Source organism: Leifsonia poae, assembly GCF_050632195.1.
Classification (GTDB): Bacteria; Actinomycetota; Actinomycetes; order Actinomycetales; family Microbacteriaceae; genus Leifsonia; species Leifsonia poae_C.
Genome location: NZ_CP192580.1, coordinates 3730964 through 3788634 on the forward strand (window position 1 = coordinate 3730964; position 57671 = coordinate 3788634).

The window sequence follows — 57671 nt, forward strand, 5'->3', positions numbered from 1 at the left end:
CTGGTGGCCGAACGCCTCTGACCGGCCAAGGCGTCGAGGCGACCCGACCTACATCGTGTCCAGGATGCCCACCAACTGCTCGAACGTCGTCATCGGGTTCAGGATGGCGAAGCGAGTGTTGGGCCGGCCGGCGTGCGAGCTCGGCGTCACGAAGGCGCGTTGCTCGGCCAGCAGACGGGCGGACCAGTCGGAGTAGTCGGCTCGCGACCAGCCGTCGCGCTCGAACACGACGACCGAGAGCTGCGGCTGCCGCACCAGACGGAAGCCCTCCCGCGACTCGATCTCGCGCGCGATCCTCTGCGTGAGGAGGAGGGATGCGCTGACCGCGTCCCGGTACGCCGCCGCGCCGTAGGTCGCGAGCGAGAACCAGAGCGGCAGCCCGCGCGCCCGCCGGGTCAGGTGCGCCGCATAGTCGGAGGGGCTCCACTCGGCCGTCTCCGTGAGCGTGTCGAGGTACTCGGCGTGCTGGGTGTGGGCGCGACGACCCGCCTCCGGATCGCGATAGATCAGCGCGCACGCGTCGAACGGGGCGAACAACCACTTGTGCGGGTCGACGATGACGGAGTCAGCGTGCTCGACGCCGGCGAAACGGTCGCGGGCGAGCGGCGACAGCATCCCTGCCAGCCCGTATGCGCCGTCGACGTGCAGCCAGAAGCCGAACTCGTCCTTGAGTGCGGCGATGGATGCGACGTCGTCGACGATCCCGAAGTTGGTCGAACCGGCCGTCGCCACGACGGCGAAGACGGAGTCGCCGTGCTCCTCCAGCGCGGGGCGCACGTTCTCGCCCGTGAGCATCCCGCCCTCCGAGGGGACCACCGGAACGACCTCGATGTCCATGACCCGGGCTGCCGAGGCGATCGACGAGTGGGCCTCTGCGCTGCAGACGACCCGCCAGCGCGCGGGCTGCACGGCGCCGAGCGTCTCGAGCTCGGCACGGGCGTGATCCCGCGCGGCCACGAGCGCGGACAGGTTGCCGAGCGTCCCGCCCTGAACGAAGACCCTCCTGCGGTCGAGGGCAGGCCGAACTCGCCGGCGAGCCAGGAGAGCACCTGGTTCTCGGCAAAGACCGCGCCCGATCCTTCGAGCCACGATCCGCCGTAGACGGCACTCGCCGAGACGACCAGGTCGAACGCGGTCGCGGCCTTCGTCGGCGCGGTCGGGATGAACGAGAGGTACTGAGGGTGGTCGGTGGTGATGCAGGCGGGAGCCAGCACATCCTCGAAAAGTGCGAGCGCACGCTCTGCGCCGATGCCGCCTTCGACGATCGTCTCTCCGGCCAGCCTGGCCAACTCGGCCTCCGCCAGGGGTCCGTCGAGCGGGGTATCGGTGCTCAGGATGCGCCGCCGCGAGTAGTCGAGCACGAGGTCGACGAGGTCGACGGTCTCGTCGGACACCTCGTGCATCCGGGTGGCGGTCGCCCGCTCTTCTCCTGCGTTCATCGTGTTCCCTCTCTACGGCCCGGGACAGACTCTCACAACCACGGCGCGAAACGCACATCCGTGCTACAAATCGCATTTCAGCGCACTGATCGTGCGCGTCAGCGATCTCAGACGCAGATAGTCGTCATGCTAGGCGACTGGCTCCGCCGTCGAACTCGACCTCCGACCACCGCGGCGCGGTGGCGTGCGGGGTCAGGGCGTGCTGCAGCGCCAGAGTAGCCGCACCGCCGGCTGCGGCGTCAAGCCCCGGGTCCGCGAGGTCGACGACGACCGGGTGAATCCCGCGCGTCCGCGCGTGCGGGGTCACGTATTTGCGGATCTCGCGCACATAGATCGCGCCGGCATCGGCGAACCCGGGGCCGGCCAACACGAGCCGGTCGAGATCGAGCACGTTGACGACGGAGAGCACCGCGGCCGCGACGTAACGGGCGGATCGTTGGATGAGCGCGAAACTGCGGGACTCGCCGCGCGCCGCTGCGCGAGCGATCGCATCGAAATCCGGGCGGATCCGGCTCGGATCGCCAGAGAGCGAGAGCAGATCGGCTAGCTTCGGATCTTCGAGCGCCGCCGCGACGACCGCGCGGGGTGCGGCCAGCATCTCGAGGCAGCCCCGCGCGCCGCACCAGCACTGCGGGCCGTCGATGTCGATGATCGAGTGCCCGATCTCGCCGACGTTCGACGAGGAACCGCGTGCGATCCTCCCGCCGATCATGAGTCCGAGTCCGAAGCCGTTCGACATGTACAACGTCGCGAAGTCTTGCGTGGCGGGGATCCGCCCGGCCCAGTATTGTCCGAGCGCGGCACAGGCGGCGTCGTTGTCTCGCAGCACGGGAAGCCCGATCCTGGGCTCGAGCGCTTTTGTCAGCGCGAAGGATTCCCACTCGGTGGCGGTCAGCGACAGCCGTTCCGCACCCGCGCCCAGGTCGAGGCCTGCGCCCGCGACCCCGACTCCGACCACGGATTCCAGGGCGATGTCCAACTGCACGAGCAGCTGGCCGAGCTCACGCGCGATGCGCACCACATCGTCGCCGGGTCCAGCCTCTTCGATTCCGGGAGACACCAGTCGGCCGATGACCGTGCCGGCGAGGTCGGTGACCACATAGGTCAACCGCCCCGCGTCGAGCGAGAGGCCCACCGCGAAGCGTCCCGTGGTGTTGAGTTCGAGGAGCCCGCTGCGCTTGCCGCCCGTCGACCCGAGGAATCCGGCCTCGACGACGAGACCGTCCTCGATCAGGGACTTCACGATCCGGGTGATCGAGGTGGGCGTGAGCCCGGACCTCTCAGCCAGCTCGGTGCGCGTCACCGTGCCGCCGGAGCGCACCATGTCGAGGATCGCGCTCCGGGTGTTCGCCGACGACGGTCCGAGCCGCCCCGCGGACGTCACGTCGTCTCCCGCACGACGACGACCGGTGCAGGTGCGGCGACGGTCGTGAATTCATCGTCGTGAATGGCAGCGATCGCGGCGGCACCGAGCAGCGCCCCGACCTCGCGGCCGCGGCGATCGATCGCGGTGATCGCGCGACTCGAACTCTGACAGACCAGTGAGTCGCTCCAGCAGACCAGCGCGACATCGGCCGGCACACGCACTCCGTGCTCTTCGAGCGCCCCGAGCACCGCGACGGCTTCGTGATCGTCGTCCACGACGATGACGGTCGGGCCCGAGGATCCTTCTGCCACCCGCACGGACTCGCCCACGACGTCTTTCGTCTGCACGATCTCGGTCGCTCGACGATCGTCGTCGAGCGCGGCACCGAACGGTTCCGGGATCTGCAGGCCGGTCACGTACACGCAGCGGTCCGCACGACGCGACTCGAGGAACTCCAAGAGCGCCGTCGATGCTGCCGTGGCGTCGACGAGCACGGCGGGGTAGTCCACCTCGATCGACGTCGGTGCGAGCGCGACGAACGGCAGGTCGATCTGTCGCAGCAGACGGATCCGTGGGTCATCGTCGGCGACGCCGAGCAGGATGACACCGGCGATGCCCCCGACCCGGCCCCAGAGCCGGTAGGTCCGCAGCTCCGACTCCTCGTCGGATACGGATCGGGTCACGAAGCGCATGCCGGCCGCGACCAGGGGACCGGCGATGGCGCGCACGATGCCGTCGGCAACCGGATCCCCATCGCGATCGTGCCGGATCACCAGACCGATCGACTCGCCCTGATCTGTCATCGGTTCACCTTCTCCCCTCACCCCGTGCGCAGTGCTGAATGCAGTCTGCCGGATCGACGCCGTTCGTCACGACTGCGGACATGCGCGTCATTTGATCGCGCCCGCAGCCATCCCGCGCTCGAACTGTCGTTGCAGTGCGATGTAAGCGACGATCGTCGGGATGGCCGTGATCACCGACGCGGCGAGGATCTTGGGGGTGTCGTCGTTGTACTGCCGACGGAAGAACTCCGGCAGCTGCGTCACGACGCCCATCCCGTCATCGATCAGGAACACCTTCGGCAGCAGATACGAGTTCCAAGCGTAGATGAGCACGAGCACCATCAGCGCCACGGCGATCGGCCGCGACAGGGGCACCAGGATGGACCAGAAGACGCGCCACGTGTTGGCGCCGTCGATGCGGGCGGCCTCGAACACAGCATCCGGAATCCCGTCGACGTAGCCGCGTGCGATGAGCACGGTAAAGGGGATCTGGAGCGCGGCGATCGGAAGGATCACCGACCAGTACGTACCGAGCAGTCCGAGCTTCACCGCTGTCGTGTACAGCGGCGCGATCAGGACGACTTCAGGCAGGGTCAGCGCCGCCATCATCAGCCAGAAATAGACCTCTTTGGCCCGCACGCGCAGCTTCGAGAAGCCGAATGCCGCCATCAGGGTCGCGACGTACACGATCGCGATCGAGGCTGCCGCGATGATGATCGTGTTCAGGAAGAATTTCGGAAAGCCCGGCACCTGGACGACGGCCAGATAGTTTCCCCAGCCCGCTCCCTCGAAGCTCGTCTGCAGCATGGCGATGAGCGGGATCACGAAGGGGATGACGGCGACCGTGAGCACCAGCTGCAACAGCAACCGCGCGCGACGGGACCTAGTTTCAAACATCTGCGATCTCCTTGCGACGGCGCTTCGTGCTGGCCACACGCTCGCGACCTCTCAGCTGCATGAATATGGAGACCGCGACCGCGATCACCAGGACGAGGATCGACAGCGCTGACGCGTAACCGAGGTTGCGGTCCGTGCTGGCGGTCTCTCCGTAGATCATCGTTCCGAGGAACTCCGACGAGTGCGCCGGACCGCCCTGTGTGATCAGCCAGGGGCTGTCGAAGAGCTTCAGCGCGGTGATGAAGTTGAGGATTGCGAGCGACACGATGATCGGACGCAACGTCGGGAGGACGATCGAGAACAGCACCCTGAGGTTGCCCGCGCCATCGAGCCGCCCCGCTTCGATCAGCTCCGGATCGATCTGCGCCATGCCGGCGTAGAGAAGGATGAAGCCGTAGCCGATGGCGCCCCAGCACCCGACGAGGGTGACCACGAGAAGCGACGTCGTCGACTGGCCGATCCACGACTGCTCCAGAGAAGACAGACCGAAGAAGCCCAGGATGTGGTTGATGGTGCCATCACTCTGCCAGACCTGGATCTGCGCAGGCGCGAGGGTGGCGGGGGCCACCACCACCGGGATGACGACGAGCACTTTGTAGAGGTTCGCGAAGCGCACCTTGGAGTGCATAGCCGCCGCGAACAACGTGCCGCCCGCCACCTGGATGACGAACACGACGACGAAGTAGATCAACGTGTTGCGGAGTGCGGTCCAGAGCACCGGATCCTGCAGCGCGGTGATGTAGTTGCCGAGCCCGACAGGGGTCATCAGCGCGCGGCCGCCCGGCCAATCGAAGAACGAGAGGTAGCCCGAGTAGACGATGCTGTAGTAGATCAGACCGACCGAGATGGCGAACCCGGGGAGGATCCAGCGGAGCCCTCCCGGGAGGAGGCGGGCGCGCCGTCGGGGGCGCCCGCCTCGCTGCACCGAGGGTGCCTTTCGGTCGGATCCGACGATGGGATCTGTGTCGATCATGATCACTGCGTCGATCCGTTCGTTGTCAACTGCTACTTCACGCCGACCTTGCTGGCCTCGGAGGAGGCTTGCTGGTCATCGGCGATGCTCTGGAGCGACTTGTTCACCGAGGGGTCGAGCACCTGCTGGATGGCCACCACGATCGCGTCGAGCGACTTCTCGGTGGTCTGCCACTGCCTCGACTCGGTGGTGTCGGCGCTGTCCTTGATGAGCGTCTCGATCGCCGGGCGCTGGACCGAATCGTCGACCAGCTTGATGGAGGACCACTCGGGGGTGACTCCCTTGAGGGCGGGAAGCAGGTCGAGCGCGTTGGCGACGTTCTGCTGGCCGTCCTTGTTCATGGTCATCCAGGAGACGAACGTCTTGGCGGCGCCGATGTTCTTCGACTCCGAGTTGATCGCCAGGCCGTAGTCCGCCTCACCGAAGTACGTGGACTTGTTGCCCTTCCCTGCTACATCCGGGAACTGCGCCGGGAGCTGCACGAAACAGGTCGGGTTGGAGACGCCCGCTGCCTCCATCGACGCCTTGCACGACTCCGCCCCGGCGTACTGGGTGTACCAGAAGCCCATCTGGACCATGGCGGCTTCGCCCTTCATGAACTGGTTGTTCGCGAGTGGGTACTGGGGCCCGTCGAGCGCGTTGGAGGCGATGATGCCGTCCTGCTTCATCTTCTTGATGATCTCCAGCACCTTCACGCCGTCAGCGTCGTTCCACTTCGCCTTGCCGGTCGCGGCCTTGATGAAGAAGTCGGGGTTCACCGTGTTGGCGATGGAGTGGTACATCTCGGTCGGGAAGGTGTCCTTGCCGCCGGCGCCCATCGTGAAGCAGGTCTTGCCGATGGCGGTGACCTTCTTGCAGGTGTCCACCCACGACGCGTAGTCCGTCGGAACGGTCGCGCCGGCCTTGTCGAGGATGTCCTTGTTGTACCAGAGGAATCCGGCCGACATCCCGCCGAGCGGGAGCGAGACGAAGCGGCCGTCCGAGCTCGTGAGCTGCTTGACGTAGTCGCCGCCGATCTTGCCCTTCCAGCCCGATCCGAGGGTGTCCTTCGCGAGCGACGAGAGATCGAGCGCATACGGTCCCCAGGTGTCGGGCGAGCCGCCGGCCGGCGACAGGTCGAACACGTCCGGCCCCTTGCCAGAGTCGAGCGCCGGCGTGATCGTGTTGCGGTAGTCGACGTTCTCGAAGTTCTTGTACGTGACCTTGATGTCCGGGTACTGCTTGTTGAACTCTTCGATGTAGTGCGCGGCCACCGGAGTGTCCGGCGTCCACCCCCACCACGTGACTGTTCCGGACTTGGCCGGCTTGACGTCCGAACCCTCGTCTCCGGATGAGCCGGTGCAGCCTGTGATCGCCAGGGCCGCGGCCGCAGCCACCGCCGCTGCGGCAATGAACCGCTTACGCATCATTGTGATTCCTCCACCTCGTTGTGCTGAAAGTCGAACCGACGAGAGTCGCGGGATGCCCGGCGGCGCTCGTTTCGGGGCGAGCCTACACACGCCGACGCGACCGAAGCAAGAGTTTGAACCTTTTTGTTACAAACTGCCGTCTATGCCGCTATGGTGGCCGAAGTGCCCCGTATCAACTGCGAACAAACTTAGTTGCATACATTGAGATAGTTGATTACTGTGACCTCGCCCGGCACTGGGCGCCGCTTCAGCGTAGAAAGGACCCTTCTGTTGGCCATCGAATCCGTTCTCCTCAACGTGCGAGACATCGCACGATCTGTGGAGTTCTACCAGCGTCATTTCGACGCCGTCGTCATCGAAACCGGAGATGACCGGGCCGAGCTCGACCTCGTCACGGCCCGGCTGCATCTCACTCGTATCGACTCCCCTGCCGGATCGACCTGGATCGGGGACGACCTCCAGCGCGGCTTCCGCCACGTCGGTTTCAAGGTGAGCGATCTGGATGTACGGGTCGCCGCGCTGCACGAAGCCGAGGTGCCGTTCCACCTCGAGCCGATCCACGCCGAAGGCGGCGTGCGCATCACGTTCTTCTACGACCCGGACGGCACCCTGCTCGAGCTCGTCGAGGGTCCGCTGCAGTACCACGAGGTGTACGACCGCGAGGCCGTCGAGCAGGACTGGGCGCTCGGCGACCCGCAGCGGCCGCGCTTCGACCACGTCGCTGCGACCGTCGAGGATCTCGAGGCGACCAAGGAGCACTACGCGGAGCTCGGCTACGTGCTGATGTCGGGCATCCACCAGCCGAGCGACGACCGTGGGTTCGAGATCAATTTCCTCCGGTCGGGCGACAGCTCGCTCGAGGTGTTCACTTATGAGCGGGCCGAGAAGGAGAGCCGGGTCGCACAGCTCGACGAGCCCGGTTTCGTCGGGGTGGAGTTCGGCGGCTCGACGGCGAAGGGTTCGGGAACCGTCGTCGGCAGCGCCCTCGGTCGCGACGTCTACGCCGACCCGGACGGTCTGAACTACGTGCTCGCCTCGGCATGATCGAGGCGACAGCACTCCGACCGCTCCGCGGAACGGGGATCGAGGTGAGCGCCATCACCCTGGGTGGCGCTCCCCTCGGCAGCATGCCCGAGAACTTCGGTCACGAGGTGGCCGAGGCCGATGCCATCGCCCTGGTCGGGGAGGTGCTGCGCAGCGGCATCCGTACCATCGACACGTCCAACGGCTATTCCGACGGCCGCAGCGAGGAGCGGATCGGCAAAGCGATCGCCGAGTTCGGCGGCCTCCCCGCCGACGTGACGGTGATCACCAAGGTGGATGCGCGCGACGGCGACTATAGCGGCGAGCGCCTGCGTCGCTCGCTCGGCGAGAGTGCCGAGCGGCTCGGCCTCTCACCCCTGCCCCTCGTGCATCTGCACGACCCGGAGTTCCACGACTTCGCATCGATGACGGCACCCGGTGGCGCGGTCGATGCGCTTGTCGACGCGAAGGAGCGGGGAGAGATCGGACACATCGGCCTCGCCGGCGGCGACGTCCACGAGATGCTCCGCTACCTGGAACTCGGTGTGTTCGAGGTTCTGCTCGTTCACAACCGGTGGACGCCCGTCGATCGAAGCGCCGGACGGCTGCTGGAGCGCGCCGACGAGCTGGGCATCAGCGTCGTCAATGCGGCCGTGCTCGGTGGCGGCATCCTCGCCGACGAGAGCGGACGCGCGACGAACTACGGCTACCGCCCGGCGAGCGCGGAGACACTCGCCGCCATCGCGCAGATGCGCGAGGTCTGCCGCCGATGGGGCACGACCCTCGCAGCGGCAGCGATCCGGTTCTCGACCCGCGACCGGCGGATCGCCAGCACCATCGTCGGGATCAGCAAGTCCGCTCGCATCCAGCCGACGCTGGAGGCCGCGGCGCTCGAGCTGCCCGACGAGTTCTGGGCTGAACTCGAGTCGCTCCTCCCCGCATCCGTCAACTGGCTCGACGCGCAGACGCCGTCCTGAGCTCCCACCCACGAAACATCCTGAAGAAGAGGTTCACATGCCACTCGTCCGAATCGACATGCACTCGCCCCTGGCCGACCTGAGGCCGCAGCTGAGCGAAGCCATCAACTCCTCGTTGGCGGAGGGATGGGGGATGCCCGCCGACGACCTGTTCCAGATCTTCCAGCTGCACGAACCCGGCGACCTGTTCTACAGCCGGACGTTTCCGGATGCGGAGCGCACGGACATCGTCTTCATCGACATCCTGGCGTACAACGGCTACACACCCGAGATCAAGCAGCGCGGCGCGGAGCTGATCGTCGACAGGCTCGCCGCCCTCGGAATCAAGCGCGACAACATCCTCATCTCCATCCACGAGAACGGCGATGGCGACTGGCTCGCCCCGTCGAAGGAGCAGTGACCATGACCGTGTTCACCCTGCCGCGCGACTTCGTGATCGGAACCGCGACCGCTTCGTACCAGATCGAGGGGGCGACCCACGAGGATGGGCGCGGCGACAGCATCTGGGACACGTTCGCGCGCGTTCCCGGCGCCATCATCGACGGCACCACGGGCGACCTCGCCGACGACCACTATCACCGGGCGGCCGACGACGTCGCTCTGATGGCCGACCTCGGCTTCGAGGCGTACCGGTTCTCGATCGCGTGGCCGCGCATCCAGCCCGACGGCACGGGAACGGCGAACAGCGCAGGCATCGACTTCTACCGTCGGCTCGCGGAGCACCAGCTCGAACGCGGCATCACGCCGTGGGCAACTCTGTACCACTGGGATCTGCCGCAGGCGCTCGAGGATCGTGGCGGCTGGCTGCAGCGGGACACCGCGCTACGTTTTGCCGACTACGCGGCTCAGGTCGCCGACCGCCTCGGTGACGTGATCAGCGACTGGATCACACTGAACGAACCGTGGTGCTCTGCTTTTCTCGGGTACGCGAGCGGTCATCATGCACCGGGGAAGAATGTCGGCGCGCAGTCCGCCCAGGCTGCACACCACCTCCTGCTCGGGCACGGCCTCGCTCTGCAGGTGCTGCGCGAGTCCCAGCCCGAGGCCCGAGTCGGCACGACGCTCAACCTGTACTCGGTACGGCCCGCGAGCGACTCGGACGCCGACCGCGACGCAGCGCGCCGCATCGACGGCCTCAGCAACCGCATCTTCCTCGAGCCGGTGCTGACGGGGTCGTACCCCGCAGATGTCCTCGACGACCTGGGACAGACGGAGTGGTTCGCCGAGAACGCGACCGAGTACGACCTCCGTCTCATCTCCGCACCGATCGACTTTCTCGGCGTCAACTACTACAGCCGGCACACGGTGGCCTCCGGCGACAACCCGGACGAGACGCCCAGCGCATACCCGGGCAGCGAGCACGTCCGGTTCGTCAAGACCGGGGCGCCCGTGACGCAGATGGGCTGGGAGATCCACCCGGACGGCATGACGGACGTGCTCCGGATGGCGAACCGGCTGGCCCCGGAGCTGCCGCTCTACATCACCGAGAACGGCGCAGCCTACGAAGACAGGGTCGACGCCGACGGCGAGATCGAGGACACCGAGCGCGTCGATTATTTGAAAGCCCACTTCACGGCGGCACAGGATGCTGTGGCCGAGGGGCTCCCCTCCGCGGCTACTTCATCTGGACGCTGATGGACAACTTCGAATGGGCGTGGGGATACTCGCGCCGATTCGGCCTCGTCTACGTCGACTACGAGACCCAGCAGCGAACGCCGAAGCAGAGCGCTCGCTGGATCTCGAACGTCCTTGCGAACCGAAAGCAGGAGGCAGAGGCTCTGACCGGCCAACGCGTCGGATAGATCTCCGCCCGGTTCGCGATGGCCCCTGCTGGGGCGGCGTGGTTGAGTGGCAGGATGCACACCGCGATCTTTTTGAACGGCACCGTCGGCGTCGGGAAGTCCACCACCGCTGAGGCGATCGGTGCGGCACTCGCCGCCGACGGGGTGCCGCACGCGGTCATCGACCTCGACGAGCTGCGGCGGGGCTGGCCGTCGCCGCCGGGCGACCGGTTCAACACCGCGATCGAGCTCGCCAACCTCCGCTCGGTCGCCGCCAACTACGTCGCCGCCGGCGCACAGGTGCTGGTGCTAGCGGGAGTTCTGGAGGAGGCCGAAATGGTCGGCGAGTATCGGGATGCGGTGGGCGGCGCATCCCTGACCGTCGTCCGCCTGACACTCGACCCGGCCGAGGCGGATCGCCGTCTGCGCAGCCGCCATGGGGACGATCATGACGGGCTGCTCGCCTGGCACCTCGACCGGTTCGCGGAACTGGACGCGGTGATCGACGCATCCGGAATCGCTGGTCCCGTGTTCGACACGACCTCGGTGTCCCCGGCAGAGCTCGCCCGCCTCGTGCTCGACGCATGCTCGACGCGACAGGATGAGGGCATGAGCGGAGACCTCGGCTGATGGCCGTGCGCGAGCTGCGGGCCGTTGCCGACGACGGGGTCGTCCTCGCCGGTTCGCTCTGGACTCCGGATGCGGCGCGCGCTCCCCGCGCGCTGCTCGCGATGCATCCCGGGTCGGGAGCGTCGGACCGCGACAACGATGTGCTCTTCCCGCCCATCCGCGAGGCGATACTGCAGCTCGGCGTCGCCGTGTGCGCGTTCGACAAGCGCGGCGTCGTCGGGTCAGGTGGCAGCTGGCTCACGGCCGACATCGCCGGGCAAGCCGCGGACCTGTCGGTCGGCGTCGAGGCCGCGCTCGATGCGCTGTTCGAGCCGACGGCCGCATCCGGACTCCCTATCGGTCTGTTCGGGCACAGCCAGGGCGGGTGGGTCGCTCTGGCGGCGGCCGAGCGCACGCACGCCGACTTCGTCATCACGAACTCCGGGCCAGGAGTCACGCCCCGCGATCAGGAGTCGTACTCGACCCGCAACCGCCTGGACGGACTCGCCCTCGTCGCCGAGCGGGAGACCGCCGCTGCCGCGACCTTCGACGAGTTCATGTTGATGCTCTCCGACGGCGTGCCGTTCGCCGAAGCGGCGGAGTGGATGCACGACCCGTCGCGCCGACGCGCCTTCCAAGACCTCGCCGATGCCGGGGCATTCGTGCCGAGCAGCGAGGAGCTGTGGAATTTCGCGGGCACGATCATCGACTACGACCCGGCGGACTCGTTGCGCGGGCTCCGCGTTCCGCTGCTCGCGCTGTTCGGTGCTCTGGATGCGGTCGTCCCGGTCGAGGTCAGCGTCGAACGCTTTCGGGAGCTCGTGTCTCCCGCCCTGCTCTCGGCATTCGTGATCTCGGAGGGCGACCACCGCATCCAGCTGCCCGGCATCGAGGCGTTCGCGCCCGGCTACCTCGAGATCCTCACCGCCTTCATCGAAGAGCGCCTCTGACCCGCACCCATTTGCCACTAAACGTCACTCTCAACGCCTGAGAACGACGAGAAGTGGCAAACGACGAGACAAGCGTGCCCTCCCCGGGGTCGGGGAGGGCACGTTCGCGCCACGCACATGGCGTCGGGTGGGATGCGCGGGCCGCCGCGCATCCCGGTTCAGGGGTGCATCGTCTGCACCGGGGCGGTGGCGACGATCTCGAACCCAGTCGAGAGCAGCGTCGCCTCACGTGAGGAGGGACCGACGAGTAGTTCGAAGTCTCCCGGCTCAACGCGACGGGTTCCTGCGGCGTCAACGATCGAGCAGTCGCGGGCCGGAAGCACGAAGCGCACGCGAGCCGTCTCACCCGGCTCCAGGTCGACCTGACGGTACGCCTTCAGCTCCTTGTCCGTCCAGCTGACGCTCGTGACTGTGTCGCGCACGTACACCTGGACCGTCTCACGCACCGGGCGGGCGCCGGTGTTGCTCACGCTGACCTCGGCCACGATGTCTTCGTGGGCACCGAGATCGGTCCGCGCGAGACTCAGGTCGGCGTACTCCACGCTCGTATACGACAGTCCCTCGCCGAACCCCCACGCGGGCTCCTGGGTGAGGTCGGCGTACCGGTCGCCGTGCTGCCCGCGAATCTGGTTGTAGTACGTCGGCTGCTGACCTACGTGCCTGGCGAAGGAGATCGGCAGGCGCCCGGAGGGATCGATGCGACCGGCGAGGATCTCGGCGATCGCCTGACCGCCCAGCATGCCCGGGTTCGCCGCCCAGATCACGGCGGCGGCGTTCGCGACCGACGCCGGTAGCACGAGCGGCTTCGAGGCGAGGAGCACCACGACGACGGGCTTCCCCGTCGCGATCATCGCGTCGAGCAACGCGATCTGGCCGCCGATCAGGTCGAGCGTCGCGGTGGAGCGGCCCTCGCCGACGAGTTCGATCCGGTCGCCGACCACGGCGACCACCACATCCGATGCCTCGGCCACGGCGACGGCTTCGTCGATCAGGGTGGGATCCGGGGCGCACGGCACGACCACGTCGGGTCGCGGCTGTCCGTCGGGGAAGGTCTTGCCGCTCGGGTTCTCTTCGAGCGTGAGGATGTCCGCCCCGCGCGCGTGCAGAACGCTCCAGCCGTCGATCGCGCGCAGGCCGTCGAGCACGGTGGTGATCATCTCGCGCGGCTGGCCGTTTAGCCAGCCGGCCTGACCGGATCCGCCCGCCCAGTCGCCGAGCTGGCTCTGCGCGTCGTCGGCGAGCGGGCCGACCAGTGCGACACGGAGGGGATCAGACGCGAGGGGCTCAGACGCGAGGGGCAGCGTTCCGTCGTTCTCGAGCAGCACGATCGACCGCCGCGCGATCTCCAGGTTCAGCTCCGCGTGCGCCGCGCTGCCGACCACCTCGTCGAGTTCGGCCGCGGGCAGCCGAGGATTCTCGAATAGTCCGAGGTCGAATTTCAGCGTCAGGATGCGGGCGACGGCGGCGTCGAATGCGTCCTCGGCGAGCATCCCCTGAGCAACAGCCTCGAGCGCGCCCTCGTAGAACATCGGCGTGGTCATGACCATGTCGTTGCCGGCCTTCACCGCGGCCGCCGCGGCGTGCGCGTGGTCGGGCTGGATCTTCTGCTCCCAGACCATGCGGCCGACGTTGTCCCAGTCGGTGATGAGCGTTCCGGTGAAGCCCCACTCCCCGCGCAGCACCTCGTTGAGCAGCCAGTCGTTCACGGTGATCGGCACGCCGTCGGTGCTCTGATAGCCGAGCATGAAGGTGCGGCATCCTTCGCGCGCCACACGCTCGAACGGCGGCAGGAACCAGCTCCGGAGCTTGCGCCGGGAGATGTCGGCCTCGCTCGCGTCGCGGCCGCCCTGCGTCTCCGAGTACCCGGCGAAGTGCTTCGCAGTCGCGAGAATCGCCGTCGGATCGTCGAGCCCGTCTCCCTGATACCCGCGCACCATCGCGCTCGCCAGCTCGCCGATGAGGAAAGGATCCTCGCCGAACGTCTCGCTGATCCGGCCCCAGCGCAGGTCTCTGGCGATGCAGAGCACAGGCGAGAAGGTCCAGTGCACACCGGTCACGGCGACCTCTTCGGCGGTGGCTCGTGCCACCCGCTCGATCAGGTCCGCATCCCACGACGCGGCCATCCCGAGCTGAGTGGGGTAGATCGTGGCGCCCGGCCAGAACGAGTGCCCGTGGATGCAGTCCTCGCCGACGAGGAGAGGGATCCGCAGCCGGGTCTCGGCCGTGAGCCGGTTCGCTTCCAGGATGCGCTCCGGCGACGTGTGCAGGATCGAGCCGACATGGCGACGCAGCACGTGGTCGCGCAGGTCGTCGCGAGCGTCGAGCTGCAGCATCTGCCCGACCTTCTCCTCCACGCTCATGCGTGCGAGGAGATCAGCGACGCGTTCGGCTGTCGTCAGCGACGGGTCCTGGTACGGAAGGCTTCCGGACGCGAGAACCGGGGATGCTGATGGCAGAGTCGAGGTCATTCGGTCTTGCTTTCCACTATGTGCCCGGCCGGCGGGGCCGTGGGGGGAACCGTGCGCACCTGGGTGACGGCGGTGTTGAGGTTGATGCCTTTGCGCTTCATCGCGCGAGCCCGCTCACCAGCCGAGCGCAGACGGGGATTGACGTATTCGTCGATGCCGAAGTTGATCAGCGACAGGGCCACGCCGAGCAGCGCGATGCAGAGGCCGGCGGGAACGTACCACCACCAGTAGTCCGGGAAGGCGTTGTTCTGCTGCGCCCAGAACAGGATGGTCCCCCAGTTCAGGTTCGACACCGGGATGACGCCGATGAACGCGAGTGTCGTCAGACCCAGCACTGCGGCGGTCATGGTGCCCACGAAACTCGACGCGATGATCGCCAAAAGGTTCGGGAGCATCTCCACCAGGATGATGCGATGCAGGGGCTCGCCGTTTGCCCGGGCGGCCTGGATGAAGTCGCGGTTGCGCAGCGACATGGTCTGCGCGCGCAGCACACGCGCACCCCAGGCCCAGCCGGTCAGACCGAGCACCGCGGCGATGAGCCACAGAGGCGGATCCTCGAACTGCGAAGCGACGATGATCATCAGCGGCAGTCCGGGGATGACGAGGAAGACGTTCGAGACCGCCGAGAGCGATTCGCTCCTCCAGCCGCGCAGGTAGCCGGCGGTCACGCCGACGATGATCGCGACCACCGTGGCCATGATCGTCGCCAGGAACCCGACGACGAGCACGCCTCGCGTTCCGAAGACGAGCTGGCTGAACACGTCCTGGCCGATGTGGGTCGTGCCCAGGAGGTGCTGGAACGAGGGTGGCTGGAGCGTCTGGTCGAGGTGCTGCGCGTTCGGATCGTAAGGAGCGATCCACGGGGCGAAGATCGCGACGAGCACGAAGACGCCCATGATGATCAGGCCGGTCGCCGACTTGGGGTTGCTGAACATCGCGAGCGAGGCTTTCAGCTGCGACCAGAAGGTCACCTTCGTGGGGCGCGGTCGGCCGACGGCCGCGACGGCCATGGTCTCCGGAGCGCCGACTCCGGTCGGCTGGACGAGTGTCTGCGCTTCCTGGGCGGGGGTTGTCACGATCAGGCCTCCGTCTGACGGGTGCGGGGGTCGAGGATGGCGTATGCGATGTCCGCGAGGATGTTCGCAACCAGCACAGCCAGGACCAGGACGAGGAAGATGCCCTGCATCAGCGCGTAGTCCTTCGCGCTGGTGGCGTTGAGCAGCAGCAAGCCGATGCCGGGATAGGAGAACACCATCTCCATCACGATCGTGCCGCTGACGATGAAGCCGATGGCGAGGGCGAAGCTCTGAATCTGCGGGAGCACCGCGTTGCGGGCGGCGTAGCGCCAGAGCACGCGGCGATCCGGCATGCCCTTGGCCTGCGCGACGGTGATGTAATCCTCGTCGAGCACGGTGAGCATCATGTTGCGCATGCCGAGCACCCAGCCGCCGACCGAGACGATCACGATGGTGATCATCGGCAGCGCTGCGTGCGAGATCACCTGGCCGATGAAGTCCGCGTTCCAGCCGGGTTCGACGCCCAGTTCGTAGGCGTGCCCGGCGGGGAACCAGCCGAGCGTCGTGGAGAACACAGCGATCAGGATCAGGCCAACCCAGAAGTACGGCACGGTGCCGAGGAATGTCGTCACCGGCACGAACACATCGAGACGTCCGCCTCGCTTCCACCCGATCACCGCACCCAGGCTGGTGCCGATCAGGAACGAGATCACTGTGGCGAACCCGACCAACCCGAGCGTCCACGGCAGGGCGGAGGCGATCGCCTCGCCCACCGGCGCCATGCCCGTGGAGATGGAGACGCCCAGGTTTCCGTGGAAGAGCATGTCCCAGTAGTTGAGGTACTGCTGCCACAGGGGCACCGACGTGTCCAGGCCGAACATGATCCGGAGCGCCTTCTCCGCATCCGGAGTCAGCTGGCCCTGGCTTCGCGCCATGTACGACGAGACGGCATCGCCCTTCATCATGCGCGGCAGGAAGAAGTTGATGGTGATCGCCGCCCACAGGGTGAACGCGTAGAAGGCTACGCGTCCGCCGATGAAACGCCAGGGGACCCGCATGCCGCGGCGCTCCGTCCTGGTTGCCATCGTCCCGATGAGCGTCGGATCGACGGTGGTCGTCGGGTTGTCGGCGCTCACAGCGCACCTCCTGAAATCTGTGCGGCCATCGCGCCGAAATGCTCCTCCGGGTCGGGGGACGCAGCGCGGAGCGCCCGGGTGTACGGGTCCTGCGGGCGCAGGATGACATCGTCCGCCGGCCCGTGCTCGACGATCCTGCCCTGATTGAGCACGATGATCTCATCGCTGAAGTGCCGCGCGGTCGCCAGGTCATGGGTGATGTACAGCACGCCGAGCCCTTCCTGGCTCTGCAGTTCGGCGAGCAGGTTCAGCACCCCGAGGCGAATCGACACGTCAAGCATCGACACCGGCTCGTCCGCTACCAGCAGCGCCGGACGCGATGCCAGTGCGCGGGCGATCGCCACGCGCTGACGCTGCCCGCCGGAGAGCTCGTGCGGGCGCCGGTCGATCACGGCATCCGCGTCGAGCCGCACACGCTCCAGCAGACGCCGCACCTCGTCATCGACCTCCTTGCGCGGGACGACATCGTCCAGGCGCAGCGGCCGCTCGATGTGGTGGCGGATCGAGTGCGACGGGTTGAGCGAAGCGAACGGGTCCTGGAAGACCATCCGGAGCTGCTGACGATACTTGCGCAACGCCTTCCCCGACTTGGGGATCGGGGTGCCGTCCAGCAGCACCTCCCCGCTGGTGGGGGTCTCGAGCTGCGTGAGGATCTTCGCGATCGTCGACTTGCCGCTGCCTGACTGGCCGACCAACCCGATGGTCTGACGAGGGCCGAGGGTGAAGCTGACATCGTCCAGTGCCTTGATCTGCCCGGCACCGCGCACGTTGTAGATCTTGGTGACGTTCTTGAACTCGAGCGTGGTCATCGCACGACCACCCCTCTCTCGCCGGTGAGGCGCGGAAACGACTCGAGCAGCTTGCGCGTGTACTCGTGCTGGGGGTTCGTCCAGATCTGCTCCGCCTCGGCCAGCTCGACGATCTCGCCTTGGCGCATGATCGCGATGCGGTCGCTGATCTCCAGGAGCAGCGGGAGGTCGTGGGTGATGAAGACGACGGAGAAGCCGAAGTCGTGGCGGAGCTCGGAGATCTGCTTCAGGATCTCGCGCTGCACGAGCACGTCGAGCGCCGTGGTCGGCTCGTCCATGACCATCAGCTGCGGGCGAAGCGCGAGGGCCATGGCGATCATGACCCGCTGGCGCATACCGCCGGAGAGCTCGTGGGGAAAGGAACGGCGGCGCTGAGCCCCGACCTTCACGATCTCCAGGAGTTCTATCACCTCGGCGCGACGCTGCACACGGTTCATCTCCGGGCGGTGAACCAGGAAGACGTCTTCGAGCTGCGACCCGATGGTGGCCACGGGGTTGAGCGCGTTCATGGCTCCCTGGAACACCATGGAGACCTTGTCCCAGCGGAACCGGCGCATCTCCTCGGGGTCGAGGGAGCTGATGTCGATGTCGTCGCCGCTCTCGTCGTGGAAGACGACGCTGCCGCTGCTGATCACGGCCGGGGGCTTGAGGAGGCGCTGCACTCCGTAGGCGAGCGTTGTCTTGCCGCACCCGCTCTCGCCGGCGAGGCCGACGATTTCGCCGCGCTTGATGTCGATGGTGACGTTCTTGACCGCCTCGACCGGCGGATCCACGTCGTACACGACCGAGAAGTCGCGCACAGAGAGAAGGGAGTCTGTCATGGGGATGTCGCTTTCACGCTGACCGCGGACAGTCCGGGGTAGACACGGGCGCAGAGGCCCGCATCCACCCCGGACGCGCAGGTGATTACTTGCTCGCCGGCTTCAGGTTCATGAGGACCTGGACCGCCGAGGGCTGCGTCGGGTCAGCCGTCGCGTACTGTTTGCTCTCGCTGGGCCATCCCGTGAACTTACGGGTGTTGTACTCGGCCAGCTGGGGGTGGGTGCCGATCGGGATCGCCGGGACGTCGTCCACGAAGATCTTCTGCAGCTTGTTCAGTGCAGCGGTCCGGTCGCTGTCCTCGGAGGCCTGCGCGTACTCCTTGAGCAGCGCGGTCGCCTCCGGGTTGTTGTAGCGTCCGAAGTTGTCCGAGACCTTGCCGTCCGCCGCCTGCTCGAGGTAGCTGCCGTTCATCACGTCGTCGTAGATGTGCCACGGGTTCGAGCCGGATCCGGTCCAGTGCAGGACTGCATCGAAGCTGCCGGAGGCGACGTTCGCGAACCAGGTGTCGGCGTCGGGCGTTGCGACCTTCGCGTCGGCGCCGAGCGTGCTCTTGATCTGCGTCGCGACCAGCTGGATGCCGGTGACGTAGTCGTTCCAGCCCTGCGGGTCCTGCAGGGTGAACGAGACCGGAGAGCCGGACGGGTCGATCAGGGCGCCGTCCTTCCAGGTGTATCCCGCGTCGGTCAGCACCTTCTTCGCGCCGTCGACGTCGATCTTGAACGTCTGGTCCTTGTATTCGGGGGCGATGTACTGGTCACCGGTCGGCTGGGGGATGCCGGTCACGTTCGTCAGTTCCGGTCCGGCGTTGCTGCGCGCCTTCTCTGCGTGCGCCTTCCGGTCGATAACCATGTTGACGGCCTTGCGGAACGCGACGTTGTCGAACGGAGCCTTCGTCGTGTTGACCACGATCATGTCGGGGCTGAGGACGTTGGCGCCCCAGAACACGTTGTGCTTCGGGTCCTTGTCGACGTAGTTCTTCTGGTAGTCGGTGATGAAGATCTGCGCCCAGTCGGTCTCACCGCTCTGGAGAGCGCGGAGCAGGCCCGTGTTGTCGTTGTACTCGAGGTACTTCAGCTCGCCCACGGGAGCCTTGCCGCCCCAGTAGTCGGTACGGGCCTTCAGCACGACGCCCTGCGACGAGAAGGTCTTGATCGTGAACGGGCCTGTGCCGATCGCGTTCTTCACCGCATCCTTCGTCGGGTCTGCGATGCCCTTCCACTGGTGCTCGGGAACCATGGCGACCTGGAGCACGTCACCCTGCTTGACGAACTTCGACTCGCTGAAGTTCAGGACGACGTTGTCCCCGTCCTTCTTGACCTCCGTCAGCTTGAGGCCGCCCAGGTCGAGCGCCGGGGTGTTCTTGATCAGGTTGTACGTGAACACGATGTCGTCGGCGGTGAAGGGCTTGCCGTCGCTCCACTTGACGTTCGCCCGCGGGGTGACCGTCAGCTGCGTGTAGTCGGAGTTCCACTCGACCTTCGAGGCGAGCCACGGGGTCGTCTCGTTCTTGCCGACCGGGTTGACGATCGCTAGGGGCTCGTAGATCATCCGGTCGTAGCCGAGCGACATGCCGGAACCGGTGGTGATGAACGGGTTGTTGATCTGGGTCGCCAGGATGGCCGCGCCATCGGGCTTCGCGACGGTGAGCGAGCCTCCGCTCGTGCTCGTCGCCCCGGACGAACCGTTCGACGAGCAGCCGGTGAGCGCGAGCGCGCTGATAGCGGCGATCGCGGACACCGTGACTAACGTTTTCCTAAGCCTCATTGCTTCTCCTTCTGGCGGGCACATCCGTTGTGCCCTCTGGTGCGGGATGTCGGCTGACACTAACTTGCTTACTGGTCTGAAAGCAAGTTGGTCTGAGGTTACTGAGTGGTAAGCTGCGACGCAAGCGGCACGACGCAGAGGACGGCACGGATGATCACGACGGGCGACAGCACGACACATCGCCCGGAGACCGCGCGTAAACGGAAGAAGATCCTTCGGGCGGCGATCGAGACGTTCGGAACCAAAGGGTCGGCCAACGGAACCCTCGCCGACATCGCCGAGCAGGTCGGAATGACGCACGCCGGCGTTCTGCACCACTTCGGATCCAAGCAGAATCTGCTCCTCGAAGTTCTCGAGTTCCGCGACCATGACGACGTCGCGCACCTCGACGGCCATCACATCCCCGATGGCCCCGCGCTGTTCGCGCACCTCGTCGACACCGCGTTCCGCAACTCGCTGCGCCCGGGAATCGTGCAGGTCTACACCGTGCTCTCCTCCGAGTCGGTGACCGACGACCACCCCGCGAAAGAATATTTCCAGGATCGGTACCGCAACCTGCGCGGCGAACTCGACGCGGCGTTCCGCGAGCTGTGCGCGCAAGAGAACGTGAGCGACCCCGACACGATCGACAAGGCCTCAGCATCCATCCTCGCGGTCATGGACGGGTTGCAGTTGCAGTGGCTGCTCGACCCCTCGGCCGTCGACCTCGCGAAGGCGAGCGAGTTCGCCATCGAGGCGATCGTGAACGGTGTGCTGCACCCCGGGCCGTCGGTGCCCTCCTACGTCCGCACGACGTGAACCGGGCAGCGCGTATAGTCTCCGAATTGCGGTTCTTCGCCGATCCGCCTTCCGCGGCTCATCGCTGACCCGCTCGCGTCACCAGGAAAGACGATCTCGGCAAGACGATCCCGAAAGGAAACGAAGATGGCCGCCGCGTCCCGCACGATCCGCGCCAAGCGAGCTGCCGCCGACAGGGTCGCCAAGCCGCAGGCGCGAACCGCGGCCACGCGGGATCGCATCCTGAACGCGGCCATGGCCGTCTTCGCGACCCGAGGCTTCAACAACGGCTCGCTCATCGAGATCGCCGAGAAGGCCGGGATGACCCACGCCGGCGTCCTCCACCATTTCGGCACCAAAGACCAGCTGCTGGTCGCCGTGCTCGACCACCGCGACCGGGCCGATGTCATGAACCTCGAAGGGCAGCATCCTCCGGTCGGCAGAGAGCTGCTGAGCCACCTCGTCGCCACCGCCCAGGCGAACATGGCACGCGCCGGAATCGTGCAGGCGTACGCCGTGCTGTCCGCCGAGTCCGTGACCGAAGGGCACCCCGCGCAGGACTACTTCCGCGAACGGTTCATCGGCCTGCGCGGCATGGTCGCGGAGGCGTTCCGCGAGGCCACCCCCGCCGACGTCGACGAAGCTCGGCTCTGGCAGGCCGCCGCCGCCGTCATCGCCGCGATGGACGGCCTCCAGGTGCAGTGGCTGCTCGAACAGGATGCGGTGCAGATGCCCGAAGCAGTGGCGGCGGTCATCGCCGCGATGGTGCTGTGGCTCAACCAGCCGGCATGATGGCGCACACGCCCGAACGAGACATCCATGTCGACGAGGCTCTGGTCGCGCGGTTGATCTCGGAGCAGCACCCGGATCTCGTCGCACCGCTGGTGCTCGTCGCGGACGGGTGGGACAACGAGATCTTCCGGCTCGGGGATGATCTCGCCGTGCGCATCCCTCGCCGCCAGGTCGCCGCGGAACTGATCGCGCACGAGCAAGCGTGGCTGCCGGCGCTCGCCGCCCAGCTTCCGGTGGCGGTGCCCGCGCCGGTGCGGGACGGCGTGCCGAGCGAGGCGTTCCCGTGGCCATGGAGCATTGTGCGCTGGGTCGACGGCATCGATGGGGCGGATGTGTCGGGCGCCGAGCGCGCATCCGTCGCCCGTCCGCTGGCAGAGTTCGTGGCCGCGCTGCACACGCTTGCCCCCGCCGACGCGCCCCACAATCCCGTGCGGGGTGTGCCGCTGGCGACTCGCGACGTGGCCGTTCGGGAGCGGCTAGCCCTTCTGGCGGAGCGCACGGATGTGTCAGGCCTGACCGCGCACTGGGAGCGGGCTCTCGACGCGCCGGTGTGGGACGGGCCGCCGATCTGGCTGCACGGCGACCTGCATCCCGGAAACCTGCTGTTCGGCCGAGGCGAAGGCGACACCGGTACGCGCACGCTCGCCGCGGTGATCGACTTCGGCGACCTCACCGCGGGCGACCCGGCGACCGACCTGGCGACCGCCTGGCTGACCTTCGAACCGGATGCGCGCGCGACGTTCCGCTCGCGCCTCTCAGAACTCGCGCCCACCGACGACGCCACCTGGCTGCGCGCCGCCGGCTGGGCCGTGGCGATGGGCTCCGCCCTCGCCGCCCACTCCGACGACAACCCGCGGATGGCCGCCCTCGGCGCCCACGCCCTCGCCCAACTCGCCCCCTAGCCCGCGCCCCCCCCCCCCCCCCCCCCCCGCGTTCCCGGCCGCGCCGGGCTGAGTCGCGCCTAGCGCACCTTCCCGCCCTCCCGGAACCCGCACAAGGCGCGACTCGCGCGAAATCGACCGGGGTTAACGAACGAGTCGCGCCGAATCGACGTTCCCGAGGCTCGGGAAGGTCGATTCGGCGCGACTCGGGGTAGCGCTGGTTACGCCCCGGCCTGCGCGAGGTCGGTGATCAGCTGGTCGCCGGGGATCGCGAGCACGAAGTCGGCCTGGATCTCTGCCCGGTCGAGCAGCTCGGTCATGCGACGCTGACGCTGGCGCGGGATGAGGGTGACGACCGTGCCCTGCTTGCCGGCGCGGCCCGTGCGGCCCGAGCGGTGCAGGTAGGTCTTGTACTCGTCCGGCGCGTCGGCCTGGATGACCAGGTCGATGTCGTCGACGTGGATGCCGCGAGCTGCCACATCCGTCGCCACCAGTACGTTGACCCGGCCGCTGGTGAGCTGGCCGAGGTTGCGCGTGCGGCGCGACTGGTTGAGGTCGCCGTGCAGGCTGACGGCCGGGATGCCGGCGTCGTCGAGCTGGTCGGCGAGCATCTCGGCGAACGCGCGGGTGCGGGCGAAGACGAGGGTCTTGCCGTTGCGGTCGGCGAGCTGCTCGATGATCGCCGCCTTGTCGCGGTGCTCGATCACGAGAACGCGGTGGTCGATGGTCGAGGACGCCTGGTCCTCACCGGCCACCTCGTGCACCGACGGCTCCGTGAGGAACTCGTCGACGAGCTGGGCGACGCCCTTGTCGAGCGTGGCCGAGAAGAGCAGCTTCTGCCCACCGTCGGCGGTCTCGCGAAGGATGCGCTGCACCGGCTCGAGGAAGCCCAGGTCGCACATGTGGTCGGCCTCGTCGAGAACCGTGATGACGACCTCGCTGAGGTCGAGACGGCCCTGCTCGATGAGGTCCTCGATGCGTCCGGGGGTGCCGATCACGATGTCGACGCCGCGCTGCAGCGCGCCCACCTGGCGGGCCTGGGGCACGCCGCCGTAGATCTGCGTGGTGAACAGGCCGACGCTGCGGGCGATCGGCTGCACGGTGCGGTCGATCTGCAGAGCGAGCTCACGAGTCGGGGCCAGGATGAGCGCGCGGGGCTTGCGACCCATCTGACGCTTTCCGCCCGACTTGCCCGACTCCGCCCAGAGGGTCATCAGTCGCTCGACGAGCGGGGCGCCGAAGGCGATGGTCTTGCCGGAGCCGGTGCGGCCGCGGCCGAGCACGTCCTTGCCGGCCAGCACATCCGGAATCGTCGCGGCCTGGATCGGGAACGGCGTCGCCGCACCGAGGTCGGCGAGCGCGCGCTCGATGTTGCCGCCGATGCCCAGGTCGCCGAAGCTCACACCCTCCACGTCCTTCGCCTGGATGGCGTCGGCCTCGAGGCGCTCGAGCACGACGTCCGCCTCGGGCGTGAAGTGCGCGGGCTTGTCGTCGCGGCTCGGGTAGAACTTCGAGTCGTTGTCGCGGCGGGGTGCCCGGTCTCCGCGGTCGCCGCGGTCGTCGAACGAGCGACGTGGGCGGTCGGTGCCGAAGTCGCGACGCGGGGCGCGGTCGTTGTCGAACGAGCGTGCCGGGCGGTCGTTGTCGTACGAACGGCGCGGACGGTCGTCGTTGTCGCGACGCGGGGCGCGGTCGCCACGGTCCTCGAAGGAGCGACGCGGGCGGTCGTTGTCGTAGCTACGGGCCGGACGGTCGCCGTACGAAGGACGCTCGGTGCGGGCCGGGCGGTCGCCACGGTCGTCGAACGAGCGACGCGGACGGTCGTTGTCGAAGCTGCGGGCCGGACGGTCGTTGTCAAAGGAACGACGGGGACGGTCGTTGTCGAAGTCGCGACGCGGAGCGCGGTCCTTGTCGAACGAGGCGCGGAGCGCGATCCTTGTCGAACGAGCGCGCGGGGCGGTCGTTGTCGTACGAACGGCGCGGACGGTCATCGTTGTCACGACGCGGGGCGCGGTCGCCACGGTCGTCGAACGAACGGCGCGGGCGGTCGTTGTCGTAGCCGCGAGCCGGGCGGTCACCGTACGACGGACGCTCACCACGGGCCGGGCGGTCACCGTAAGACGGACGCTCACCACGAGCCGGACGGTCACCGTAAGACGGACGCTCGCCGCGGGCGGCTCCACGCTCGCCGCGGGGCTCCCACGTGCGTGCTTCCTTGCCGCGGGGCTCCCAGTTCGGGCGCTCTTTGCGGCCGCCGGTCGATCCGGTGCCTGCGGCGTCGCGCGAGCCGTAGCCCTGGCGCGCTGCGCGGTCCTCGGTGCTCCAGCGCTGCTTCTTGGGCGCGGCGGCGGTCTCTTCCGCGCGGTATCCGCGGTGACCGGGGCTGCGGCTGCCCGACTTGGGGCCGCCCTTGCGTGCGCCGGGGGCGCCGTGCTGCTTCTTGAATCCTGGCATGAGTGTTTTCCTGGGTTGTTCTCGTGTGCATGGCACAGCGCACGCCCTCCGTGGAGGTCGTGGTCTGGGAGAACCCGGGCAGTCTTTGGCCGGGGCCGTTCACATACAGTGATCATTCGAGCGCCGAACGTGGCGACGAAACCGGCCCACCTGACTTACAAACCCATCCGCGCAAACAAGCACGGTGTCAAGAGCCGACTGATCTACGATACAGGATCCAAGCTGGGAATGGTCGGGGATTTCCGGATGCGCTGCGACCGGGCCGCTTCCGTCACGATCACGCCGACCAGCACCGCCAACAGCACGACGAGCTGCCACACCGCCGCCGCCACCAATCCGAGAAAGCCGGTCGCCCCGCACACCACAGCCGCCAGGTACCGGAGACCGGAGGGGCCGAGCGCGAGCTCCTGGCGGTACCGCGCATCCCCGAGCAGGTAGACGCCGACGCCCGCGGCGAGCAGCCAGGCGCCGACGGGAGGTCCAACGGCGAACACGTCTCCGCTCACGAACGTCACCCCGGCCGCCCACAGCACCAGCCCGAGGATCATCACATAATGGTCGAGCCCGAAGGCAGTGAGCGCGAGCACCGACCGCCGGCGCACCGAGGCACCGGTCATGCTGCGCCCGGCGCGCTCGTCGTCGTCACCCGCGAAGTAGCACCACCACAGCGCGGCGACGACACCGACGCAGAGCAGCACCCCGGTCAGGATGGCAGGGCCGAACTCGTGCTCGGTCGCCCCGACGCCGACCGAGACAATCGACTCGCCGAACGCGATGATCATCAGCAGCCCGTGCCGCTCCACGAAATGGGACGCGCCGATGTCCAGCCCGCCAGGTCCGCTCGTGAACGAGGTCGAGATCATCACCAGCAGCGCCACCGGGAACAGGATCCAGTCGGCCGGCCCGGTCACGAACCCCGCGACGATCAGGATCACGGCGCCCGACAGGTTGAACGGCGCCACGGTCAGCATCGACCGCGCCGACCCCGACCGTCCGAGAAGGGCGAACAGGGTGAAGTGGATCACGACCACGGCCAGGTAGGCGAAACCGAACAGCAGACCGCTCGCACCGAACGCGTGCGGAATCGCCACCGCCAGCAGCAGGAACGCGGCCATCGCCGCCACGAGTCCGACCCGAAGCACCACGCTCTCGGTCGCCGCTTGGTTTGTGAGCCACGCGTACGCGTCGTACATCCACCACACGACGGCCAGCGTCAGGGCGGCCTGCGCGACCCCGATCCACGACGGATGCTCGACCACGATCTCCGTCACCTGCGTGATCGTGAAGACGAACACCAGATCGAACAGCAGCTCGACCGTCGACACGCGGTCGGCGGCCTGCGCGAGTCGATTCACCATGACGGCAGGGTAACGCGGCCCAACCAGGGGTATAAGTGGGTAATGACCTCCGACCCCGACGCGATCGTCATCGGCTCCGGCCCCAACGGGCTCGCTGCGGCGGTCACCCTCGCGCGCGCGGGGCTGTCCGTGCGCGTCTACGAGCGCAACGCCACCGCGGGGGAGGGATGCGCACCGAGCCGATCACGCTGCCCGGGTACGTACATGACATCTGTTCGGCGGTGCATCCACTGGCCTTCGCCTCGGGATTCTTCCGGCGGTTCCAGATCGAGAAGCGCATCCCGTTCATCCTGCCGACGGCGTCGTACGGGCACCCGCTAGACGGCGGCCGTGCTGCGCTGGCCTACCACGACCTCGACCGCACGGTCGAGGGTCTGGGCGAGGACGGCGCGGCCTATCGACGACTTCTCGGGCCGCTGGTCGACCGTGCGGATCGGGTCGCCGAGTTCACCGGATCGCAGGTGCTCCAGGTTCCGCGGCATCCGTTCACCGCAGCACGCTTCGCTCTCGCGATGTTGAACCAGGGCGGACCGTGGTGGAACCTGCCGTTCAGCGGCGACCAGGCCGGCGCGCTGCTGACGGGGGTCTTCGCCCACTCCACGCTCCCCCTCCCCAGCCTCGCGGGCGCCGCCGCCGGCGTCACCCTCGCCACCTATGCGCACGCGCGCGGCTGGCCGATCCCGGTCGGCGGAAGCCAAGCGATCGCGGATGCCCTGGTCGCCGATCTCGTCGCACACGGCGGCGAGGTGGTCATCGGCACCGAGGTGACGAGCCTGGCCGAGCTGCCGTCCGCCCGGGTGATCCTCTTCGACACCGGCGCCGAGGCGGCAGCCCGCCTCGGGGAGGACAGGCTGTCGCCCAACTACCTGCGCAAGATCTCGCGGTTCCGCATCGGGAACGGCGTCGCGAAGGTCGACTTCGCCCTCTCGGGGCCGGTGCCATGGGAGAACCCGGAACTCACCGAGACGGCCACCGTGCACGTCGGCGGAAGCCGCGAAGCCATTGCCAGGCAAGAGCGCGAGGTCGCCGCTGGTCGACACAGCATCGATCCGTACGTGCTCGTGTCGCAGCCGTCGCTCTTCGACTCGACCCGGGCGCCCGCCGGAAAGCACGTGCTGTGGGCGTATACACACGTTCCGCGGGGGTCGGTGATCGACCAGCAGGAGGCGATCATCCGTCAGATCGAACGGTTCGCACCCGGCTTCCGCGACCTCATCCTGGCGACGTCGTCGCGCACCGCCGAGGACATGCAGCGCTACAACCCCAACTACGTCGGCGGGGACATCTCGGCGGGTGCTCCGAGCTTCCGCCAGCTGATCGCCCGCCCCGTGCTCGCCACCGACCCGTGGCGGATGCCCGGCCGCGGCCTCTATCTGGCCTCCGCCGCCGCTGCGCCCGGGCCCGGCGTGCACGGTCTGCCCGGCTACTACGCCGCGCGCAGCGCGCTGCACCACGAGTTCGGGGTCACCAGGATGCCGTCGCTCGCCCCAGACTGACCGAAGGAGAACCAGCCGTGTCGATCACCGTTCGCCGTTTCGACTGCACGCCCGAGCAGGTCTTCACCGTGCTCGCCGACCCCTGGGTCTATCCCACCTGGGTGGTGGGGGCTTCGCGTCTGCGCTCCGCCGACCCCGACTGGCCGCGGCCCACAACCCGCCTCCATCACTCGATCGGCGTGTGGCCGCTGGTGCTCAACGACGTGACCAGGGTGAACGCCTGGGATGCGCCGCGCCGCGTCGAGCTGACGGCCAATACGTGGCCGTTCGGTCGCGAGCGCGTCATCATCGAGGTGCAGCCCCGCGACAACGGCAGTCTGGTGCTCATGGAAGAGCGGGTGGTGTCGGGACCGCTGCGCTTCATCCCGAAGCGGCTGATGGATGTGGTGTTGAACATCCGGAACGCCGAGACGCTGCGACGGCTCGAGTACGTGGCCAAGGGTCGCGCGGCGGAGGCCCTGACAGCGGCCGGGCGGGCGGCGGAAGGGCGGTTGGTGCAAGGGCAGAACGAGTTGGATCGCGAGGACGACCTCGACGAGTTGGACTGACGCGGCGTACCCTCTTTCGCATGTGCCGGAACATCCACACCCTCCACAATTTCGAGCCCGCCGCCTCGTCTGACGAGGTGCATGCCGCCGCGCTGCAGTACGTGCGCAAGATCAGCGGCACCTCGAAGCCCTCCAAGGCCAACGCCGAGGCATTCGACCGAGCCGTCGCCGAGATCGCGCACCTCACGCAGCACCTCCTCGACGACCTGGTCACGAACGCCCCGCCGAAGAACCGCGACGAAGAGGCCGCCAAGGCCAAGGAACGCTCCGCCCGCCGCTTCGCCGCCGCCTGACCTGCCGCCCCCGCGCCTCCCTTGCTTCCGCCCGTTCTCCCCCCGCGCCCCCTGCTCCGCGCGTCCTCCTCCCGCGCCCGCCCACATCCCTCCCCCGCCTCCGCCGAGTGTGGAGTATCTACCGGGACACGCCCGGGATTTCGGTAGAAACTCCACACTCGACGCGCGACGACGGGCGCCGTAGGCGCTGGAGGCAGGTGCGTGAGGGAAACATCGCGGAAATCCGCGCGCGATACCGTGAGGTCGTGACCGTTTCCATCGCCACCGAACCGCCGCGCACCCCCGACGTCGAGGAGTTGCTGCGCCTCGGCGACGAGTTCACGCTGGCGCTCTACCCCGCCGACAGCTGCTACCTGCTCGATGTGAGCGAGCTCGAGGCGCCCGGCGTCACGGTGCTCGTCGGTCGAGACGCCGACGGCCGCGCGCTCGGTATGGTAGCCGTCGTGGCGAAAGGCGACGGCACCGCCGAACTCAAGCGCATGTTCGTGCATCAGGATGCGCGCGGCCAGGGCCTCGCCTCCTCCCTCCTCGCCGACGCCGAGACCTCCGCACGGCTCGCCGGAGTCGACACCCTGCAGCTCGAGACCGGCCCGCGCCAGCTCGCCGCGATCGCCCTCTACGAGCGTCGCGGTTACGTCCGCATCCCCAACTTCGGTCCATACGTCGGCGACCCGCACTCGATCTGTTACGCGAAGCAGCTGACTTCCGCCTAGCGCTGCCGCCGACCGCCCCGCTAGCCTGGCGGCAAGCACCGCGCGAAGGGGACCGCCATGACTCTCGAACCACCGTCGGAGAGCACGAAGTCAGGGCGCGTCTGGCTGATCGCCGGGCTCTCGGCCGCAGGGGCCCTCATCCTGATCGCCAGCGGGTTCTTCGCGGGTACCGTCACGACGCTCGTGTTGGGCGCCGGTCGAAGCGGCGGCTCGTGCAACGCCGAACGCGTGGCCGACCAGGTGCTGCCGACCATCGTCACGATCACCGTCCACGGTCCGGGCGGGAGCAGCAACGGCAGCGGCGAGATCATCACCCGCGACGGCTACATCCTGACCAACAACCACGTCATATCCCCCGCAGCCACAGGTGGAGCGCTGTCGGTGCGCTACAGCGACGGCGTCGAGACCGAGGCCGAGCTCGTCGGTCGCGACCCGAAGACCGACCTCGCCGTCATCAAGGTGTCGAGCGAGGATGCGCTGCCCGTGATCGATAGAGGCGACTCGGGTTCCCTGTCGGTCGGCGAGCCCGTGGTCGCCCTCGGCGCACCGCTCGGGCTCTCGAGCACGGTCACGGCCGGCATCGTGAGCGCGCTCGGCCGCACCGTTCCGGTGCCCAGCGATGACGACCGCAATGCGATCCTGGTCGGCGCGATCCAGACCGACGCCTCGATCAACCCCGGCAACTCGGGCGGCGCGCTCGTGGATTGTCGCGGCCGCTTGGTCGGAATCAACACCGCCATCGCCACCGTCCCGGGCGGTGACGGCCAGCGCAGCACCGGCAGCGTAGGCATCGGCTTCGCGGTGCCCGAATCCTTGGCCATCCCGATCGCGCACCAGCTGATCGAGCACGGCGAGGTGGCGTATCCGACGGCCGGAGTCGACCTCATCCCGATCCCGCACGCGGTGTCGGCGCACTACGGCGTCGCCGAGGGGCTCTTCGTGCGTTCGGTCGAACGCGGCGGGCCGGCCTATTCAGCGGGCATCCGTCCGGGCGACGTCATCATCGAACTCGACGGTCGCACGGCGTCGAGCGTGGACGTGCTCACGCACATCCAGGTGACCAGCGAGCCCGGAGACAAGGTCGAGGTCGAGTACCTGCGGAACGGCCACACGCACCATACGACGGTGACACTGGCCGCGCCCTGACGCCACGGCCCGGTTCGTTTTCTAACCGCTCCGGCCTCAGCTGCCCCGGATGCGACGTGACAGCTCCGCCGCGGCTTCTCGCACTCGTCCGGCGAGCGCCGGCCACTCCTCCCGCGATACATTCTCCCGCGGGAATGTGATCGCGATCCCGGCCGCCGGCCACCCCGCGTGGTCGCGGACGGATACCGCGACCGACGCGAATCCGGGGGTCACGTCGCCGTCCTCCGTCGCGTATCCGGCCTCCCTCGCCTCGGCGACGACCCGCCGCAGCTCGGCGTACGAATGCGGGCCGGCGCCCGTGCGGTCCTCGAAGGCGCTCGCGTCCGGATACAGGGCCCGCAGTTGGCCTGGCGGCAGCGTGGCCAGGAGCGCGCGGCCGCTCGCCGTGAGGTGGCTCGGAAGCCGCACCCCCACATCCGTCACCAGGCGCGGACGTCGTGGTGCCCGCTCCTCCACGATGTACACGACGTCGCGGCCGTGCAGCACGGCGACGTGGCCGGACTCCCCGATCGAGTCGACGAGGGCGGCCAGGATGGGGCGGCCCAGACGGCTCAGCGGCTCCTGCCTCGAGAAGGCCGAGCTGAGCTCGTACGACGCGACCCCGAGACCGTAGCGCCTGGCCTCGGGGAAGTGCAGCACGAATCCGTGCTCCATCAGCACCGCGAGCAGATGGTAGACGGTGGACCGTGGCAGCCCAAGCGCCCCCGCGATCGCCGCCGCCGGAACTGGGCCGCGCTGGCCGGACAGGTGCTCGAGAATCCGCAGCGTGTTCTCCGCCGCCGGAACCTTGCTCATCGCCACCCCGCTCTTCCGCCGCGCTCCCGTGTCTGGGATACCGGACGGAGAACAGTCTACGAGTGCGGCGCGACGCCGCGGCAGAGTGTGGGATGAGGTCATGCTCCTCACCAAGAACAGCGTGCTCGTCGGCGCGCGGCCGCTCACGATCGCCGAGGTGGTCGCCGTCGCCCGTCACGACGCCGATGTCGTCCTCGATCCCGCCTCGCTCGACGCCGTGCAGGCATCCCGCGCGATCGTCGAAGCCCTCGCCGACGACGTGGAGCCGCACTACGGTATCTCGACCGGATTCGGTGCGCTCGCGACCACGTTCATCCCCGGCGACCGTCGGGCTCAGCTTCAGGCGAGCCTCGTCCGTTCACACGCTGCGGGCTCGGGGCCCGAGGTCGAGCGTGAGGTCGTGCGCGCCCTCATGCTGCTCCGACTCTCCACCCTGATGACCGCACGCACGGGCGCGCAACGCGTCACCGTCGAGACGTACGCCGCCATCCTGAACGCCGGTATCACGCCGGTCGTGCGCGAGTACGGCTCGCTCGGCTGCTCGGGCGACCTCGCTCCGCTTGCTCACTGTGCGCTCGTTGCGATGGGCGAAGGCCAGGTACGAGTCGGCTCTGCCGCAGACGGCGCCGGAGTGCTCACCGACGCCGCCGACGCGCTCGCGACGGCCGGCATCGTCCCGGTCGTGCTCGCCGAGAAGGAGGGTCTCGCCCTCATCAACGGCACCGACGGGATGCTCGGGATGCTGTCGCTCGCGATCTACGACCTCGCCCCCTGCTCACCACGGCCGACATCGCGGCGGCGATGAGCGTCGAGTCCCTGCTCGGCACCGACGCCGTCTTCGCCGACGACCTGCAGCGCCTGCGTCCGCAGCACGGACAGGCCCTGTCTGCCGCCAACATCCGCTCGGTGCTCGCCGGCTCGCCGATCGTCGCCAGCCACAAGGGTCCCGAGTGCACCCGGGTTCAGGATGCGTACTCCCTGCGCTGCGCACCCCAGGTGCACGGTGCGGCCCGCGACACCCTCGGTCACGCGACGCTCGTCGCCGACCGCGAGCTCGCATCCGCCGTCGACAACCCCGTGCTCACGCTCGACGGGCGGGTCGAGTCGAACGGCAATTTCCACGGAGCGCCCGTCGCCTACGTGCTCGACTTCCTGGCGATCGTGGTCGCGGACGTGGCGAGCATGTCCGAGCGCCGCACCGACCGCTTCCTCGACCCGGCCCGCAACCAGGGCCTTACGCCGTTCCTCGCGCACGAGGTGGGTGTCGATTCCGGTCTGATGATCGCGCAGTACACGGCCGCGGGGATCGTGTCGGAGCTGAAGCGTCTGGCGTCGCCCGCATCCGTCGACTCCATCCCGTCCTCGGCGATGCAGGAGGACCACGTGTCGATGGGCTGGGCCGCGGCGCGCAAGCTGCGCCGGGCGATCGACGGCCTGGGGCGCGTACTCGCCATCGAGGTCATGACCGCCGCTCGCGGCGCCGACCTGCGCGCTCCGTTGCAGCCGGGGCGGGCGACCGGCGCCGTCGTCGCGGAGGTTCGTACCGCTGTTGCCGGCCCCGGACCCGACCGCTACCTCTCTCCCGAGATCGAAGCCGTCGTCGCCCTGGTGCAGTCGGGCCGCATCCTGGCCGCCGCCGAATCCGCCACCGGCCCCCTCAACTAACCCCCAACGCAATCGACTCCGGGAGAAATCCCCTTTCCGCCCCTCGTAGAACGGGATTTCTCCCGGACTCGATTGCAGTACCGAAGACGCAGACGCGAAAGACTCGAAGGAGAGAGAACATGCAGGGAGCACGACCGGTTAGGGCCGCGCGTGGCACCGAGCTCAGCGCCAAGAGCTGGCAGACCGAGGGTCCGCTCAGGATGCTCATGAACAATCTCGACCCCGAGGTCGCCGAGCGCCCCGACGACCTCGTCGTGTACGGCGGCACCGGCCGCGCCGCCCGCAGCTGGGAGGCCTACGACGCCATCGTCCGCACCCTGCGCGACCTCGAGTCCGACGAGACCCTGCTCGTGCAGTCCGGCAAGCCGGTCGGCGTCTTCCGCACCCACGAGTGGGCGCCGCGCGTGCTCATCGCCAACTCGAACCTCGTCGGCGATTGGGCGACCTGGCCCGAGTTCCGCCGTCTCGAGGCGCTCGGCCTCACCATGTACGGCCAGATGACCGCCGGATCCTGGATCTACATCGGCACCCAGGGCATCCTGCAGGGCACGTACGAGACCTTCGCCGCCGTCGCCGCCAAGAAGTTCGGCGGCACGCTCGCCGGCACGCTCACCCTGACGGCCGGCGCCGGCGGGATGGGCGGCGCGCAACCCCTCGCCGTCACGATGAACGAGGGCGCCGTGCTGATCGTGGATGTGGACGAGTCCGGCCTCCAGCGCCGCATCGACCACGGCTACCTCGACGAGCTCGCGACCGACATCGACGACGCCGTCACCCGCGTTCTCACGGCAAAGAGCGAACGTCGCGCCCTCTCCGTCGGACTCGTCGGCAACGCCGCGACGGTCTTCCCCGAGCTGCTCGCCCGCGGCATCCCGATCGACATCGTCACCGACCAGACGAGCGCCCACGACCCGCTCAGCTACCTGCCCGAGGGCGTGACCGTCGCCGAGTGGCACGAGCTCGCGGCCGCCGACCCCGAGTCGTTCACCGAGCGGTCCCGCGCGTCGATGGCCAAGCATGTCGAGGCGATGGTCGGGTTCCAGGATGCGAGGGCCGAGGTCTTCGACTACGGCAACTCGATCCGCGCCGAGGCCCAGCTGGGCGGCTACGACCGCGCCTTCGACTTCCCCGGTTTCGTGCCCGCGTACATCCGCCCGCTCTTCGCCGAGGGCAAGGGACCCTTCCGCTGGGCCGCCCTGTCCGGCGACCCCGCCGACATCGCGGCGACCGACCGCGCCATCCTCGAGCTGTTCCCCGAGGACGAGCACCTCCGCCGCTGGATCACCGCGGCGGGCGAGAAGGTCCACTTCGAGGGCCTCCCCGCCCGCATCTGCTGGCTCGGCTACAAGGAACGCCACCTCGCGGGCCTCCGCTTCAATGAGATGGTCGCGAGCGGCGAACTCACCGCCCCCGTCGTGATCGGCCGCGACCACCTCGATTCCGGATCCGTCGCCTCCCCGTACCGAGAGACCGAGTCGATGGCCGACGGCTCCGACGCGATCGCCGACTGGCCCCTCCTCAACGCCCTGCTCAACACGGCTTCCGGAGCCACCTGGGTCTCCATCCACCATGGCGGCGGCGTCGGTATCGGGCGCAGCATCCACGCCGGCCAGGTCGTGGTCGCCGACGGCACCCCGCTCGCCGCCGAGAAGATCGAGCGCGTGCTCACCAACGATCCGGGAACCGGCGTCATGCGTCACGTCGATGCGGGCTATGAGCGCGCGGCCGAGGTCGCACGCGAGCGCGGCCTCCGCATCCCGATGCAGGAGGGTTAGGGATGCACACCCCAGGCACGCTCTTCACAGGCATCGGCCAACTGGTCACCAACGACCCCGGTGTTCGTTCGCTGACCGGAACGGCGCGCCTGGGCATCGTGGAAGACGCCGCGCTCCTCGTCACGGACGGAGTCGTCACCTGGGTTGGACCAGCCGCATCCCTGCCAACGGCCGAAGCCGCCGCGCTCGCCGTAGCCGACGCCGAGGTCGTCGACCTCGAGGGCGCCGCCGTGATCCCCGGCTTCGTCGACAGCCACACCCATCTCGTGTTCGGCGGCGACCGCGCAGCGGAGTTCGAGGCGCGTATGTCCGGACAGGCATATACGGCCGGCGGCATTCGCAGCACGGTGGCTGCGACCCGGGCGGCGACGGATGCGGAACTCGCCGCACGCCTCGACGGCTTCGTCACCGAGCTGCTCGCCCAGGGCACGACGACCTTCGAGATCAAGAGCGGGTATGGACTCACTGTCGCGGACGAGGCGCGGCTACTGGAGCTTGCATCCCGGGTGACGGACGAGACGACGTTCCTCGGGGCTCACGTGGTCCCGGTCGAGTTCGCCGCGGATCCCGAGGCCTACGTCGACCTCGTCGTCGGAAACATGCTCGACGCGTGCGCACCCCACGCGCGCTGGATCGACGCCTTCTGCGAGACCGGCGCCTTCACGCCGGAACAGTCCCGCCGCATCCTGGAAGCCGGAACCGCCAGAGGGTTGGGCGTGCGCCTCCACGCCAGCCAGCTTTCAGCGGGCCCGGGCATCCGTCTCGCCGTCGAGCTCGACGCAGCCAGCGTCGACCACTGCACCTACCTCACCGAAGACGACATCGCGGCCCTCGCCGGTTCGTCGACCGTCGCCACCCTCCTGCCCGGCGTCGAGTTCTCGACCCGCCAGCAGTTTCCGGATGCGCGCCGACTGATCGACGCTGGCGTCACCGTCGCGCTCGCCAGCGACTGCAACCCCGGCTCGTCTTTTACGTCGTCGCTGCCGTTCTGCATCGCTGTGGCCGTGAGGGACATGGGGATGACCCCGGCGGAAGCGCTCTGGTCGGCGACCGCGGGTGGCGCGGCCGCGCTCCGCCGTGCGGACGTCGGGCACCTCGCCGCGGGAGCTAGCGCCGACTTCGTCGCGCTCCGCGCGCCCAGCTACGTGCACCTCGCGTACCGCCCGGGCGTCCCTCTCGCCGCCGGCGTCTGGCGCGCCGGCGCCCGAGTCGCTTAGCCCGCGGCGTGCTGCCGCGGGTGTACCCGCGTGAGTCGCGGCGAGTACAGCTTCCCGCGCATCCGGAACCGCATATGGCGCGACTCACGGACGTCAGCCTCGCGCAGCAGCGGAGCGGCGGGCGGCATCAGCGCTGGGCGACCCCGGCGACAGCCTCCAGCACGCACAGCGCGGTCAGGCGCACCGTGCGGCCGTCCGGGGCGTCCGCGGTCGCGTCGACTTCGGCGAGGTCGATCGAACGCACTGACGGATGCGCCGCCGCACGCCGCGCCGCGTGCCGCAACTCCCACGCCGCGAGGCCGCCGGGCACCGACGCCGGGCATCCCGGAGCCACCGACCGGTCGCACACGTCCACGTCGAGGTCCACGTGGATCGGACCGCCCGCGGCCCCCGCGATCTCCAGCGCCTCCTCCATCACGTCGTCGATCGGGCGCCGGTGCAACTCGTCGCGATGCACGACCGTGATCCCGTAATCGGCCGCACGTTTCGAGTATTCGGCCGAGTTGGCGAAGTCGGCGATCCCGATCTGCACGATCCGCTTGCCCGCCAATCCCGCCTCTACCAGACGCCGAACGGGCGAGCCGTTGCTCACTCCGTCGCGCAGGTCGTGGTGGGCATCCAGGGTGATCAGGCCCGCGGTCGGCAGGTCGCCTCCCCACGCCCCGAGCGCCGCAGGCACGGTTAGCGCGTTGTCGCCTCCGACCGCCACGACGAGGGATGCGCGGCCGACCGCATCCGCCATCGCCGCGATCGCCCGACCCTCACCCTCAGGGCCGTCCGGCTCCTCGACATCCCCCGCGTCGGTGAGCACGAGTTGCGATAGCGGACGTTCGAACCGCCTTCGCGACGACCTGTCCGGAGCAGCGAACTCGGCGTAGTACCTCAGCGCGTCGCGCACCGCGGACGGGGTCGCACCGGCTCCGGTCGGGGAGAGAGACGTGCGCCAGGTCGGGATGCCCAGCAGCGTCAGATCGATCGCGCCGCCGGGTTCGATGGTGTCGGGTGACGGCCAGCCGCCTGCGCGGGGCCAGAGTGGGTCGACGGACAGTGGACGCAAGCTCATATGCCGACCGTAGCGCCGCAGCGCACCCGACGGGAACGGGCGACGTGCATCCGCTGTCCGGTATCGCGGACGGCCGCCGACGCCCTAGGATCGCGGCATGGATCCCGAGACCGCGTTCCCCGACGTCGCCGCCGAGCTCGCCGGGGCGGGTGTGGTGAGCGGCAAGATGTTCGGGCATCCGGCGCTGAAGCTGAACGGCAAGGTCTTCGCGTGCGAGTTCTACGGCGCGATGGCGTTCAAGCTCGGCCGCGAGACGACGGTGCACGCCGAGGCTTTGCTGCTGCCGGGCGCGGTGCTTTTCGATCCGTCCCGTCAAGACAGACCGTTCCAGGACTGGGTCGAGGTGCCCGCCGCGAGCGCGGACCAGTGGCCGATGCTCGCCCAGGCCAGCCTCGACCACCTGGTCAACGAGGCCCGCTGAGTGCTGACCCGCTGACCCGCTGCCCCGCTGCCCCGCTGAAACGCGGACTCACTGACTCGCTGCCCCGCTGACCCGCAGACCCGCAGACCGGCGGACGCTACTTAGCGAGAGACGCCCGGTCCGAAGACCGGGCGTCCCGTGTTCACCGTCTAGCGCGAGTCGGCGCGTGCCTAGGCCCGTGAGCCTGCAGGCTCCGGCGCTGTCGGCGCCGGCGAATCCGGCTCCGAAGAATCCGGCCCGGTCCCCGAACCCGAACCCGGCTCCCCCGCGCCACCCTCGCCCCGGGCCGTCCGGCGTGACGCCCGGCGCTCCTTCCAGCCCTCGACGAAGTTGTACAGCGTCGGCAGCACGATCAGCGTGAGCAGCGTCGACGACACCAGGCCGCCGATCACGACGATGGCCAGAGGCTGCGAGATGAACCCGCCGTGGCCTGTCAAGCCGATCGCCATCGGGGTGAGCGCGGCGATCGTGGCAAGTGCCGTCATCAGGATGGGGCGCAGACGTCGCGAGGAACCGTGCGCGACCGCATCCTCCACGGACATCCCTCGTCGCCGATACTGATTGACCAGGTCGATGAGCACGATCGCGTTCGTCACGACGATACCGATCAGCATCAGAAGGCCGATCAGCGAGGCCACACCGAGCGGGATGCCCGAGATCACCTGCAGAGCGATCGCACCGGTGGCCGCGAACGGCACCGAGACGAGCAGGAGCAACGGCTGCCGCAGCGACCGGAACGTCGCCACCATGACGATGTAGACGATCAGGATGGCCGCGAGCAGCGCGAGTCCGAGCTGCGAGAACGCATCCGACTGGCTTGACGAGACGCCGCCGATCTTCGCGGTCGCTCCGGCGGGCAGGTCAACGCTGTCGAGCGCCTTGGTGACGTCGGCGTTCGCGGTGCCGAGGTTGTCGGTTCCCGGGGTCGCGCTGACCGTCGCCGTGCGCAGACCGCGCTCGGTGGTCACGGTGGACGGACCGTTCGTCTCGGCGACCGTCGCGAGCGTGTCGAGGCGAGCCGGGCCTGCCAGCGTCGGGATCTCCAGCGCGGACAGTTCGGCCACCGTGGTCGGTGGGTTCGGGCTCTGCAGGTAGATCTTCAGCGTCGTGTTGTCGATCGCGATGTTTCCGACGGTCGACGGCTGAACCGCCTGCGACACGAGACTACCGACCGCGACCTCACTCAGGCCGGCCTTGGCCGCGTCAGCGCGATTCACCTTCACGGCGACGTACGGCAGGGATGCGCTGAGGTTGTCGGTGGTCTGCTTGATCGACCCGAGCTTCTCGATCTGGGCGGCCACCGCATCCGTCGCCTTCTGCAGGTCGGCGTTGCTCGTGGCCGTGATGTTGACCTCGATGTCGTTGGACCCGCCGAACCCTTGGGACGACGAGACCGTGATCTGGCCCTGATCGGTGATCTTGGCGAGCTCGTTTTCGACGGTGTTCTTCAGCTTGTCCTGGTCGACATCCGGGTCGGTCGTCACCGAGTAGGTGATGCCGCCTCCACCACCGGTGAAAGCGTCGCGCAGGGCGCTGCCGCTCGACCCGATCGACAGCTGCACGATATCGATGCCCTTGGTGTCGAGGAGCACCTGCTCGACCGGCTTCGAGGCCGAGTTCTGCGCTTCGAGGCTCGTTCCCGGCGGAAGGGTCTGCGAAATGGTCAGTGTGTTCTGCCCGGAGGACCCGAGGAAGTTGGTCTTCATGAGCGGGAACAGGAACACCGTTCCCACGAGCACCAGGACGGCGATCATGATGGTCGACACCGAGTGCTTGAGCGTCCAGTGAATGATCGGCAGGTAACCGCGCTGCAGCCACGACGGATGCTTGAGCTCGTCGTCGCCGGTCGCAATGGCCTCGTCGATGGAGAGGTGCGAGGACGCGGACTCGACCGCTCCGCCTTCGTGCTTGCGGGGCTTCGGAGGACGCAGGAACCAGTAGGCGAGCACCGGAACGATCGTCAGGGACACCAGCAACGACGACAGCAGCGCAATCGTCACGGTGGTAGCGAACGGCCGGAACAGCTCGCCCGTCACATCGCCGACGAAAGCGAGGGGCAGGAACACGGCGACGGTGACGATCGTGGATGCGGTGACCGCACCCGCGACCTCGCGCACTGCCTTGACGATCGTCGACGCACGGTCGACCCCGGCGACCAGCTCACGTTTGATGTTCTCGATGACGACGATGGAGTCGTCGACCACACGGCCGATGGCGATCGTCAGCGCGCCGAGCGTGATGATGTTGAGCGTGTATCCGGTGGCCTGCATCACGATGAACGTGATGAGCACACTGGTCGGGATCGAGATGGCCGTCACCAGGGTGGACCTGATCGAGAGCAGGAACACCAGGATCACGATCACGGCGAACAGCAGGCCGAGCAGACCCTCCTCGGTGAGCGAGTTGATCGACTGCGTGATGAAGGGCGCCTGGTCGAAGACGACCGTGATCTTGACGCCGTCGCCGAGCTTCGTCTGCAGGTCGTCGATCAGGGCGTTGACGCCCTTGGAGACGTCGACCGTGTTGGCCGACGGGAGCTTGGTCACGGCGATGGTCAGCGCGGGCTTACCGTCGACGCGCGACAGGGATGTGGTCGGGTCGTCGGTCTCCTGAACCGTCGCGACCTCGCCGATCGTGGGCGTCGCGGTGGCGGTTGCGCTCGGGGTGGCAGCGGCTCCGGATGCTGCTGCGCCGGCCGCCGCGGAAGGTCCGGCACCTGCGCTCGCCCCTGCTCCGGCACCGGCGCTCGCACCCGCACCGGCACCCGCACCGGCGGACGCCGAAGCCGACCGGATCAGCGGCAGCGACGCGATGTCGTCGACCGATCCGAGCTGGCTGCCCGACTGGACCGAAAGCGTCTTGTCGTCCTCTGTGATCGATCCGCCCGGGATGAGCACGCCGTTCTGCTGCAGCGCATCCTTGATCGACTGGGAGGTGAAGCCTGCGGCGGCGAGCTTGGCGGCATCCGGAACGATCGTGATGCGCTGGCCGACCTCGCCGACCAGCTGAGCGTCGTTGACGCCCTTCACGTCTTTGATGTCAGGCAGCGCGAGCTTGGTGATCTGCTCGCCGAGAGCCTTCTGGTCGCTGCCGCCCGTGACGGCGAGCTGGATGACCGGCAGGTCGTCGATGCTTCCCGAGACGACCTGAGGGTCGACACCATCGGGCAGGGTCGACTTGATGCGGTTGATCGCCTGGTCGAGCTTCTGCTCGGCCGTGGCCAGGTTTGTTCCGTAGGTGAACTGCACCGTGATGAGCGACTGGTTCGTGCTGCTGACGGCCGAGGTGCTCTCGAGATCGGGGACACCCTGAATCGCCGTCTCGACCGGTGTGCTCACGTCGTTGTTGACGACCTCGGGCGAAGCGCCGGGGTAGGAACTGACGATCGCCACCTGTGGGAACTGGATGCTCGGGATGAGCTCCTGCTTCAGGTTGGTGAGCGCGAGTCCGCCGAACACCGCCGCAACGATCGTGATCAGCGCGATGAGCGCCCGGTTCTTCATACTGAGGACGGCGAGGAAATGCACAGGCGTACCCTTTGCGGATTCTGGATGCGGGGAGTGCGACGCCATCGCCGCACCAGAAGTATCTCAGTGCACCCTGTGCAAATTCCTCATGCCCAGGTACGACTTCGGCGCTGTCGTGTGCGCCCTCCGGATGCGCGTCTTGATCGCTGGCCACTGGTGCCTGGTCACTCGTTCGGCTCACTCTGCGGCTCACCCCGGCCGCCAGCCTCGGGATGCGAGCGTGCGGTAGACGAGGGCGACCAGCCGCTTCTCCTCCCGCAGGTGGGCGGAGCCGACGCGGAGCACGGACTCGCCCGCATCCTGAAGCCGGGTCGTTCGCACGAGGTCGTGCCGCCATTGCCCGCGGTCGACACGATGGTGGTCGCCCTCGTACTCGACGATGACGCGGAACGTCGGGTAGCGCAGGTCAGGACGCGCGAGGAACCGGCCATCGCGGCCTCTCAACTCGACGTTCACATCGGGCGGCGGCAGACCCGCCTCGGCGAGGATCACCCGCAGCAGCGACTCCTGCGGTGATTCGGAGCGCTCGTTCATGTGCTCGAGCGAGGCACGCGCCCGGGTCACGCCGCGCGATCCGGGCGCTCCTAGGCGTGCACGCAGGTCGTCGAGCGTCGCTCGTCGGTGGCGCCAATGAATGATCGCGTCTCCCAGGATGACCAGGTCGCGCATCGACAGGGTCTGGGCGAGATCTGCCCAGACGCGTGCAGGGGCCGTCACGCTCATCCCGTGCGCCAGCATCACATCGCGCGGTTCGAGCCCGCCGCAGTGCGCGTGCACCCCAGCCACCTTCGGCCGATGCAGCGGCGGCGCGACGGTCAGATGGAGCGTGTCACGCACGTCCCACGGGACCGGAAGGGCGAGCAGCCTCGCCGCGGTGCTGTGGGACAAGACCGCTTGCGGATTTCGAGCGACGAGCGCTCGGCACCGCGCGACGAAATCATCGGCTCCGGATGCGGGGACCCGCGCCCCGCGAAAAGGCACGACCAGGTCTTTGCGTCTCAGGCGAGCCGGCGTGACGCCCGCGAGCAGCGCATCCGAACCGCGAACGGTCGGTCGGGAAGGGGCCTGGCGGGATGCGGTTGAGCGGGAAGGGTGCCTGGGGATGCGTGTTCCATGCGCACACCCTGCCCCATCCCACCGACGTCTCGCAGAAGTTATCCACATCGCGCTTCGGCCCGGCGCCGAGAGTGGAGTTTCTACCGTTTTGGGGCATCCAGAACGGTAGAAACTCCACATTCACCGCTCGAGGGTGGGTAGTGGGGCTGGGGGCAGGCCCCGGACGGCCCGCTACACCACGTCGGCGAGCGCGGCGGGGTCGGGGTACGGGTACGGGTGCGGCGTGTGCAGCGACGACGCCCACGTGCGCGAGAGCGCCGTCAGCGCGCGAGCCGTGTCCTCCTCCGAATACGTGATCGGGATGCGCAGGAACCGCTCGAACGCACCGTCCAGACCGAACCGTGGCCCGGCCGCGATGAGCAGCCCGTGGTTGCGCGCGCCGAGCGCGAGCGCCGAGCTGACCGGCGCGCCGATTCCGACCCAGGCGGCGAGTCCGCCGTCCAGTGCGGGCATCGTCCAATCCGGGAAGTGCGATGCAAGCAGCCGGCGCACGGATTCGCGGCCCGCCCGCAGCTGCCCGCGGCGCTCCTCGACGATCTCGCGCATCTGCGGCAGCATCCGAGCCACCACCAGCTGCTCGAGGATCGGCGTGCCGAGGTCGGTGGCCGGCTTTGCGGCGATCAGTTTGCGGATGAGCGGACGGTCGGCGCGGATCCAGCCGATCCTGAGGCCGCCCCAGAGGCTCTTGCTGGCCGAGCCGATCAGGATGACCGGGGCGTCTCCGGCGTCGCGCACTCCGTACGCCGCGATCGGCAGCGGGTTGCCGACGCGGTCGATGTCGAGGTCCGCTGTCGTCTCGTCGCCGACGACGATCGTTCCCTGCGCCGCCGCCGCGGCCATCACCCGGGTGCGCGTCTCGGGTGACATGGATGCGCCGGTCGGGTTGTGGAAGTCGGGGATCAGATAGGCGAGGGCCGGGTTCGCGCGGCGAATGGTCTCTTCGACCGCGTCCACGTCCCAGCCGTCCCCGACGCCCCCGCCTGACGCGCCTGTAAAGGAGAACGAAGACTCCCCGACAGCATGCGGCCCCGCCGCAGCCGCCGTCACGGTGACCGGAACGAGCCGTGCCCCCGCCAGCCGCAGCGACTCGGTCGCGTGCGGATACGTCGGCATCTCGACCAGCGCGCGATCCCCGCGTCCCAAGAACGTCCTCGCGATCAGCGCGATCGCCTGCTGCGCGCCGACCGTCACGAGGATCTGGCCGGCCTCGGTCGGGAGTCCACGCTCGCGATACCGCGCCGCTATGGCCTCGCGCAGGTGCGGCAGACCGACCGGGTCGTATCCCGAGTCCGGCAGAAAGTGCGGCAGCTCCTCTGCCGCTGCGCGAGCAGCAGCGGGCAGGGATGCAGCGGCCGGCAGGGCCGCCTTGGTGAAGTCGAGCATCCCGTCACCGCCGATCGGCGGCGCAGCGGTCAGCACCGGTCCGGGGAGACGAGCGACGCTCCCCGACCCGCGCACACTGTCGACGAACCCCGCCTCGCGAAGTTCGCGATACGCCGCGGTGACCGTGGTGCGGCTGAGGTCGAGATACCCGGCCAGGTCGCGCTCGGCGGGCAGACGAGTGTCGATCGGGATGCGCCCGTCCAGCACGAGCAGACGGATGCGGTCGGCGAGCGCCTGGTAGTGCGCACCGTCGCCGCGCCACTCGCCGAGCAGTGCATCCAGAGACCGTGCCGTCAGTTGTGCGTCAACCATCAGGCCACCTTAACCGAATTGGCATCTTGATGTAAGGCCAATCTTCGAATTGGATGGACGAGTGACTTCCGGACTGCTCCTCACTCGCCGCATCGTGCAACTGCTCGTCGGGCTCTTCGCCTACGGCATCGCCATTGCGATGATGGTGCAGGCCGGGATCGGCGTCTCGCCCTGGGATGTGCTCTCGCAGGGCCTCTCGCTGAAGACCGGCTGGCCGTTCGGGCTCATCACGAACGTCCTCGGCCTGTTCGTGCTGCTGCTCTGGATCCCGCTGCGCCAACGCCCGGGCCTCGGCACCGTGCTCAACGTTCTGCTGATCGGGCCGAGTGCACAGCTCGGGCTCGCGCTCATCCCGAAGCAGACGGAGCTGTGGGCCCAGGTGCTGCTGTTCGTCGGCGGGCTGCTGCTGCTCGCTGTGGCGACCGGGCTCTACATCGGTCCCCGGATGGGACCCGGCCCGCGCGACGGACTGATGACCGGCCTGCACGCTCGCACGGGCTGGCCGATCTGGGCCGTGCGCACCGGCATCGAGGTCACCGTGCTGATCATCGGCTGGATCCTTGGCGGCAACGTCGGCGTCGGCACCCTCGCCTTCGCCCTGCTGATCGGGCCGCTGTGCAGCCTGACGCTCCCCTTCTTCGCGATCCGGCTCCCGCAGACCGCTGCAACGGATGCGGTCGCCGAGCGCGAACTCGAGGGCACCGCCGAGCAGGCGCCCGGCCTCGAAGCCGAGCAGGATGCCGTGCGTTTCGACGTGCGCGACGGCATCCTGCTCGAGTCCGACTCGGCCGCCAGGTCGCGGTTCCATCGCGAGGGCACCAGCTCGGTCATCCGGGAGCACCAGCCCGACGCGGGTGCTGAGCCTGAAGCGAGCCGCGCATCCCGTTTCCCTGCGCTGACGGTCGCCACCTACTGGCTCGACGACCGCCTCACCCGCCGCGCCTGAGCCACCACCTCCGCAAACGCCGAGCCCCTCCCCGGCCGACGGCCGAGAAGGGGCGAGCACCCGAGGGCGAGCCCTACAGGTTGCGCTCCGCGAACACGCGGAGGGCGTCACGCACGAACGCAGCGCCGGTATCCCCGCCGTAGTTCGCGCCGAACCGCGGATCGGCGACGTACATCTCGCCGAGGCCGATCAGGTACGCGCGGGTCGGGCCGTTCGCATCGCTCCCCGGAGTTCCCGGAATGGACGCGAGCCAGTCAAAGTGCCGCTGTGCGAGCGCCTGCGCCTCCTCCGAGTCGGGGGATGCGCCGCTCTCGGACGCGGCGATCCAGTCGGCGGCGAGCTGCTTCTGCAACCGCTGCCACTCCTGCCGTTCCGCCGGCGACTTGCTGCGCCACCAGGCGTCGCTCGTCGCGTACGCCTGCTTGCCCCAGCGTTCCTCGACCTCGTCCTTGTACTGGGTGTGGTCGAATCCGTCGAACATGTCTTCTGCCATGATCTGTTCACCTCCCTCCATCGCCTCGATCGTCGACTCGACCGACGCGATCTGCCGCGCCAGTCGGGCCCGCTCATCCTGTAACCATGCGAGATGGTTGCGTAGGGCGGGCCCCGCATCCGTCTGGTTCTCCAGCACCTCGGCGATGGCCGGCAGGCCGAGACCGAGATCTCTGAGCAGAAGGATGCGCTGCAACCGCACGAGGGAGTCCCGGTCGTAGTACCGGTACCCGTTGCCGCCGATGCGGCTGGGCGCGAGCAGGCCGAGCGTGTCGTAGTGACGCAGCGTGCGGCTCGTCGTGCCAGCCAGGCGGGCGATGTCCTGAATGGACCAGTCCATCGTCGTCTTCTCTCTCGTGGGGTGTGATTCCACGGTAGAGGTTGACGTTACGTCAAGGTCAAGTGCGTCAAGGTCAAGGGCGTCAGCGCTTTGCGCGCGCGTGGACCTTCTTGGCTTCGGCCGGCTGGCTCGACGGGGTCTCCGACGAAGCAGGCGGTGCGGTAGGAGGCGTCGCAGTGGGCGGCGTCGACGGAGTGGGCGACTGCCCGGCCGAGACCGGCGTTCCGGATCCGGAGGTCGCGCGACCGCTGTGCCCGTGCATCCCGTGGCCCGCAACCTTCGACGCGGGGTCCAGGGGCCGGCGCGCGACGGGGCGCACCAGCTCGCCGCGGCGATCCTGGCCCGGCAGTGGGCGCGAACGGCGCCCGTAGATCAGCGACGACGAATCGAGCAGCCAGGGCACGAGCGCGACGGTCACACCGTGGCACAGCATGAGCTGCTGACGGATGCGGTTGGCGCGGTGGTTGTGCAGCAGCGACTCCCACCAGTGGCCCACGATGTACTGCGGGAGGTAGACCGTGACGACCTCGGATCCGTGCTCCTCGCGACGGTGCTTGAGGTACTTGATCAGAGGGATCCCGAAGTCGCGGTACGGCGACTCGATGATCGTGAGCGGCACGTGGATGTTCTGCTCGATCCACTGCTTCTGCAGCCGCTCCGTCGACTCCTCGTCGATCGAGATGTTCACGGCTTCGATCGACTCGTGGCGGGCGGCGATCGCGTAGTCGAGCGCCTTCAGGGCCGGCTTCTGCATCTTGCCGACGAGGACGATCGCGTGGTCGCCCCGGCTGCCGAAGGTCGTGACGGGATCGACCTCGATCTCCTTCTCCACGTCGCGGTAGTAGCGGTTCACGCCGAGCATGAGCAAGAACAGGATGGGCATGAAGATGAAGACGAGGTACGCGCCGTGCGTGAACTTCGTGATGGTCACGACGATGAGCACGACCGCGGTCAGGAACGCACCGAACGCGTTGATACAGAGGCTCTGGATGATGCCGCCGCGTTCGCCGGGCCGCACCGTCCCCGAGCGCAGCAGCGTGATCCAGTGCTTCACCATGCCCGATTGGCCGAGCGTGAACGACACGAAGACGCCGATGATGTAGAGCTGGATCAGCTGGGTCAGGTTGGCCTGGTAGACGAGCAGCAGGGCCAGGGCGGCGAGCGCCAGCAGGATCATGCCGTTCGAGTACACGAGGCGGTCGCCTCGGGTGTTGAGCGACTTCGGGGCGTACGAGTCGCGGGCCAACACGGAGCCGAGCAGCGGGAATCCGTTGAACGCGGTGTTGGCGGCCAGCAGCAGCACGACGGCGGTCGCGGCCTGAACGATGAAGAAGAGAAGTGAGTTGTTGCCGAAGGTCGCAGCGGCGATCTGTGCGATCAGGCTTCGCTGCGGCGATGTCGCACATTCTGCCCAACCCTGAAGGTCGCAGGGGTTCTCGGCGTAGTGCACGTTGCTGATCAGGGCGACAGCGGTGAGGCCGGCGAACAGCACGATTGCGATTCCGCCCATGAGCCCGAGGGTCTTGCGCGCGTTCTTGATCTTCGGGGTGCGAAAAGCGGGGACACCGTTGGCGACGGCTTCGACACCGGTCAGGGCGCTACAGCCGCTGGAGAAGGCGCGGAGCAGCAGCAGGATCATCGCGGCCTGCCCCAGGTTGGACGCGTGCACGGTGAAGCCGGCGGATTCGGCGACCGGCGCATCCCCGAGCGCGGTGCGGACGAGTGCGGTCACGATCATGACGAAGATCGAGCCGATGAAGATGTAAGTCGGGAGCGCGAAAGCCTTGCTCGACTCACGCACGCCGCGAAGGTTGACCGCTGCGATGAGGATCACGAAGAGAACGGCGAGCTCGACCCGCCACTGGCCGAGGAAAGGCAGCGCCGAGATGATGTTGTCGACTCCGGATGCGACCGACACGGCCACCGTGAGCACGTAGTCCACGAGCAGAGCCGAGGCGACGACGAGGCCGGCCTTCTCGCCGAGGTTCTTATGGGCGACCTCATAGTCACCACCGCCGGACGGGTACGCCTTGACGAGCTGGCGGTAGGACAGGACAACCGTGACAAGTAGGAGCACGACGGCCGCCGCGACCCACGGCGCGAACGTCAGGAACGCCAGCCCGCCGAGCAGCAGGATCATCAGGAGTTCCTGCGGAGCGTACGCCACACTCGACAGTGCGTCGGAGGCGAAGATGGGTAGGGCGAGGTGCTTCGGGAGTAGCTGTCCTTCGAGTTTTTCACTCGGAAGCGGGTCGCCGATCAACCACCGCTTCGGGGATCTCCCCTCATTTGTCACGAGGGACGACACTACTCGCTGCTAATCCACTGTCAAGTCGGCGCGTCGAGCGGGCGAATCCTTGCGCATCTGTAATAGATATGTAGTCCGCGTAACTTCCTTGAACTGGCGCGGCAGTAAACGACAGCGCGCCCGATCCTGAGAGTCGGACGCGCTTTCGCTGTGTCTGGCTGTGACACTCTATTTGGGGCCTCACCTGCGGTTCAGGGCCTCCAGAACGGACGCGCGCACGCGGGCCAATTCAAGCTTCAACTGCGGCACTATGTCGTCCGAGAGACGGCCCCGCGCAGCCTGCGACCGCAGGTCGGTGCGCAGCTGTTGGCGGAACTCGTTGAGTGCGGCCTCAGCCTCGCGCACGGCGGCGTTCGAGTTCTGGCGCGCATCCCTCACGTCCTGGTTGATGTCGACCCGGATGTTGCCGCGCCGAGTGTCGCGGGCCGCCGATGCGAGGTCGGCGCGCAGGCTTCGCATCGCTTCGTTGACGCCCGCGCGCACTTCGTCGGCGAGGCGGCGAACCGAGTCGGTGACCTCATCCTCGATCGCGTCGAGTTCGTGCTCGCGGTCGGCGAGTTCGGCTCTGCCCGCGTCGGTGATGGCGTAGACGGTCTTGCGACCCTCTGTCGTCTTGCTGACGAGCCCCTCCTCCTCCAGCTTCGCGAGCCGCGGGTAGATGGTGCCGGCACTCGGGCTGTACGTGCCGCCGAACCGATCGCTGAGCGCCTGGATCAACTCGTAGCCGTGCTTCGGCGACTCGTTGAGCAGGCTCAGCAGGTACAGCCGGAGGCTGCCGTGAGCGAAGACGGGAGTCATGCGGACGCCCCGTTCTGACCCGAGGTCGCGTCTGCAGGGGTGACGCTGCGGAGCACGGCGACATTGCCCGACACCGAGTTCACGTTGATGTCCACCCACGAGCCGTTGAGCGATCCGGCGGTACCCGTCTGCGTGCGGCCGGGGCTCCCGCTGATGAACGCGTTATCGAGCTGCATCTTGCCGGACACAGTGTTCACGTGGTAGCGGGCGCCAAGGGCATCGGGGATGCGCACGGTCAGGTCTCCCGAGACCGTGTTGCTGGATATCGCATCAGGCGTTCCCGCGATGTCCACCATCACGTTGCCCGAGATGCCGTCGAGACCGAACTTGCCGATGGCGCCGGTGGCGGTCACATCACCCGAGACGGTGTGCGCCGAGATGTTGCCCGTGTGGTCGCGAACCGAGATCTCGCCGCTCACGCTGTTCAGTTCGAGGTTGCCGACGAGGCCGTCGACGACCAGGTCACCGGATACGGTGCTGAGCTTCGCATCCGTCTTCAGGCCCGAGATGAGTGCGCTCGCCGAGACGATGCCGAACTTGAGTGCCACCTCACGCGGGACCAGCACGCTCACATCAGCCTTGCCGTTGCTGCGCATCGATTTGAACACGTCGATGAAGTTGTCCCAGCGCAGCTGCGGGTGGTCGATCTCGAGCCGATCTCCGTCGACGGTGATCTTGAGGTCGCGGCCGCTGACCGAGTGCACCTCGACCCGCGCGCCGGGCTCGTCATGTCCGATGATGTCGATCTGGCCGCCGATGACCGCGACCTTCAACGCGCGGACGAGCTCGACGTCAATGATCCTGCTCTCCCCGGGCTGGATCAGCCACTTGTCCTGTGCCATTGTTCTGCTCCTCTTGCCGTTCAGCGGTGCCGTGGTGCGGCGACCCTCGGTGATTCGCGATATATCGCGTTGTTGACAAACTCACGTTATATCGCGTTTCCGGATCTGGCAACCCCGGGGCGCGAATCCCAGGGCCGTCTCAGGGGCGGCTCAGGGTTCGCCCGGAGCGCTAGCGGCGTGAGCGACGCGGGCGTTGGAGCCAGGGCTGCAGCGTGCGCGTGACGAACGGCAGGAGGAAGTACGTCATCGTCGGGGTGAGGCAGAGCGTCGTGATCAGCACGGTCGCGAGCGGCCAGAGCTGGTGCCAGCCCGGAACGAGATATGAGGTCAGGTAGGTGAACGCCAGCGACAGCGGGAAGAAGCCGAGCCAGATCGTCACGGCCTGCTTCCAGCGCGGCGGCGCCGAGGCGACACCCGCCTGCGGCTCGTCGAACCAGCCCTCGATGCCGGTACGGCGCTCGACGCGGGAGACCTCGACCAGCTCGCGTCCCTCGAACAGCCAGTCGGCGCGGTGATGGGATGCCTCCCACGCCTCGAGCGTCGGGACGTCGGCGAAGCGGTACAGCATGTGCCACTCGTCGGAGTCGGCGCGGGCGCGCACCCATCCTGAGCCGAGGAAACCCTCGTAGGAGTTGGCGAGGTTCACGCCGGACTGCACCCACCGGGTGACTTCGGGCAGGCGCGAGTGGTCGACACGGCGGGTGATGGAGACGGTGACGGGGAGGCGGCGCGCTTGTGGCGCATCCTGAATCGACTCTTGTGGAGGCATGCTCCTATTGTCACCGACCCGTATTACCGGCTCGTTTCAGCGCCCGGCGATCAGCGCGATGCGATCACGGAGAGGCCCTCGCGCACGACCAGGCTCGGGGCGACCAGGCGGTGTCTCGGGTCGGTGACCTCGGCATCCGGATGCACGCGGCCGCCATGCGCGCCGGTCAGCAGTTCGAGCACTCCCGCGGCCACCGCTTCCAGGGGCTGCTCGACGCTGGAGAAGCCGATGGATGCGGCGACGGGGGTGTTGTCGTAGCCGATGACGGGCATGCGTCCGGATGTGGCCATGAGTGCGCCGAGGGCGAGGGAGTCGCTCGCGCAGACGACGGCGTCCACATGCCCGGCCTGTGCCTCGAGGCGGCGCATCGCCTCGGCGCCGAAGGTGACGCCGTCTTCGGCCGCGACCTCGAGAGTTGCCAGTTCGGCATCGGTGAGGCCACTGCCGGCGCGCATCGCTTCGAGCCAGCCGCGTCGACGGTCGTCGCCCGTTCCGGATCCCGCCGGCCAGCCGAGGTAGCCGATGCGACGAGCGCCGATATCAAGCAGATGGTTCGTCGCTTCGTGCAAGCCTGCTGCCCCATCGACGTCGACCCAGAGGTGCTCCGGGTCGGCCATGTCGTCGATCCCCACGGCCGACCGAACGTGACGAAGGACTGGCCGTGCTCGATCAGCCACTCGGTTCGCGGGTCGCCGTGGAAGGTGGAGGTCAGCACGAACGCGTCGACGTCGGCTCCGTCGCTGAGCCGCCGGAACTGGGCGATCTCGTCTTCGGGGTCGCTCGCGGTGAAGAGCAGCACGCGGAGGTTCTTGCGGTCGGCCTGCTCGGTGAGCGAGTGCAGAAACCGGTCGAGGATGGAACCCGAGATGCCGTCGGTGGTGATCGGATCGAGACGGATGCCGATGGTGGAGCTCTTCTGCGTGCGCAGCCGCCGGGCCGAGGCGTGGGGGCGGTAACCGAGGTCGAGGATGGCCGCTTCGACACGTTCGCGGGTCTCGGGGCGAACCACGTCGGGGGAGTTGAGCACGTTGGAGACGGTCTGACGAGACACTCCCGCGGCGATCGCGACATCGAGGACGGTGGGCTGTGCTCCCAAGCTCCGCTCCTCTCATTCGGCTCGATCGACCATACCGCTGCGCCGGGTTGACATGGTCGGAACGACGTGGATATGGTGACAGCGCCCCAATTTGATCGTTCAAATGGCAAACTATCACCCGCGATTTGAACGATCAAACCCGAGATCGACCAAGGAGGTCAGATGCCCGCCGAAGCGCCGCATCCCTCCGCACCCGCGTTCTCCACAAGGGCCGAGTTTCCCCCGACCTCTGCGTCTCACCCCCTCGTGCGCCCCTCGACCGGGCACACTCACACCAAGGAGAAAACAATGCAACGAAGCACTCAACGCTGGTTCGCAGGCGGCGCCGTCGCCGTCGCTGCGACCCTGGCGCTCACCGCCTGCGGGTCCGGATTCAGCAGCGGAAGCGACTCGACCGGCAAGCTCACCTCGTCCGACAAGGCCCTCACGGTCATGATCGGTTCGAGCGGCGACGCCGAGACGGCAGCCGTGAAGTCCGCCGTGGCCGACTGGTCCAAGAGCGACGGCACGAAGGCGTCCGTCGTCGCGGCCAGCGACCTCAACCAGCAGCTCGCGCAGGGCTTCGCCGCCAACAAGCCGGCCGACGTCTTCTATCTGTCGACGGATGCGCTGGCCGGTTACGCCTCCAACGGCTCGCTCCTCGCATACGGCGACAACCTCGCCAACAAGAGCGACTTCTACCCGAGCCTGGTCAAGTCGTTCACCTACGACGGCAAGTTCTATTGCGCTCCGAAAGACTTCTCGACGCTGCAGCTGATCATCAACACCGACATGTGGAGCGCCGCGGGTCTCACCGACGCCGACCTCCCCAAGACCTGGGACCAGCTCGAGTCGGTGTCGAAGAAGCTCACCACGGCCGACCACGTGGGCCTCGGCATCTCGGGTGAGTACGCCCGCATCGGCTCGTTCATGACGCAGGCCGGCGGCAACCTGATGAACGACGACAGCACCAAGGCGACGGCGAACAGCGACGCCAACGTGAAGGCGCTCGACTACGTCAAGAAGCTCCTCACCGAGGGCGACCTGAAGTACGCGAAAGACCTCGGCGCCGGATGGGGCGGAGAGGCCTTCGGTAAGGGCCTGGCCGCGATGACCATCGAGGGCAACTGGATCACGGGAGCCATGAAGGCCGACTTCCCGAGCATCAAGTACAAGGTGGCCGAGCTGCCGGAAGGCCCCGCCGGACAGGGCACGCTCCAGTTCACCAACTGCTGGGGAATCGCCGCCGACAGCCCCAACCAGGCCGCAGCGCTCAAGCTCGTCGAGAACCTGACCAGCAAGGACTCGCAGCTCGCCTTCTCCAAGGCCTTCGGACCGATGCCGTCGATCAAGTCGGCCGCAGAGAGCTGGAAGTCCGCGAATCCTGAGCTCGTCCCGTTCCTGAGCGCCGCTGACTACGCCAAGGGCGTTCCGACCGCCAAGGGCTCGGCCGACGTGGTCACCGACCTGAACAGCAAGCTCGAGTCGCTGGCGACGGGCGATCCGAAGGCGATCCTCGACGCCACGCAGAAGAACCTCGAAGCGATTCTGAAGTAGCGAGAGCCACAACATGTCGCAAACCACGAGTCGGTCTCGTCGCTCCGGAATCCGGCGCGGCGAGACCGCCTCGGGGTGGTTGTTCACCGCCCCGGTCATCATCCTGCTCGGCGTGTTCCTGGTCATCCCGGTGCTCATGGCGCTCTGGGTGAGTTTCTCCGACTGGGGCGGGCGGGGCAGCCCATTCGCCGGTGACGTCAGCTTCGTCGGGTTCAAGAACTACCAGACGCTGCTCGCCGGTGGCGGCCTCGCCGAATCCGATTTCGGCATGGCGCTCAAGAACAACGCCTGGTACGTCGTTCTTGTGGTTCCGCTGCAGACCGCTGTCGCACTCGGGCTCGCGGTGCTCGTCAACCGCGCCGTCCTGCGCGGCCGCGGATTCTTCCGCACCGCCTTCTACTTTCCGTCGGTGACCAGTTCCGTCGCGATCACAGTGTTGTGGTTGTTCCTGTTCAGCAGCACCGGCGCCGTCAACAAGTTCCTGTCGTGGATCGGCATCAACGGACCGAACTGGTTCAACGACCCGAACGGCATCATCCACAACTTCCTCGCCGTGTTCGGAGTGGACCAGGGGCCGACGGCACTCACGAGCAACACTCTTCTCGGCGTCTCCTGGTGGGACTGGCTGGGCGGGCCGTCCGTGGCCATGACCGCGTTCATCCTGATGGCGATCTTCACGACCAGCGGCACGTTCATGCTCCTGTTCATCGCAGCGCTGCAGAACCTCGGCGGCGACATCACCGAGGCCGCGATGATGGACGGCGCCAACGGCTGGCAGCGCTTCTGGCGAATCACCCTCCCCCAGCTGCGGCCGACGCTGTTCACTGTGCTCACCCTCGGGCTGATCGGATGCTGGCAGATCTTCGACCAGATCTACACCGGTACCAAGGGCGCTCCGGGCAAGACAACGCTGACGCCCGCCTACCTTTCCTATAAGACGTCGTTCCAAGATCAGGACTGGGGCCAGGGCGCAGCGATCGCGTTCATCCTGTTCGTGATCATCGTGCTCTTCACGATCTTCCAGCGGTGGGTGCTGCGTGAACGCAAGGTGTCCAAGCGCAGGATGCGTCTCTACACTCCGCCCACCGGTGGCGGCTCAGGATCCGGATCCGTCAAGGGCGCGGAAATCGCAACCGCTGTCGCGACCGAACAGTCCCTGAACGGACGGGGAGCACTCTGATGTCCATCGTCGCCGAACCAGCAGACCACGTCGTCACGGAGTCGCGTCCACGCACGGTCGCCCCGACGCCCAAGAGGCGCCGGCGGTCCACCGGAACCGTCGTCGCCACCTCGGTCACCTATGCGATCCTCGTCGTCATCGCCGTGATCTACATCATGCCGTTCCTCATCCAGGTGGCGACGTCGTTCAAGACCGACGCGGATGCGGCCGGCAACCCGGTCTCGCTCATCCCGCAGACCTGGACCACCGCCGCGTACACGAAGCTCTTCCTCAACTCCGACTTCCCGACCTGGTTCAAGAACTCGGCCATCGTCACGATCGTCGTCACGCTGGGACGCGTGTTCTTCAACTCCCTCGCCGGATACGCGCTGGCCAGGCTGAACTTCCGCGGCCGCGGGATCGTCTTCGCGGGGCTCGTTGCTGTGATGTCGGTGCCGATGGTGGTGCTGCTCATCCCGAAGTTCCTCGTGATCAACCAGCTCGGCATCTACGACTCGTACGCCGGCATGATCGTGCCGTTGCTGACGGATGCGGCTGGCGTGTTCATCATGAAGAACTTCTTCGAGTCGATCCCGCAGAGCGTGGAGGAGCAGGCGCGCATCGACGGCGCCGGCACCTTCCGGGTGTTCTGGTCGATCGTTCTCCCGATGGCCAGGCCTGCGCTGATCACCATCGTCATCCTGTCTTTCCAGGGATCGTGGAACGAGCTCGCGCACTTCATCGTCTCGACTCAGGATCCCGCCCTCACCACGCTCACCAAGGGCGTCGCCGGGCTCGCCAGCGGCCAGCTCAGCCAGGGAAGTCAGTATCCGATCAAGCTCGCGGCGGCGGCCCTGATGACCATCCCGGTCGCGGTGCTGTTCTTCATCTTCCAGCGTCGCATCATGAACAACAGCGAGGGGGCGGTGAAGGAATGACTGCGGCCGAACCGACCATCCTCGCCACCTGCGGCGGGCTCAACCCCGGATCCTGGACAGACTCCGTCTACGGTCCGCTGCTGATGCATGCGATCGAGCTGGCGCGCGTCGAAGGACGCCCGCCCAGGGTCGCCCACGTCAACACGGCGGGTGGCGACCAGCGATCGGTGGAGGGTCCCGAACTCGAAGCCGCACGCGCCGCGGGCGTAGACGCGAGCCACATCCGCTTCTTCCCGCATCGGAACATCCTGAACCTGCGCGCACACGTGCTCGCGCAAGACGTGATCTGGGTCAGCGGCGGCAGTGTCGTGAACCTCCTGGCGGTCTGGCGCGCACACGGACTCGACGGCATCCTGCGCGAGGCCTGGCAGGCGGGCGTCGTGCTCGCGGGTGGCTCGGCCGGAGCCCTGTGCTGGCACGAAGGCGGCACGACAGCGTCGTTCGGACCGCAGATCGAGGCCGTCGCCGACGGTCTCGGCATCCTGCCGGGCTCGCTCGGAGTGCACTACGACTCCGACCCCCAGCGGCGCGTCGCTCACGAGGCGGCGGTCGCTTCCGGATCCCTTCCGCCGGGCTACGCGCTCGACGAGGGCGTCGGGCTCGTCTACGGCGGCACCCGGCTGCTCGACGTGGTCAGCGAACGTGACGGGCAGTACGCCTGGCGGGTCGAGGCCCTCGACGGCCGCGCCGTCGAGACGCGGATCAAGCCGCGGTTGTTGCCCGGTGCGACCGATCCCGAATCCGGGTTCGATCCCCGCCCCACTTCCGACTTCCAACCGACTTCTGACTCCCAACCCACCCTCGAGGAGGCGTGAACACCACGATGACCCAGCCGCTCCAACCCCTACTGCACGACAGCGTGGTGGTGCTCACCGCTCCCAGCCAGGCCTGGTCCGCGACGGACGGCACCGTCGACGGTCACGGCATCCACGGCTTCTACCACTCCGACGTCCGTGTGCTGAGTGAGATCGAGCTGACGGTCGGCGGTTCGCTGCCCGAGCACATCGCCACGGGCAGCCCGGATGCGGCCACCGCCGTCTTCACCTCGCTCGCCCGCGGACTCGACGACGCGACCGCCGATCCCCGCGTGCGCATCGAGCAGAAGCGCGAGGTTCGCGCGGGCTCCCTGGTCGAGACGATCACGGTGCGCAACGCCCTCGGCACCCCTGTCCGTCCGCGGGTCTCGGTCGCTGTGCGCGCCGACTTCACGCCCATGCAGCTCATGAAGGCAGGCCTGAGAGGAAGCGAGAATCCGATCGAGTCAGCGACGAACGCCGACGGCGTCACGTTCGCCTCGGGCACCGTCACGGCAGTTGTCAGCGCTCCCGACGCAGAGACCGAGACCGACGACACCTCGACCACCCTCACTTGGACTCCGGAGATCGCGGGCCACTCCTCCGTCACTCTCGGCTGGCGCATCGACGTCGACGACCCCTCCTCGGTCGTCGCCGGTGCTGCACCGTCGACCGACTGGGCCGCCTTCTCCGCCGCCACCGGCGACTCGCGCCTTGCAGCCTGGTTGAGCCGCGCTCTGGCCGACCTGCAGGCCCTCCGCATGTCGACCACCGAGCGACCCGACGAGATCTTCCTGGCCGCGGGCGCACCGTGGTTCTTCACCCTGTTCGGCCGCGACTCGATCTGGGCCGCCCGGATGCTGTTGCCGCTCGGCACGGATATCGCCGCGTCGACCCTGCGCATCCTGGCCGACCTCCAGGGCACCGAGGTCGTGAACGACACGGCCGAGCAGCCGGGCAAGATCATGCACGAGCTCCGGCCCGCGACCATGACCCTCCCCGGCCTCGGGATCGTCCTTCCGCCGCTCTACTTCGGCACGGTCGACGCCACCGCCCTTTGGGTTAACCTCCTGCACGACGCCTGGAAGTGGGGGATGCCCGCGGCCGAGGTCGAGGCTCTGCTCCCCCACCTCGAGGCGGCGCTCGCCTGGATGCGCGACTACGGCGACAGCGACGGCGACGGCTTTCTCGAGTACGTCGACACCACCGGCCACGGCCTCGCGAACCAGGGCTGGAAGGACTCGGGCGACTCGATCCAGTGGCGCGACGGCACGCTCGCCGACGGACCGATCGCGCTCTGCGAGGTGCAGGGATACGCGTACGAGGCCGCTGTCGGCGGCGCGGACCTGCTCGAGGCGTTCGGTCGTCCCGGCGCCGACGAATGGCGCGAGTGGGCCGCCGATCTGAAGGAGCGGTTCGCGGCGGCTTTCTGGATCGACGACCCCGCAGGCGCGTACCCCGCGGTCGCGCTCGATGCTGCGAAGCAGAAGGTCGACACCGTCACCAGCAACATCGGGCATCTGCTCGGCACGGGCATCCTGACCCCTGAGCAGTCGGCGCTCGTGGCACAGCGCCTGGTGTCGCCCGAACTCAACTCGGGCTACGGTCTGCGCACCATGTCGACCGACTCCGCGGGGTTCTGGCCGCTCAGTTATCACGGCGGGTCGGTCTGGGCGCACGACACCGCGATCGCGATCAGC

Annotated in this window: 47 protein-coding genes and 5 pseudogenes (2 of these 52 running past the window's edge); 26 read left to right on the forward strand and 26 right to left on the reverse strand. The window is 68.0% G+C overall.

What is annotated here, in order from left to right; genetic code table 11:
• Positions 1-21, forward strand: the final stretch of a protein-coding gene (locus ACQ86A_RS18775) for a GNAT family N-acetyltransferase (protein WP_431278431.1). Its footprint begins 660 nt before the window's first position; only the last 21 of its 681 coding nucleotides appear in the window; the start codon falls outside the window, past its left edge; its stop codon occupies positions 19-21.
• 27 nt (positions 22-48) lie between these two features.
• Here ACQ86A_RS18775 and ACQ86A_RS18780 read toward each other — a convergent pair.
• The 6 genes and pseudogenes from ACQ86A_RS18780 to ACQ86A_RS18805 all read right to left on the reverse strand — a co-directional run bounded on the left by ACQ86A_RS18780 (position 49) and on the right by ACQ86A_RS18805 (position 6866).
• Positions 49-1439, reverse strand: a pseudogene (locus tag ACQ86A_RS18780) (pyridoxal phosphate-dependent decarboxylase family protein).
• A gap of 124 nt (positions 1440-1563) precedes the next feature.
• The gene (locus tag ACQ86A_RS18785) at positions 1564-2823 is read right to left on the reverse strand and encodes an ROK family protein (RefSeq protein ID WP_431278432.1); all 1260 of its coding nucleotides are present in this window, start codon (positions 2821-2823) and stop codon (positions 1564-1566) included.
• Positions 2820-3608: a substrate-binding domain-containing protein gene (locus tag ACQ86A_RS18790; protein ID WP_431278433.1), complete on the reverse strand. Its 789-nt coding sequence runs from the start codon at positions 3606-3608 to the stop codon at positions 2820-2822. The genes ACQ86A_RS18785 and ACQ86A_RS18790 overlap by 4 nt, the downstream gene beginning before the upstream one ends.
• An 87-nt stretch (positions 3609-3695) precedes the next feature.
• On the reverse strand, positions 3696-4484 hold the full coding sequence (locus ACQ86A_RS18795; RefSeq protein ID WP_431278434.1) for a carbohydrate ABC transporter permease: 789 nt from the start codon (positions 4482-4484) through the stop codon (positions 3696-3698).
• Positions 4477-5457, reverse strand: coding sequence for a carbohydrate ABC transporter permease (locus ACQ86A_RS18800; RefSeq protein ID WP_431278435.1), 981 nt, complete (start codon positions 5455-5457; stop codon positions 4477-4479). Before ACQ86A_RS18800 ends, ACQ86A_RS18795 begins: the two co-directional genes overlap by 8 nt.
• 32 nt (positions 5458-5489) lie before the next feature.
• Positions 5490-6866, reverse strand: a complete 1377-nt coding sequence (locus tag ACQ86A_RS18805; RefSeq protein WP_431278436.1) for an ABC transporter substrate-binding protein — start codon at positions 6864-6866, stop codon at positions 5490-5492.
• Between the two features lie 270 nt (positions 6867-7136).
• Here ACQ86A_RS18805 and ACQ86A_RS18810 point away from each other — a divergent pair, with 270 nt between their 5' ends.
• The 6 genes and pseudogenes from ACQ86A_RS18810 (at position 7137) to ACQ86A_RS18835 (ending at position 12206) form a co-directional block, all read left to right on the forward strand.
• Complete coding sequence (locus tag ACQ86A_RS18810; RefSeq protein WP_431278437.1) at positions 7137-7910, forward strand: VOC family protein; 774 nt, start codon at positions 7137-7139, stop codon at positions 7908-7910.
• Positions 7911-7954: 44 nt separating this feature from the next.
• The gene (locus ACQ86A_RS18815) at positions 7955-8866 is read left to right on the forward strand and encodes an aldo/keto reductase (protein ID WP_431278438.1); all 912 of its coding nucleotides are present in this window, start codon (positions 7955-7957) and stop codon (positions 8864-8866) included.
• Between the two features lie 37 nt (positions 8867-8903).
• The gene (locus ACQ86A_RS18820; protein WP_431278439.1) at positions 8904-9266 is read left to right on the forward strand and encodes a tautomerase family protein; all 363 of its coding nucleotides are present in this window, start codon (positions 8904-8906) and stop codon (positions 9264-9266) included.
• Between the two features lie 2 nt (positions 9267-9268).
• Positions 9269-10668 (forward strand): annotated as a pseudogene (locus tag ACQ86A_RS18825) (GH1 family beta-glucosidase).
• Positions 10669-10722: 54 nt separating this feature from the next.
• Positions 10723-11277: an AAA family ATPase gene (locus tag ACQ86A_RS18830; RefSeq protein WP_431278440.1), complete on the forward strand. Its 555-nt coding sequence runs from the start codon at positions 10723-10725 to the stop codon at positions 11275-11277.
• 5 nt (positions 11278-11282) lie between these two features.
• Entirely contained in the window at positions 11283-12206 is a 924-nt protein-coding gene (locus tag ACQ86A_RS18835; protein WP_431278441.1) for an alpha/beta hydrolase family protein, read from the forward strand.
• Between the two features lie 158 nt (positions 12207-12364).
• Here the strand turns inward: ACQ86A_RS18835 and ACQ86A_RS18840 are convergent, their stop codons facing one another.
• The 6 genes from ACQ86A_RS18840 to ACQ86A_RS18865 form a co-directional block, all read right to left on the reverse strand.
• Positions 12365-14674 carry a glycoside hydrolase family 3 N-terminal domain-containing protein gene (locus ACQ86A_RS18840; RefSeq protein ID WP_431278442.1) on the reverse strand — a complete coding sequence of 770 codons (2310 nt, stop codon included), beginning with the start codon at positions 14672-14674 and terminating at the stop codon, positions 12365-12367.
• Complete coding sequence (locus tag ACQ86A_RS18845; protein WP_431280488.1) at positions 14671-15684, reverse strand: ABC transporter permease; 1014 nt, start codon at positions 15682-15684, stop codon at positions 14671-14673. The genes ACQ86A_RS18840 and ACQ86A_RS18845 overlap by 4 nt, the downstream gene beginning before the upstream one ends.
• Positions 15685-15752: 68 nt before the next feature.
• A complete protein-coding gene (locus tag ACQ86A_RS18850) occupies positions 15753-16775 on the reverse strand; it encodes an ABC transporter permease (RefSeq protein WP_431280489.1) in 1023 nt (340 codons plus the stop codon).
• 47 nt (positions 16776-16822) lie between these two features.
• Positions 16823-17635: an ABC transporter ATP-binding protein gene (locus ACQ86A_RS18855; protein WP_431278443.1), complete on the reverse strand. Its 813-nt coding sequence runs from the start codon at positions 17633-17635 to the stop codon at positions 16823-16825.
• Positions 17632-18456, reverse strand: a complete 825-nt coding sequence (locus ACQ86A_RS18860; RefSeq protein WP_431278444.1) for an ABC transporter ATP-binding protein — start codon at positions 18454-18456, stop codon at positions 17632-17634. The genes ACQ86A_RS18855 and ACQ86A_RS18860 overlap by 4 nt, the downstream gene beginning before the upstream one ends.
• Before the next feature lie 85 nt (positions 18457-18541).
• A complete protein-coding gene (locus ACQ86A_RS18865; protein ID WP_431278445.1) occupies positions 18542-20194 on the reverse strand; it encodes an ABC transporter substrate-binding protein in 1653 nt (550 codons plus the stop codon).
• A gap of 177 nt (positions 20195-20371) precedes the next feature.
• On the opposite strand from ACQ86A_RS18865, the gene ACQ86A_RS18870 reads away from it, so the two are divergent.
• The 3 genes from ACQ86A_RS18870 (at position 20372) to ACQ86A_RS18880 (ending at position 22692) form a co-directional block, all read left to right on the forward strand.
• Positions 20372-21019 (forward strand): TetR/AcrR family transcriptional regulator, encoded by a 648-nt coding sequence (locus tag ACQ86A_RS18870; protein WP_431278446.1) that lies wholly within the window; start codon positions 20372-20374, stop codon positions 21017-21019.
• A 126-nt stretch (positions 21020-21145) separates the two neighbouring features.
• Positions 21146-21790: a TetR/AcrR family transcriptional regulator gene (locus ACQ86A_RS18875; RefSeq protein ID WP_431278447.1), complete on the forward strand. Its 645-nt coding sequence runs from the start codon at positions 21146-21148 to the stop codon at positions 21788-21790.
• The gene (locus ACQ86A_RS18880) at positions 21769-22692 is read left to right on the forward strand and encodes an aminoglycoside phosphotransferase family protein (RefSeq protein ID WP_431278448.1); all 924 of its coding nucleotides are present in this window, start codon (positions 21769-21771) and stop codon (positions 22690-22692) included. Before ACQ86A_RS18875 ends, ACQ86A_RS18880 begins: the two co-directional genes overlap by 22 nt.
• A gap of 200 nt (positions 22693-22892) precedes the next feature.
• Here the strand turns inward: ACQ86A_RS18880 and ACQ86A_RS18885 are convergent, their stop codons facing one another.
• The 3 genes from ACQ86A_RS18885 to ACQ86A_RS18895 form a co-directional block, all read right to left on the reverse strand.
• Complete coding sequence (locus ACQ86A_RS18885; protein WP_431280490.1) at positions 22893-24605, reverse strand: DEAD/DEAH box helicase; 1713 nt, start codon at positions 24603-24605, stop codon at positions 22893-22895.
• Positions 24526-25125 (reverse strand): hypothetical protein, encoded by a 600-nt coding sequence (locus ACQ86A_RS18890; protein ID WP_431278449.1) that lies wholly within the window; start codon positions 25123-25125, stop codon positions 24526-24528. Before ACQ86A_RS18890 ends, ACQ86A_RS18885 begins: the two co-directional genes overlap by 80 nt.
• A 203-nt stretch (positions 25126-25328) precedes the next feature.
• Positions 25329-26483, reverse strand: a complete 1155-nt coding sequence (locus ACQ86A_RS18895) for a low temperature requirement protein A (protein WP_431278450.1) — start codon at positions 26481-26483, stop codon at positions 25329-25331.
• Between the two features lie 42 nt (positions 26484-26525).
• Here ACQ86A_RS18895 and ACQ86A_RS18900 point away from each other — a divergent pair.
• From ACQ86A_RS18900 to ACQ86A_RS18925, 6 genes and pseudogenes are all read left to right on the forward strand, one after another.
• Positions 26526-26651, forward strand: a pseudogene (locus ACQ86A_RS18900) (FAD-dependent oxidoreductase); the annotation flags it as partial.
• A complete protein-coding gene (locus ACQ86A_RS18905) occupies positions 26651-27979 on the forward strand; it encodes a phytoene desaturase family protein (RefSeq protein ID WP_431280519.1) in 1329 nt (442 codons plus the stop codon). The pseudogene ACQ86A_RS18900 and the gene ACQ86A_RS18905, both read left to right, overlap by 1 nt.
• A 17-nt stretch (positions 27980-27996) precedes the next feature.
• A complete protein-coding gene (locus ACQ86A_RS18910) occupies positions 27997-28527 on the forward strand; it encodes an SRPBCC family protein (RefSeq protein WP_431278451.1) in 531 nt (176 codons plus the stop codon).
• Between the two features lie 20 nt (positions 28528-28547).
• On the forward strand, positions 28548-28820 hold the full coding sequence (locus tag ACQ86A_RS18915; protein ID WP_431278452.1) for a DUF2277 domain-containing protein: 273 nt from the start codon (positions 28548-28550) through the stop codon (positions 28818-28820).
• Between the two features lie 245 nt (positions 28821-29065).
• Entirely contained in the window at positions 29066-29533 is a 468-nt protein-coding gene (locus ACQ86A_RS18920) for a GNAT family N-acetyltransferase (protein ID WP_431278453.1), read from the forward strand.
• Positions 29534-29590: 57 nt separating this feature from the next.
• Entirely contained in the window at positions 29591-30679 is a 1089-nt protein-coding gene (locus ACQ86A_RS18925; protein WP_431278454.1) for a S1C family serine protease, read from the forward strand.
• A gap of 36 nt (positions 30680-30715) precedes the next feature.
• Here the strand turns inward: ACQ86A_RS18925 and ACQ86A_RS18930 are convergent, their stop codons facing one another.
• Complete coding sequence (locus ACQ86A_RS18930) at positions 30716-31474, reverse strand: IclR family transcriptional regulator (RefSeq protein WP_431278455.1); 759 nt, start codon at positions 31472-31474, stop codon at positions 30716-30718.
• A 100-nt stretch (positions 31475-31574) separates the two neighbouring features.
• Here ACQ86A_RS18930 and hutH point away from each other — a divergent pair.
• The 3 genes and pseudogenes from hutH to hutI all read left to right on the forward strand — a co-directional run bounded on the left by hutH (position 31575) and on the right by hutI (position 36131).
• Positions 31575-33139, forward strand: a pseudogene (hutH, locus tag ACQ86A_RS18935) (histidine ammonia-lyase).
• Positions 33140-33258: 119 nt separating this feature from the next.
• Positions 33259-34914 carry a urocanate hydratase gene (gene hutU / locus ACQ86A_RS18940; protein WP_431278456.1) on the forward strand — a complete coding sequence of 552 codons (1656 nt, stop codon included), beginning with the start codon at positions 33259-33261 and terminating at the stop codon, positions 34912-34914.
• A gap of 2 nt (positions 34915-34916) precedes the next feature.
• The gene (gene hutI, locus ACQ86A_RS18945) at positions 34917-36131 is read left to right on the forward strand and encodes an imidazolonepropionase (RefSeq protein ID WP_431278457.1); all 1215 of its coding nucleotides are present in this window, start codon (positions 34917-34919) and stop codon (positions 36129-36131) included.
• 127 nt (positions 36132-36258) lie between these two features.
• On the opposite strand, the gene ACQ86A_RS18950 is transcribed toward hutI, so the two are convergent.
• Positions 36259-37194, reverse strand: a complete 936-nt coding sequence (locus ACQ86A_RS18950; RefSeq protein ID WP_431278458.1) for an arginase family protein — start codon at positions 37192-37194, stop codon at positions 36259-36261.
• A gap of 97 nt (positions 37195-37291) precedes the next feature.
• Here ACQ86A_RS18950 and ACQ86A_RS18955 point away from each other — a divergent pair, with 97 nt between their 5' ends.
• On the forward strand, positions 37292-37615 hold the full coding sequence (locus ACQ86A_RS18955) for a hypothetical protein (protein WP_431278459.1): 324 nt from the start codon (positions 37292-37294) through the stop codon (positions 37613-37615).
• 170 nt (positions 37616-37785) lie between these two features.
• Here ACQ86A_RS18955 and ACQ86A_RS18960 read toward each other — a convergent pair whose 3' ends face one another.
• From ACQ86A_RS18960 to ACQ86A_RS18970, 3 genes are all read right to left on the reverse strand, one after another.
• The gene (locus ACQ86A_RS18960; RefSeq protein WP_431278460.1) at positions 37786-41142 is read right to left on the reverse strand and encodes an efflux RND transporter permease subunit; all 3357 of its coding nucleotides are present in this window, start codon (positions 41140-41142) and stop codon (positions 37786-37788) included.
• A gap of 189 nt (positions 41143-41331) precedes the next feature.
• The gene (locus ACQ86A_RS18965) at positions 41332-42030 is read right to left on the reverse strand and encodes a hypothetical protein (protein WP_431278461.1); all 699 of its coding nucleotides are present in this window, start codon (positions 42028-42030) and stop codon (positions 41332-41334) included.
• Between the two features lie 399 nt (positions 42031-42429).
• Positions 42430-43953, reverse strand: coding sequence for a PLP-dependent aminotransferase family protein (locus ACQ86A_RS18970; protein WP_431278462.1), 1524 nt, complete (start codon positions 43951-43953; stop codon positions 42430-42432).
• 61 nt (positions 43954-44014) lie between these two features.
• Between ACQ86A_RS18970 and ACQ86A_RS18975 the strand changes: the two genes are divergently transcribed.
• Complete coding sequence (locus ACQ86A_RS18975) at positions 44015-44899, forward strand: YczE/YyaS/YitT family protein (protein ID WP_431278463.1); 885 nt, start codon at positions 44015-44017, stop codon at positions 44897-44899.
• A gap of 73 nt (positions 44900-44972) precedes the next feature.
• Here the strand turns inward: ACQ86A_RS18975 and ACQ86A_RS18980 are convergent, their stop codons facing one another.
• From ACQ86A_RS18980 to ACQ86A_RS19005, 6 genes and pseudogenes are all read right to left on the reverse strand, one after another.
• Positions 44973-45731, reverse strand: a complete 759-nt coding sequence (locus ACQ86A_RS18980; RefSeq protein ID WP_431278464.1) for a MerR family transcriptional regulator — start codon at positions 45729-45731, stop codon at positions 44973-44975.
• Between the two features lie 82 nt (positions 45732-45813).
• Positions 45814-47994, reverse strand: coding sequence for an APC family permease (locus tag ACQ86A_RS18985; protein WP_431280491.1), 2181 nt, complete (start codon positions 47992-47994; stop codon positions 45814-45816).
• A gap of 225 nt (positions 47995-48219) precedes the next feature.
• Positions 48220-48837, reverse strand: a complete 618-nt coding sequence (locus tag ACQ86A_RS18990; protein ID WP_431278465.1) for a PadR family transcriptional regulator — start codon at positions 48835-48837, stop codon at positions 48220-48222.
• A complete protein-coding gene (locus ACQ86A_RS18995; protein ID WP_431278466.1) occupies positions 48834-49679 on the reverse strand; it encodes a DUF4097 family beta strand repeat-containing protein in 846 nt (281 codons plus the stop codon). The genes ACQ86A_RS18990 and ACQ86A_RS18995 overlap by 4 nt, the downstream gene beginning before the upstream one ends.
• Before the next feature lie 169 nt (positions 49680-49848).
• Positions 49849-50448, reverse strand: coding sequence for an antibiotic biosynthesis monooxygenase (locus ACQ86A_RS19000; protein ID WP_431278467.1), 600 nt, complete (start codon positions 50446-50448; stop codon positions 49849-49851).
• Between the two features lie 50 nt (positions 50449-50498).
• Positions 50499-51544 (reverse strand): annotated as a pseudogene (locus ACQ86A_RS19005) (LacI family DNA-binding transcriptional regulator).
• A 288-nt stretch (positions 51545-51832) separates the two neighbouring features.
• Between ACQ86A_RS19005 and ACQ86A_RS19010 the strand changes: the two are divergent.
• The 5 genes in view from ACQ86A_RS19010 to ACQ86A_RS19030 are tightly spaced (at most 13 nt apart) and all read left to right on the forward strand, a layout consistent with a single transcriptional unit that may run on beyond the window.
• Positions 51833-53080 (forward strand): sugar ABC transporter substrate-binding protein, encoded by a 1248-nt coding sequence (locus ACQ86A_RS19010; RefSeq protein WP_431278468.1) that lies wholly within the window; start codon positions 51833-51835, stop codon positions 53078-53080.
• A 13-nt stretch (positions 53081-53093) separates the two neighbouring features.
• Positions 53094-54260: a carbohydrate ABC transporter permease gene (locus tag ACQ86A_RS19015; protein ID WP_431278469.1), complete on the forward strand. Its 1167-nt coding sequence runs from the start codon at positions 53094-53096 to the stop codon at positions 54258-54260.
• Positions 54260-55177: a carbohydrate ABC transporter permease gene (locus ACQ86A_RS19020; RefSeq protein ID WP_431278470.1), complete on the forward strand. Its 918-nt coding sequence runs from the start codon at positions 54260-54262 to the stop codon at positions 55175-55177. Before ACQ86A_RS19015 ends, ACQ86A_RS19020 begins: the two co-directional genes overlap by 1 nt.
• A complete protein-coding gene (locus tag ACQ86A_RS19025; RefSeq protein WP_431278471.1) occupies positions 55174-55992 on the forward strand; it encodes a Type 1 glutamine amidotransferase-like domain-containing protein in 819 nt (272 codons plus the stop codon). The genes ACQ86A_RS19020 and ACQ86A_RS19025 overlap by 4 nt, the downstream gene beginning before the upstream one ends.
• 8 nt (positions 55993-56000) lie before the next feature.
• Positions 56001-57671, forward strand: partial view of a glycogen debranching N-terminal domain-containing protein gene (locus tag ACQ86A_RS19030; protein WP_431280492.1) — the 5' portion only. It continues 351 nt past the right edge of the window; 1671 of the gene's 2022 nt are visible here — the first part of the coding sequence; it begins with the start codon at positions 56001-56003; its stop codon lies beyond the right edge, outside the window.

Excerpts from the sequence above, each read along its gene's own strand:
- ACQ86A_RS18790 (WP_431278433.1), bottom strand. The coding sequence starts at position 3,608 with ATGACAGATCAGGGCGAGTCGATCGGTCTGGTGATCCGGCACGATCGC.
- ACQ86A_RS18795 (WP_431278434.1), bottom strand. The coding sequence starts at position 4,484 with ATGTTTGAAACTAGGTCCCGTCGCGCGCGGTTGCTGTTGCAGCTGGTG.
- ACQ86A_RS18800 (WP_431278435.1), bottom strand. The coding sequence starts at position 5,457 with ATGATCGACACAGATCCCATCGTCGGATCCGACCGAAAGGCACCCTCG.
- ACQ86A_RS18805 (WP_431278436.1), bottom strand. The coding sequence starts at position 6,866 with ATGATGCGTAAGCGGTTCATTGCCGCAGCGGCGGTGGCTGCGGCCGCG.
- ACQ86A_RS18820 (WP_431278439.1), top strand. The coding sequence starts at position 8,904 with ATGCCACTCGTCCGAATCGACATGCACTCGCCCCTGGCCGACCTGAGG.
- ACQ86A_RS18830 (WP_431278440.1), top strand. The coding sequence starts at position 10,723 with ATGCACACCGCGATCTTTTTGAACGGCACCGTCGGCGTCGGGAAGTCC.
- ACQ86A_RS18840 (WP_431278442.1), bottom strand. The coding sequence starts at position 14,674 with ATGACCTCGACTCTGCCATCAGCATCCCCGGTTCTCGCGTCCGGAAGC.
- ACQ86A_RS18845 (WP_431280488.1), bottom strand. The coding sequence starts at position 15,684 with ATGGCCGTCGCGGCCGTCGGCCGACCGCGCCCCACGAAGGTGACCTTC.
- ACQ86A_RS18850 (WP_431280489.1), bottom strand. The coding sequence starts at position 16,775 with ATGGCAACCAGGACGGAGCGCCGCGGCATGCGGGTCCCCTGGCGTTTC.
- ACQ86A_RS18855 (WP_431278443.1), bottom strand. The coding sequence starts at position 17,635 with ATGACCACGCTCGAGTTCAAGAACGTCACCAAGATCTACAACGTGCGC.
- ACQ86A_RS18860 (WP_431278444.1), bottom strand. The coding sequence starts at position 18,456 with ATGACAGACTCCCTTCTCTCTGTGCGCGACTTCTCGGTCGTGTACGAC.
- ACQ86A_RS18870 (WP_431278446.1), top strand. The coding sequence starts at position 20,372 with ATGATCACGACGGGCGACAGCACGACACATCGCCCGGAGACCGCGCGT.
- ACQ86A_RS18875 (WP_431278447.1), top strand. The coding sequence starts at position 21,146 with ATGGCCGCCGCGTCCCGCACGATCCGCGCCAAGCGAGCTGCCGCCGAC.
- ACQ86A_RS18890 (WP_431278449.1), bottom strand. The coding sequence starts at position 25,125 with ATGCCAGGATTCAAGAAGCAGCACGGCGCCCCCGGCGCACGCAAGGGC.
- ACQ86A_RS18895 (WP_431278450.1), bottom strand. The coding sequence starts at position 26,483 with ATGGTGAATCGACTCGCGCAGGCCGCCGACCGCGTGTCGACGGTCGAG.
- ACQ86A_RS18905 (WP_431280519.1), top strand. The coding sequence starts at position 26,651 with ATGCGCACCGAGCCGATCACGCTGCCCGGGTACGTACATGACATCTGT.
- ACQ86A_RS18915 (WP_431278452.1), top strand. The coding sequence starts at position 28,548 with ATGTGCCGGAACATCCACACCCTCCACAATTTCGAGCCCGCCGCCTCG.
- ACQ86A_RS18925 (WP_431278454.1), top strand. The coding sequence starts at position 29,591 with ATGACTCTCGAACCACCGTCGGAGAGCACGAAGTCAGGGCGCGTCTGG.
- ACQ86A_RS18930 (WP_431278455.1), bottom strand. The coding sequence starts at position 31,474 with ATGAGCAAGGTTCCGGCGGCGGAGAACACGCTGCGGATTCTCGAGCAC.
- hutU (WP_431278456.1), top strand. The coding sequence starts at position 33,259 with ATGCAGGGAGCACGACCGGTTAGGGCCGCGCGTGGCACCGAGCTCAGC.
- hutI (WP_431278457.1), top strand. The coding sequence starts at position 34,917 with ATGCACACCCCAGGCACGCTCTTCACAGGCATCGGCCAACTGGTCACC.
- ACQ86A_RS18950 (WP_431278458.1), bottom strand. The coding sequence starts at position 37,194 with ATGAGCTTGCGTCCACTGTCCGTCGACCCACTCTGGCCCCGCGCAGGC.
- ACQ86A_RS18955 (WP_431278459.1), top strand. The coding sequence starts at position 37,292 with ATGGATCCCGAGACCGCGTTCCCCGACGTCGCCGCCGAGCTCGCCGGG.
- ACQ86A_RS18970 (WP_431278462.1), bottom strand. The coding sequence starts at position 43,953 with ATGGTTGACGCACAACTGACGGCACGGTCTCTGGATGCACTGCTCGGC.
- ACQ86A_RS18980 (WP_431278464.1), bottom strand. The coding sequence starts at position 45,731 with ATGGACTGGTCCATTCAGGACATCGCCCGCCTGGCTGGCACGACGAGC.
- ACQ86A_RS18990 (WP_431278465.1), bottom strand. The coding sequence starts at position 48,837 with ATGACTCCCGTCTTCGCTCACGGCAGCCTCCGGCTGTACCTGCTGAGC.
- ACQ86A_RS18995 (WP_431278466.1), bottom strand. The coding sequence starts at position 49,679 with ATGGCACAGGACAAGTGGCTGATCCAGCCCGGGGAGAGCAGGATCATT.
- ACQ86A_RS19000 (WP_431278467.1), bottom strand. The coding sequence starts at position 50,448 with ATGCCTCCACAAGAGTCGATTCAGGATGCGCCACAAGCGCGCCGCCTC.
- ACQ86A_RS19010 (WP_431278468.1), top strand. The coding sequence starts at position 51,833 with ATGCAACGAAGCACTCAACGCTGGTTCGCAGGCGGCGCCGTCGCCGTC.
- ACQ86A_RS19015 (WP_431278469.1), top strand. The coding sequence starts at position 53,094 with ATGTCGCAAACCACGAGTCGGTCTCGTCGCTCCGGAATCCGGCGCGGC.
- ACQ86A_RS19020 (WP_431278470.1), top strand. The coding sequence starts at position 54,260 with ATGTCCATCGTCGCCGAACCAGCAGACCACGTCGTCACGGAGTCGCGT.
- ACQ86A_RS19025 (WP_431278471.1), top strand. The coding sequence starts at position 55,174 with ATGACTGCGGCCGAACCGACCATCCTCGCCACCTGCGGCGGGCTCAAC.